The 57,671-nt window shown below is 47.7% G+C and carries 38 protein-coding genes, 1 tRNA gene and 1 riboswitch (2 of these 40 only partly in view); of the genes, 18 read left to right on the top strand and 21 right to left on the bottom strand.

Annotated elements, in window-relative coordinates; all coding sequences use genetic code 11:
* Window positions 1-40, top strand: partial view of a TULIP family P47-like protein gene (locus HHL17_RS10990; protein WP_169224763.1) — the 3' end only. It extends 1,499 nt beyond the left edge of the window; 40 of the gene's 1,539 nt are visible here — the last part of the coding sequence; its start codon lies beyond the left edge, outside the window; its stop codon occupies window positions 38-40.
* A 67-nt stretch (window positions 41-107) separates the two neighbouring features.
* Window positions 108-1,394 (top strand): TULIP family P47-like protein, encoded by a 1,287-nt coding sequence (locus HHL17_RS10995; protein WP_169224764.1) that lies wholly within the window; start codon window positions 108-110, stop codon window positions 1,392-1,394.
* A 110-nt stretch (window positions 1,395-1,504) separates the two neighbouring features.
* Here HHL17_RS10995 and HHL17_RS11000 read toward each other — a convergent pair whose 3' ends face one another.
* From HHL17_RS11000 to HHL17_RS11010, 3 genes are read right to left on the bottom strand one after another with little or no spacing between them, the layout of a single operon-like run.
* Entirely contained in the window at window positions 1,505-1,765 is a 261-nt protein-coding gene (locus HHL17_RS11000; protein ID WP_169224765.1) for a DKNYY domain-containing protein, read from the bottom strand.
* A 50-nt stretch (window positions 1,766-1,815) separates the two neighbouring features.
* Window positions 1,816-3,363 carry an FAD-dependent monooxygenase gene (locus HHL17_RS11005; RefSeq protein ID WP_169224766.1) on the bottom strand — a complete coding sequence of 516 codons (1,548 nt, stop codon included), beginning with the start codon at window positions 3,361-3,363 and terminating at the stop codon, window positions 1,816-1,818.
* 40 nt (window positions 3,364-3,403) lie between these two features.
* Entirely contained in the window at window positions 3,404-4,216 is an 813-nt protein-coding gene (locus tag HHL17_RS11010; RefSeq protein ID WP_169225957.1) for an AraC family transcriptional regulator, read from the bottom strand.
* Between the two features lie 138 nt (window positions 4,217-4,354).
* Between HHL17_RS11010 and HHL17_RS11015 the strand changes: the two genes are divergently transcribed.
* Window positions 4,355-5,158: an alpha/beta fold hydrolase gene (locus HHL17_RS11015; protein ID WP_169224767.1), complete on the top strand. Its 804-nt coding sequence runs from the start codon at window positions 4,355-4,357 to the stop codon at window positions 5,156-5,158.
* Here HHL17_RS11015 and HHL17_RS11020 read toward each other — a convergent pair.
* Entirely contained in the window at window positions 5,138-6,697 is a 1,560-nt protein-coding gene (locus HHL17_RS11020; RefSeq protein WP_169224768.1) for a S41 family peptidase, read from the bottom strand. The genes HHL17_RS11015 and HHL17_RS11020 overlap by 21 nt on opposite strands.
* A gap of 116 nt (window positions 6,698-6,813) precedes the next feature.
* Window positions 6,814-8,169: a DUF5074 domain-containing protein gene (locus tag HHL17_RS11025; RefSeq protein WP_169224769.1), complete on the bottom strand. Its 1,356-nt coding sequence runs from the start codon at window positions 8,167-8,169 to the stop codon at window positions 6,814-6,816.
* 114 nt (window positions 8,170-8,283) lie between these two features.
* A riboswitch (cobalamin riboswitch) is annotated at window positions 8,284-8,490 on the bottom strand.
* 111 nt (window positions 8,491-8,601) lie between these two features.
* On the opposite strand from HHL17_RS11025, the gene HHL17_RS11030 reads away from it, so the two are divergent.
* Window positions 8,602-9,618 (top strand): DUF7638 domain-containing protein, encoded by a 1,017-nt coding sequence (locus tag HHL17_RS11030; protein WP_169224770.1) that lies wholly within the window; start codon window positions 8,602-8,604, stop codon window positions 9,616-9,618.
* 3 nt (window positions 9,619-9,621) lie between these two features.
* Here the strand turns inward: HHL17_RS11030 and HHL17_RS11035 are convergent, their stop codons facing one another.
* From HHL17_RS11035 to HHL17_RS11045, 3 genes are all read right to left on the bottom strand, one after another.
* Complete coding sequence (locus HHL17_RS11035) at window positions 9,622-10,068, bottom strand: SRPBCC family protein (protein WP_169224771.1); 447 nt, start codon at window positions 10,066-10,068, stop codon at window positions 9,622-9,624.
* A gap of 96 nt (window positions 10,069-10,164) precedes the next feature.
* Window positions 10,165-11,091, bottom strand: a complete 927-nt coding sequence (locus tag HHL17_RS11040) for a helix-turn-helix domain-containing protein (protein ID WP_169224772.1) — start codon at window positions 11,089-11,091, stop codon at window positions 10,165-10,167.
* Window positions 11,092-11,163: 72 nt separating this feature from the next.
* Entirely contained in the window at window positions 11,164-11,523 is a 360-nt protein-coding gene (locus HHL17_RS11045; RefSeq protein WP_169224773.1) for a DoxX family protein, read from the bottom strand.
* 149 nt (window positions 11,524-11,672) lie between these two features.
* On the opposite strand from HHL17_RS11045, the gene HHL17_RS11050 reads away from it, so the two are divergent.
* Window positions 11,673-12,254, top strand: coding sequence for a hypothetical protein (locus HHL17_RS11050; protein WP_169224774.1), 582 nt, complete (start codon window positions 11,673-11,675; stop codon window positions 12,252-12,254).
* A gap of 206 nt (window positions 12,255-12,460) precedes the next feature.
* Here HHL17_RS11050 and dxs read toward each other — a convergent pair whose 3' ends face one another.
* On the bottom strand, window positions 12,461-14,380 hold the full coding sequence (dxs, locus tag HHL17_RS11055) for a 1-deoxy-D-xylulose-5-phosphate synthase (RefSeq protein WP_169224775.1): 1,920 nt from the start codon (window positions 14,378-14,380) through the stop codon (window positions 12,461-12,463).
* Window positions 14,381-14,459: 79 nt separating this feature from the next.
* On the opposite strand from dxs, the gene HHL17_RS11060 reads away from it, so the two are divergent.
* The 7 genes from HHL17_RS11060 (at window position 14,460) to HHL17_RS11090 (ending at window position 40,481) form a co-directional block, all read left to right on the top strand.
* Window positions 14,460-15,866 carry an aminotransferase-like domain-containing protein gene (locus tag HHL17_RS11060; RefSeq protein ID WP_169224776.1) on the top strand — a complete coding sequence of 469 codons (1,407 nt, stop codon included), beginning with the start codon at window positions 14,460-14,462 and terminating at the stop codon, window positions 15,864-15,866.
* Window positions 15,867-16,001: 135 nt separating this feature from the next.
* Entirely contained in the window at window positions 16,002-17,654 is a 1,653-nt protein-coding gene (locus tag HHL17_RS11065; protein WP_169224777.1) for a Hint domain-containing protein, read from the top strand.
* A gap of 12 nt (window positions 17,655-17,666) precedes the next feature.
* Window positions 17,667-21,242 carry a hypothetical protein gene (locus HHL17_RS11070; protein ID WP_169224778.1) on the top strand — a complete coding sequence of 1,192 codons (3,576 nt, stop codon included), beginning with the start codon at window positions 17,667-17,669 and terminating at the stop codon, window positions 21,240-21,242.
* Entirely contained in the window at window positions 21,239-24,862 is a 3,624-nt protein-coding gene (locus tag HHL17_RS11075; RefSeq protein ID WP_169224779.1) for a hemagglutinin protein, read from the top strand. The genes HHL17_RS11070 and HHL17_RS11075 overlap by 4 nt, the downstream gene beginning before the upstream one ends.
* An 18-nt stretch (window positions 24,863-24,880) precedes the next feature.
* A complete protein-coding gene (locus HHL17_RS11080; RefSeq protein WP_169224780.1) occupies window positions 24,881-26,389 on the top strand; it encodes a ComEC/Rec2 family competence protein in 1,509 nt (502 codons plus the stop codon).
* Between the two features lie 14 nt (window positions 26,390-26,403).
* Window positions 26,404-38,322 carry a hypothetical protein gene (locus HHL17_RS11085; protein WP_169224781.1) on the top strand — a complete coding sequence of 3,973 codons (11,919 nt, stop codon included), beginning with the start codon at window positions 26,404-26,406 and terminating at the stop codon, window positions 38,320-38,322.
* Window positions 38,323-38,360: 38 nt separating this feature from the next.
* Window positions 38,361-40,481 carry a DUF748 domain-containing protein gene (locus HHL17_RS11090; protein WP_169224782.1) on the top strand — a complete coding sequence of 707 codons (2,121 nt, stop codon included), beginning with the start codon at window positions 38,361-38,363 and terminating at the stop codon, window positions 40,479-40,481.
* Window positions 40,482-40,539: 58 nt separating this feature from the next.
* Here the strand turns inward: HHL17_RS11090 and HHL17_RS11095 are convergent, their stop codons facing one another.
* The 3 genes from HHL17_RS11095 to HHL17_RS11105 all read right to left on the bottom strand — a co-directional run bounded on the left by HHL17_RS11095 (window position 40,540) and on the right by HHL17_RS11105 (window position 43,722).
* A complete protein-coding gene (locus HHL17_RS11095; RefSeq protein WP_169224783.1) occupies window positions 40,540-41,853 on the bottom strand; it encodes a hypothetical protein in 1,314 nt (437 codons plus the stop codon).
* A gap of 79 nt (window positions 41,854-41,932) precedes the next feature.
* Complete coding sequence (locus HHL17_RS11100) at window positions 41,933-42,652, bottom strand: LytR/AlgR family response regulator transcription factor (protein WP_169224784.1); 720 nt, start codon at window positions 42,650-42,652, stop codon at window positions 41,933-41,935.
* 14 nt (window positions 42,653-42,666) lie between these two features.
* Window positions 42,667-43,722, bottom strand: a complete 1,056-nt coding sequence (locus tag HHL17_RS11105; protein ID WP_169224785.1) for a sensor histidine kinase — start codon at window positions 43,720-43,722, stop codon at window positions 42,667-42,669.
* A gap of 291 nt (window positions 43,723-44,013) precedes the next feature.
* On the opposite strand from HHL17_RS11105, the gene HHL17_RS11110 reads away from it, so the two are divergent.
* A complete protein-coding gene (locus HHL17_RS11110) occupies window positions 44,014-44,934 on the top strand; it encodes a hypothetical protein (RefSeq protein WP_169224786.1) in 921 nt (306 codons plus the stop codon).
* Window positions 44,935-45,017: 83 nt separating this feature from the next.
* Here the strand turns inward: HHL17_RS11110 and HHL17_RS11115 are convergent, their stop codons facing one another.
* Window positions 45,018-45,503: a nuclear transport factor 2 family protein gene (locus tag HHL17_RS11115; protein WP_240975123.1), complete on the bottom strand. Its 486-nt coding sequence runs from the start codon at window positions 45,501-45,503 to the stop codon at window positions 45,018-45,020.
* Between the two features lie 65 nt (window positions 45,504-45,568).
* Here HHL17_RS11115 and HHL17_RS11120 point away from each other — a divergent pair, with 65 nt between their 5' ends.
* From HHL17_RS11120 to HHL17_RS11135, 4 genes are all read left to right on the top strand, one after another.
* Window positions 45,569-45,997, top strand: a complete 429-nt coding sequence (locus HHL17_RS11120; RefSeq protein ID WP_169224787.1) for a nuclear transport factor 2 family protein — start codon at window positions 45,569-45,571, stop codon at window positions 45,995-45,997.
* A gap of 870 nt (window positions 45,998-46,867) precedes the next feature.
* Entirely contained in the window at window positions 46,868-47,677 is an 810-nt protein-coding gene (locus HHL17_RS11125; RefSeq protein WP_169224788.1) for a hypothetical protein, read from the top strand.
* A 378-nt stretch (window positions 47,678-48,055) separates the two neighbouring features.
* On the top strand, window positions 48,056-48,244 hold the full coding sequence (locus tag HHL17_RS11130; protein ID WP_169224789.1) for a hypothetical protein: 189 nt from the start codon (window positions 48,056-48,058) through the stop codon (window positions 48,242-48,244).
* Between the two features lie 45 nt (window positions 48,245-48,289).
* Window positions 48,290-48,709, top strand: coding sequence for a hypothetical protein (locus HHL17_RS11135; RefSeq protein WP_169224790.1), 420 nt, complete (start codon window positions 48,290-48,292; stop codon window positions 48,707-48,709).
* A 58-nt stretch (window positions 48,710-48,767) separates the two neighbouring features.
* Here the strand turns inward: HHL17_RS11135 and HHL17_RS11140 are convergent, their stop codons facing one another.
* The 6 genes from HHL17_RS11140 to HHL17_RS11165 form a co-directional block, all read right to left on the bottom strand.
* Entirely contained in the window at window positions 48,768-49,424 is a 657-nt protein-coding gene (locus HHL17_RS11140) for a hypothetical protein (protein ID WP_169224791.1), read from the bottom strand.
* A gap of 7 nt (window positions 49,425-49,431) precedes the next feature.
* Window positions 49,432-50,781 carry an ATP-binding protein gene (locus tag HHL17_RS11145; RefSeq protein WP_169224792.1) on the bottom strand — a complete coding sequence of 450 codons (1,350 nt, stop codon included), beginning with the start codon at window positions 50,779-50,781 and terminating at the stop codon, window positions 49,432-49,434.
* Between the two features lie 144 nt (window positions 50,782-50,925).
* Window positions 50,926-50,998, bottom strand: a tRNA-Lys gene (locus HHL17_RS11150).
* Between the two features lie 59 nt (window positions 50,999-51,057).
* Entirely contained in the window at window positions 51,058-51,792 is a 735-nt protein-coding gene (locus tag HHL17_RS11155; RefSeq protein ID WP_169224793.1) for an MBL fold metallo-hydrolase, read from the bottom strand.
* Between the two features lie 94 nt (window positions 51,793-51,886).
* Window positions 51,887-52,852 (bottom strand): type I pantothenate kinase, encoded by a 966-nt coding sequence (gene coaA / locus HHL17_RS11160; RefSeq protein WP_169224794.1) that lies wholly within the window; start codon window positions 52,850-52,852, stop codon window positions 51,887-51,889.
* Between the two features lie 7 nt (window positions 52,853-52,859).
* On the bottom strand, window positions 52,860-54,215 hold the full coding sequence (locus HHL17_RS11165; RefSeq protein WP_169224795.1) for an NAD-dependent succinate-semialdehyde dehydrogenase: 1,356 nt from the start codon (window positions 54,213-54,215) through the stop codon (window positions 52,860-52,862).
* Window positions 54,216-54,338: 123 nt separating this feature from the next.
* Between HHL17_RS11165 and HHL17_RS11170 the strand changes: the two genes are divergently transcribed.
* Window positions 54,339-55,505: an MFS transporter gene (locus HHL17_RS11170; protein ID WP_169224796.1), complete on the top strand. Its 1,167-nt coding sequence runs from the start codon at window positions 54,339-54,341 to the stop codon at window positions 55,503-55,505.
* Window positions 55,506-55,771: 266 nt separating this feature from the next.
* Here HHL17_RS11170 and pyk read toward each other — a convergent pair whose 3' ends face one another.
* The gene (gene pyk / locus HHL17_RS11175) at window positions 55,772-57,259 is read right to left on the bottom strand and encodes a pyruvate kinase (protein WP_169224797.1); all 1,488 of its coding nucleotides are present in this window, start codon (window positions 57,257-57,259) and stop codon (window positions 55,772-55,774) included.
* 12 nt (window positions 57,260-57,271) lie between these two features.
* On the bottom strand, window positions 57,272-57,671 hold the final stretch of the coding sequence (gene pfkA / locus HHL17_RS11180) for a 6-phosphofructokinase (RefSeq protein ID WP_169224798.1). The gene runs 581 nt beyond the window's last position; 400 of the gene's 981 nt are visible here — the last part of the coding sequence; the start codon falls outside the window, past its right edge; it ends in the stop codon at window positions 57,272-57,274.

The following is a 57,671-nucleotide window of genomic DNA, read 5'->3' on the forward strand; positions in this document are numbered from 1 at the left end:
GAACGGTTCATTGCAGATCGGTGGCAAACTTGACCGTTAACCCCTTTTATCTCACCCGGGCAACCATCGGTTGCCCGGGTACGCCTTCACTCCCAAAAACTCACACCATGAACACTTTCGGCTGGGATACTGTATATGTGGTAACGGCAGATAAAATCAACGCATCCCTTCTTACTAATAAAGATAAACTGGTACTGCAATTCGATACCAGCAACAACAAAGAATTGCCGGTTGACGCTACCGGAAGCTTTTCCCGCTGGGAGATCGTGGAAGGCGGCTCCGGCGCTATCCTCTACATGAAACTCGGCATTGGTAACGGCAAAGTAGTGTTTACCAATACCGGACAGGAATACGACCTTGCCGGCATGGCGCTGGTGGTGGCTGTTCAGCTGACGATGTTACCAGGAAAAACACTGACACCGTCACAGGAACTGAAATTTGATATCAGGTCTGTAGGCGAGCCGGGAGACCCTCCGAAACCGGGCAATATCACCCCTGTCGCCTTACATGATCTGGATGGTAAACTGGACCCGGCGCAACGTGCCCTGCTGATGGTGGCCCTGGCAACAGTCGTCATGCAAAATGCCAGTCAGATTACGTATGTTTTTGCTACGGTCAACCTGGTGCCGCCCGGTTCCAACAATTGGCTTACGCCCGTAAGATCAGGCTACGCCTATATGAGCAGGGCCAATGCTCCCGGCGCCCTGGCCATCCTTAGCGTCACTACCGACCGCAACATCGCGGGCCTTCCCCTGCAGGTAGATGGTCAGCTGCTGGCTCCCGGCTACGATGCATCGTTCGGTATTTCAAGAGAACTTTTTCTAAGAAATGTGATGATGCCCGCATTGCCCGCTGTATTCGGTAATGGCGCTACGCCGGCTTATTTCGTGTACAACAACGCAGGAGGATGCGCCCAGAACACACAGACGATCGCGATGAACGGCGTGAAATCGGGCGCCATCTGGTATTACCCGGTATTGTCCTCTTTTAAGCTCACCACCACCGGCGATGGCCTCGCCAGTCAATACGAAGGCAGTTGCGACCTGAAAGCGGGTATGAGCATGCGTTTCTGGATTGATCCGAAAAACAGGGCCATTTACAACAATACCAGCAAAATACTGGACTTCCTGCCCGATCCGAATCCTTCTTACAGAAAGGAAGTGCATATCCCCTGGTACTGGTGGTTCCTCGGACTGATTCCCAGGGCCATTATTGAACTGATTGTTCAGGCTATTGGCAGCAGCATCGCCAAGTCCCTGACTGCTGACGCCGGGAAATATCTGACCCTCACGAGGAAGCCGCCTACATCAGTACAGTGGACCGGGACAGAGCGGCTGGATGTTCAGACGGCATCTTTGAACATGGGTTTTTATATGCAGGGTAATCTGCTATAGGCGTAAACGTTACAATGCCTTATCTTTTTATAGGAATTCATTCCAGCATTTAAAGAGGCTTGTGAAAATGATGAGATGATACACGATTTGTTTTCACGGGCGGAACCGGATTAAGCCTGCTCCATCCACTCCTTAAATTCGGCTTCTGAAATCACACTCCCAAAGTGATAAAAAGAATGTTTGTCCTTTGCAAGTGTCACCTGGTTATTGATTACTTCAAATGTTTCGTAGTCGGCATTTTCGAGAAGGCCATCCTGTGCATAGATGTTTTTTGCATCCCGCCCATAGTTGAAGTTTAACGCCTGAAATGTTGCAGGGGCGGCTTTTTTAGCTTCTTTTTTTGATGATAAACTGGCGGGTTGGGTCCACATGATCAGGTTAATTAGGAGCTTTCCCGCCAAGTTAAGAAAGAATATACATATTAACGTTTGATGACAACGTCGCCCATAAACCAACGGTCGGCCACCTTTTGCAGTTCGCTGTAATCAGGGGTGTTGTCAGCGGCCCAGGCGATCATTCCATCAGGGCGTATGAGTGCTGCGATGAGGCCTAACCGGTCTTTTACATTGCCGGAAACGTACCTGATTTGCTCCCCATATTCGTTTGCCAGCGCTTTCAGTGACGCGTTCTCATCAAAATCAAGCAGTACGCCCTGACCGTGGTGCATGAAGTCACCCATTCTTACACCGTCTTCAAACTCAAAGTCCGGAACGCTGTAGCCTGTCAGCCGGTGGTGGCCATCGAGCTGATAATGGGTGTGGATGCCCCATACCCGTTCGGCGATATAGGTAGCGCCGTCATGTGTGTCTATCAGGTCACGGACAATTGTTTGCAGTGCGCGGGCATTCGGGTCCGGTTTCATGATGACTACCTGCGCGCGTGACCAGTCCAGTACCTGTGCGCCAAGCGGGTGCCGTTCCGTGTAGTAGCTGTCCAGCAAGCCTTCCGGCGCCCTCTGATGGATGGTGGCGGCGAGCTTCCAGCCCAGGTTCATGGCATCGCCCAGTCCGAGGTTAAGCCCCTGGCCGCCCAGTGGTGAATGAATGTGTGCGGCATCACCTGCTAACAGTACCCGTCCGTGGCGATAGGCAGTGGCTTGTCTCGCCCGGTCAGTCCATGTGGTAGCGATATGCAGCGCATTGATGGTAACGTCGGTGTCGGAGATGCGGCGTAGTACCTCCTGCACATGTTCGGCCGTGACAGGCTTTTCCGAACGGTGAAAGGCGCCGCCATCAAAGTCCTGTATGATCACATAACCGGGCTGGGATTGCAGGTACATGCCTGTTGGCGTTATATTCCGGCCAGGTTTAAGTTTCTCCGGATCGGCGATATCAACTAACGTGGAGTAGCCGGTAAATTCCGGTTCGGTACCGGCGAATTCGAAATCGCCGCCTTTGCGGACGATGCTGCGGGCGCCATCGCAGCCTACCAGCCATTTAGCTTTGAAAGACTGGCCGCCGGAAAGAACAGTTACCTCGTCAGCGGTTTGATGGAAGCCTGTAATGGCTTGTCCACGTATGATAGTTACGCTGAGGGCTTCGGCACGGCGGACCAGCACTGTTTCCAGCTCCTCCATTTCGGTTAACAGATGTTTGGCAGGTGAACCTGGCAGGCGGTACGGCCACTGTGAGGCGTCGATATTGTAGTCATAAAACGGAATACCGGCGAAGTGTCCTGCCTGCCGGCGGGCCTGTGGCGCTTTATTTTGATAGCTGTGCGGGTTTTGGAACCGTTTGTGTATTTCCAGTTCATGGAGCAGCCCGCGACGGTAAAGTGCTTCAATAGTCGGAGTATTGAGTCCTCGCATCCCGAAAGGAAGTTGTTTCAGTGGAGAATATGGATTATCGGTCTTTTCCAGTATAAGGACAGAACAGTTGGCCAGCGCCAGTTCACAGGCAAGGAACAGGCCTACAGGCCCTGCGCCGGAAATAATCACATCGTGAAGAAATTGATCTTGTGTTGCTTTCATATAGCATGATTGAGACACAAAATTCCTGAATGTGTTTGGGTCAGGCTTGTACAAACGCGACAAAATCGCTGTTTGCTTGTTTTCCTCTTTTTGCTTTCCGTGCGAATGCAGCCGGCGTGACGCCGCTGTAGCGCTTGAATTCCCTGCTCAGGTGGGATTGGTCCGTATAACCCAGCTCAACGGACAGGCCCGCCAGGTTGGTATCGGGATAATGTATTAAATGGTTGCGTACCTGCTCAAAGCGCATCAGGCCCGACACGTCTTTGACCGTATGGCCGGATGATAGTTTGAACTTCCTCTCCAGCGTGCGTACCGTTGCGTGGGCTGCCGCCGCAACCTGGCTTACCGGCATGGTCCCTTTGGCTGCGGTTAGGGCGGCCCCCGCTTTGGACAGGGTATTGTCAACCGCCGTCTGTGACCGTATATTCAGAAAGTATGTTTTTACATGGTCCAGGGCTTCCGCTATCTTACCGGCACGGATACACTTATTTAAAGTAGGTTGCAGCCGGGAGATCGGGTGCTCAAACAGGCGCACGCCATCCTTACCTGGTGGTAGTCCGAGTAAATCGAATACCGTCCAGGGGAAACACCTGATACCAATAACCTCAAAACGGTTTTTTGTAGTAACGATAACAGGCTGATTGAGCAGGCCCATGATAAATGGTGATGGTAACGACTGGGAAACTCCATTGCAGGTAATACTACAGTTTCCGAAATGAAAAATAATTTCGGCGGAACCATCCGGTAATACCTCAAAACTCGATTGTTGTTCTCCGAAATCCCTTCGGTTGTACCAGAAGCATTTTATGGCGTCCCGTAGTGCTTCCGGCGGGTCAAATTCCTGATGCAGCATACTGAAAGGTAGCACATTTGAGGGGATTGGCACGCTTTCTTCGGGAGCGTCCGGCTTTATCCATTTTTCTGTCTATTTTGCAAAAGATCATACTATCCAACTAAGTTTATAGCCTTATAACCGGAAAAAAAATAAGTGATGACCAATTGGAAAACTGCCGTCTGCGAAGCGAACAATATTCAGATACACTACACAAGGACCGGGGGAGGTAAACCACCGGTGATACTGCTGCATGGACTAATGACCAACGGCTTATGCTGGACAGGTTTGGCCCGTACACTGGCACATGACTATGACGTCATTATGCCTGATGCCAGAGGGCATGGTCAGTCAAGCGTTCCTGACTATGGATACCGGTACGAAGATCTTGCCAATGATGTTGCCGGTTTGATAGATGCTTTAAGGCTGCCTGCTCCGGTGCTTATCGGACATTCGATGGGTGGGATGACAGCAGCCGTGGTGGCCAGCCGTAAACCTGATCTGCTCCGTGGTGTGGTCCTGGCCGACCCTACATTTCTGAGCCCACAGGTGCAGCGCGAAGTGCGGGATAGTAATGTGGCGGATCAACATCGTCAGGTGCTTAATTTGTCGTTGGATGAATTAATAGCGGAAGCCCGGACCAGACATCCTCACCGGTCGCCGGAAACATGGGAACTATTTGCCCGGGCACGGCTTCAAACCAGTATGGCGGCATTTGATGTGCTTACGCCACCCAATCCTGATTACAGTCAGTTAGTGAGTAAGATCGATATTCCTGCTCTCCTTGTATTGGGCGACAGAGGTGTGGTTTCAATGGCTGTTGCGGAGACGTTGCAACGTCTTAATCCCCGGTTGCAGGTGGCGCAAATACCGGAAGCTGGTCACAGTCTGCATATGGACCAGCCGGAGCGTTTTGCGGCTACGGTCAAAACATTCCTGTCGTCAATGGATGCTTTTACCTGACAGTAAGGCACTATTGTCAATCATGTTAATGGCGGCTTTCAGATCGGGGTCGTTATGCGTAACAATATCTGCCGGCGTAAAATGCACTGTTTTATCCGGTAGTATGCCACGTCCTTTCACCGGGTGTTTTAGCACAGACACCAATCTCAATAATGGAAAATCGACTTGTATCCCGGTATGGGGCAGTGTCAGGTGTTGAGTGGTGCCGCCGCTGCAGCCCTCTGATCCGCCGCCGGTCTCCCGGCCGATGAATATCGCCTTGCGGCAGTGTTGTTTAATCGCCGCCGCAGTATGAGCCCCGGATGAGAACGTGGCGCCATCTATCAGTACAAACAAGTTGCCTGTATAGTGATCAGCTGATGCCAGTTTTGTGTTGCCCATTAAATCGCCAAATACCGGTTGGAATGCAACCTGGTAGTGCCCATCTGTTTTAATGTTCCTTGGTTTAAAGCTCTGGGAGAAACTACCGGATATCTCATGATCGAAATAGCGTTCAAATGGGGTCTTCGTGGGGTCGGGCACCCTCGACCATACATCTCCCACCATTTGAAAAGGCGCATCTGCGAGATAGGTCACTAATTTAGCGGCTATTCTTATATCACCTCCTGTATTGTGCCTCAAATCAATAATCAGGTTCCTGATGCCTTTCTCATGTATTTCCCGGAAAGCCTTCTGATAGATGGCCGTGTCCTCATATTGATAGGTATGTACTTCAAAACAGGCCACAGAAGCATTGGGTAGATAGCGTAGTGGCAGATATCCGGTTTTCCTGGAAACCACCCATGTATCATAATTATCAATTTCTTTCATCTGCTCCGCCAGCGGCATTTTGGAGGAAACCGTGTCAACAGTCACCGATTTTTCACTGCCATCTTTCGTACGAATACGGATATTATAGGGAGGCTTCCATCGGTAGTACTTATTACAGGCATCTTCAAACCCGTCGTATTCGCTTAAAAACAATTCCTTGAAAGTATGATTGTTGCCATCCATGGCATATAAATCACCGCCGTGTTGGATGATGGCTGCCACAGGGATATTATTCACCGATAACAATTCGTCGCCGGTGCTGAGCGCTTTTGCCTGGTGGTAGGTGACCCAGGCTTTGTTGTCCTGCACTAAAACTTTGAATGGTAAACGGAATGTTTTATCACCAGTGTATGGTTTATAGCCGGCGGAGTGTTTGACCTGGGTATGTCCGCATTTTAAAGCGCTTACCAAAGGGGAGATAGCGGTCATAAACTCGTCCTCAGACATGGGCTGCTGGAGGGTGCCGGCAATGCGGTGATATAAATTGGCCATGCTGTCATCCGGTGTATACAGACCGTAAGCCGGATGAATATCCTTGAAAGCAGTAAATAAAATGGACAGGTCTTCTTTCATGTTGGTTTCGGACAACAGCTGGAGGCTGGTATCGCCGCCCGGAGTTTTGTCAGTTGACTGTTTGTTCCCGGGTTGATTGTTGCAGCCTGCCAATACAACCAATAACAGGGCAATAAAAAGAAATGCCTGTAACGGTACTTTCGTTGTCGTTTTCATAACCATCGGGTATCCTATGTTCAGGGTAATAGGATACCCTATAAAGATATCAGTATTTGTTTAATAAAAAGAGGTTGTCTTAGGGCTAAGACAACCTCTTTTATCAGTAGGTGTATTTAGTTATAGGATTCGGTAAAGAAGATACCAGCGGGGAAATTCGTATAGTTTTTATAGTTAGCGCTTACAACAGCTTTATTGTTAAAATTAAAAGTGCTGATATTATTAATCAGGTAATCCCTGCCATAGGCTTTGATGGTATTCAGGTAAACCTCACCTGTAACAGGATGTACGGCGATATTGTTATACACAATGTTGGCGTTTTCAACGACTGTTTTGGCGTCCACCATAAATTCTGTAGAACCCATGCTGAAAACGTGGCGGTATATTTTGGTACCGGCGCCACTAAAATAGAGGGTGTCACCTTTGGCTGTGATACCGGGCGTAGCTCCAAAACCAGCGCTCACACTACCGGTGATGATGTCGTTGGATTTTATTAAGGAATAATCCCTGTAGTTGATTTTGGAAATTTTAGAAGGTGCTCCCGTTGTAGATACCCAGATATTGCCGTCATTGGCTTTTACCACGCCACTAACAGAAGCTTTCATGTCCAAAGCATAGGTGAGCGTATCTTTATTGGGTTCCACCACAAATACTTTAGAACCGGCGGCAGCAAATATTTTGTTGTTGGAAACAGCCATGGTCAGCTTGGCAGCGGACCTGGAGCCTTTAATAAAGGTAAGGGTTTTGGTGGTGGGGTTAAATCTGTATAGACCATTGTTATCACGGATGATCACATTTTCTTCGTTTAATACAGCTACGTGAGTAGGCCAGCTAAGCGTTGCCAGTTCATCGTTGTAAGCAGCTTCTTTTTTAAGCGTTTCGGCATTGGCTACTATCAGCAGGCCGTCATTGTTAAAAGACGCGCCCACCGCGTTCTTTTTGCCGTTTTGGGAGATGATGTATATTTTGTTTTGGTTAATGTACAGGTCCTGCGCCACATTGCCGAGCTGTGTACCATTGGCTTTAAAATAAGCGCTGTCAGTAACTACGCCTTTAGGACTGATGAATGTCAGCGATCCGTTCTCCGTTGTCATGTTGCCTTCATTTAATACGAATGTGCCGTATTTGTATTTCCCATATACGGCAACACTTGCCTGGGACGAAGCCTTTTGGTTATTGGTGGAGGCGGTGACAGCGATGGTGTGTTCACCCAAATCAGTTGAAACAAATTTAAAGATGGAGTCGGTGGTGGTGGTGCCCTTGCCGTTTACAGTCCAGGTGAAAGTGCTGCCCTGTGGCGCCTTTGCTTTAAAAATCAGGGTGTCTTCCTGTGCTACGCCGTTTTGGGAAAGTACATTTATTATTTCTACTCCGGCAGTTCCAACCGGCATTGGCTCAGTGGAGTCTTTTTTGGAACAGGATACCAATGCAACGGCGACGAACGCCCCAAATGCGAAAACGCTTTTTTTCATAAATTTCTAATACTAATTGACTAGCTTGATAGCCTACCAGATGACATACGAAAACAATAAGACGCCGAAATAATTTCAGTGCAAGTTGTATTCAAAGCCCTATCCTCGAAGCTTTAAAAATTATCCGCAATGGCAGGTCTCCTGGCTTGTTCTCACTTCAGACGGCCTTCCCATTTTTATTCACTAAAAACAGTGGCAAGTAGATGTCTGAGTGTTGATACAGAACTTACAGTAGCGGGTCTGCTCAGGATTTGCACCTGATTCCCTATTAATTTTAACATCGTGAAACGTATGTTAAAAACCAATCGCGGCGCGAAAGTACAATAAATTATTGAAAAAGAGATGAATATAACGGAAAGGGCTGTTTGAATAGGAGCGTAAAAAATAATACTTTAGCCAAATGAACGCTGGCTTTAAAAAATAAAAAGAACGATGATTAACCCGACCACAAGAGTATATAGAAAACAACTGATCGAAGGCTTTTCAATTCCTGCTATTATCCACAATGGCAGTTATTTCTTTGTTGATATTGATGTTTATGCAGATGGCAGAGTAGAATGCTGGCATTTTGAAGACATCGAACACTTTAAGAAAGATGTCAGGAGAGGCTGGGTAGTATCAGGGATTCCGGATAACAATGAAATTTCAATCCACGGTCTGGGGAGCTGGACAATCATCAACGGTTCCTGGTTGTTTGACAAGGAAAGTTTTATTGATTATGTTTTGAAGCTGATAAAAGAACTAAATCCGGCATTGGAAAACATCTATCAATACAGCCAGAAAACCGTTAACGGCATTAAAATAGGGGAGAGCGGAAATGGATCAGTTTACAAAGAACACAAAAGAACACCCAATGATCTGTTTCCGGAGAAAATAACCGGTGAGAGCGTAAACCTGTTTTACAAGGTTAATAATGAATACTATCTGACGAAAGTGCTTGTTTTCCCAGACCTTACTATTAGCCTGTCTCGTTTGGAAAAAACGGTAGACATCAACCTCGAAGAATTTGAGGAGTTGATCAATAAAGAAATAATCGTTTCGGAAATCCCAGCTGGTTCCATCGTGAATATATATGGCCTTGGAAGTTTTACTGTTCAGGAGGCGCAATATACCACGGACATAAAAGAGAAATTACTTGAAGTCAGAGATCTTATTAAGGAATTAAAAGGAGAGCCCTCAGCTATTGATGTTTGCAGAGAGGCGTATCAACGCTACATTGATCATCCAACACTCAACAATAAAGAGCAGCTGAAAATTAGTTATGAGGCGGTGCCCGACCACCAGAAAATGTATGTCGGAGACATGGATACCAAAGACACAGCCGTAAGAATGATCATCTATGGTGAACAGGAAATTGAGAACTGGTCCCACTACCGGGTAGCAAAAGCTATGGGAGAAAAATTACCCACTATACAGGTGCCTACACCCAAAGAGGAGAGCGATGAATAAGCGTTAGTTCCAGTTGTCGATTTTGACATCGATAGGAGAAGGGTTGCCTTTTCCCGTTTCTATCAGCGACTTCAGGCTCATCAGGAATATAGCCCATTTGGTGCTGCAATGATGCATGAATTCTACAGGCTCCTTCCAGTTCAAATGCTTAAATAGCAGGATGATATAATCGCCATCCTCTTTCAGTTCAAAATTGATGGTGGTGCCTATCCATTCTTCAGGGCCATCTATTACTTCCCATTCTACCTGAGTGGGTGTATTGAGTTTTTTGACTTTGATATCGAATCCTCCTTTGTCGAACCGGAATTCGATGATATTGCCAACCTGGTCACCTTCCCCCTTCGTGTCGGTGGTCCACCAGCCTGCAAGGCCATCTCTTGTAGTGAGTGCGTGGTAAACGTCATCGATAGCGGTAGTTTTGATTCCTACCCGGTGTAAGATATTTGCCATAGGAAAATGTTTGTTCAAAAGTACTTTTTTATACAGACTTCCATGGGGGCAAAATGGACAATATCAGCCGGTGATCCGGACAAATGACCACAGTTGTTAATTGCTGTTAAACGAGGACCGGAACTCCAATGGAGACAGGTTGGTTTTGTTTTTGAAGAACTTGGTAAATGATTGTGGATGTTCAAAACCTAATACATACGCAATTTCACTCACGGATAAACTGGCAGTAGATAATTTTTCCTTTGCCTTTTCTATGAGTTTGTTGTGAATGAACTGTTGCGTGTTTAGGCCCGTCAGTATCCTGAGTAACCGGCTTAAATAGTTGGATGAAACATGCAGCTCGTTGGCAACAAACTGAACCGTAGGTAGCCCTTTTGAAAGTAAGTCATCGTTGTTGAAATAGTCATTCAATAGTTTTTCCAAACGGGTGAGGATTTTATGATGCGTGATTTTCCGGGTAATAAACTGCCTTTCATAGAATCGTTCTGAGTAATTAAGTAATGTTTCGATATGTGAAACAAGGATGGTTTGACTGAATTTGTCAATGGAAGAGTGGTATTCCTGCCGGATATGCTCAATAATTCCATTAATTGTTGTCTCCTCTTTTTCTGAAAGAAACAGCGCCTCATTAACCGAATAGTCAAAAAAGCCGTATTGCTTCATGTTTTTAGCGAGCGATGTACCCCATAGCAGATCGGGATGAACGAGCAACATCCAGCCCGACTTTTTTACCGGGCTGGAAGCTGTTGCTTCAACCCTGAAAACCTGGTTCGGAGAAATGAAAAACATAATACCCTCATCAAAATCGTATTGCTGTTGTCCGTATTTTAGTTGGATATTCACACCCCGTTTAATGGAAATGTGGTAAAAATCAAGCACCCAGTTTACTTCACCGATGTCGGGAGTATATTTAACATCACTATAGTCCACAACGCTGATAAGCGGATGCCCGGGAGCGGGCAGTCCTCTCAATCGGTGAAACTCAGTGATTGTTTTTACTCTTCTTATCTGTTTCTGGTCCATATTGTATCACGGTTGGATGAGTAAATTTCAACATTTTGCTGCAAATGCTTATGACTAATTTCCGGATGACCATCAGGACCGGTAATACGCCACCAGCAGAGAAAGAACAAAAGCGAGTATAATTAACGGGAGCATTTTATAGGTCTTGTTTTTGATGTGAACAAAAAACGCCCCAAGCATTACCAGGCTGAAGCAAACGGCGGTCACATAGGTAAGCGGCATACAAAAATTGAAAGCCTGAGGCACGATAATGCCAATCGCTCCAAGAAACTCCAGGAAACCAAGGATGATAATCGGGGCCGGATTTCCGCCAAATGGAAGCGCCTTGTTGTTTAATATATTTTCTACCGGGGTTGATAATTTCTTGTAGGAGCCAAACCCAAACCAAATCGCTAATAAGACCTGGAAAATCCAAAGTGTAACGTTATTCATGTTGCTGCTTTTTTGATGATACGAAGTTGCGTAACAACGAAAAAACAGGGTTAGCCAGATCGGGCTTTGTTTTAGCCAAAATTGATCAATTCTTCACTATCTTTATCCGTAAATAAAGACATACGCTCATTTTAACAGAAACCGAACCAATGCAGCTATTTAACGGACGTTTGTATCCTGAGGAAATCATACCATATCTCGAGCAATTCGATAAGGAGAATTATGTAAATGAACTGAAACGCGTGATAGATAACGGATTTCAGAAGATGAGTGTACATGATTCGGTTGAGTTGTATACATGCTGTATTGCCACAAATATTTATGATTTGGAAACTACTGTTTCTTTCGATGTTGTTGATACCAGTGAAAAATATAGAAGGGATTTGTTGCAGGCCCTGGAAAAACGTTATCGTTTAAAATCAGAACAAGGTAAATTAACCAAAAGAGACCGGGTGCCGGACATCAACAATATACCACGTAATTATGATGAACCTGATAAATATGCCTTTCCCAAGATAGCCGTTGAAAAAAACACTTCCATTCCTAAGAACTTTGAATTCTATACCCAAAGAAAATGCTGGTATGAAATTTTCCCGCTTCAAAAAGAGGTGCTGCAATATGCCGTTGGGCAGTTGTCTGATTTATTGAATTTGCATCCTCGTTTTGAAATGTTTTTTATTGGAATGGAGTCGAAGGAAGGGTTTATTTACAGGAGTAATGTGAGTGAATAGTGGTAGGGGAAAGAATTTCCGATGCCTCTAGTAAGTAATTTTATGAAAGTAGTAAAATATATCGTTTTGTTTTTGATTGCTGTGATGTTTTGGGGTTTCCATAACTCTAAAGAGGCACGGTTAAGAAGGCAGGTCGATACTTACAATAAAAGAGTAAGTGAATATTTTGAAAAAGATAGTCTGAATCCTAAACTTGAAAAGAAGGATCAATGATGAGAAAGAAACACATTATTTACCGATAGGGTTTTTATTCCCACCACCTGCCTCACCACGCGAATAATCCCTTTTTTATCATACCCATATAATTCATGCAGTTGCTGCTGTGTGCCCTGTGTGGCAAACGTGTCCGGCAATCCCAATCGCTTTAAAGTGACGTGGTAACCGTGTTCCACCATAAATTCCAACACCGCACTCCCTACACCTCCCCGGATACAACCATCTTCGACGGTGATCACGCTGGAGAACTGGCTGAATACTTCATGTAGCAATGCCTCGTCCAGTGGTTTAAAGAACCGAAGGTCATAGTGGGCTACATGCAATTGATCGCTTTCCAGCTCATCGCACGCTTCTTTGACGTATTGCCCCACAGGGCCAAGGGAAAGAATAGCGATATCTTTACCCGGCCTGATCTTTCTTCCCTTTCCTATGGCCAGTTTTCGGAAGCCGGAAGGCCCATGCATAGATGCAACAGCTCCTTTAGGGTAACGGATCGCAAATGGCCCGTTGCCTTCGCTGGCCTGTGCCGTAAAGAGAAGGTTCCTGAAATCTTCCGCGTCCATCGGAGAAGCGCCAACGATATTAGGCACACATCTCAGGAAGGAGATGTCAAATGCGCCGTGATGGGTAGGTCCATCCTGGCCTACCACACCTGCCCTGTCAATACAGAATACGACGTCAAGCTTCTGCAACGCCACATCGTGGATGACCTGGTCATAGGCACGTTGTAAAAAGGTGGAGTAGATGGTACAGAATGGTATCATGCCATCCGCCGCGAGGCCGGCAGAAAAAGTGACCGCATGTTGTTCGGTGATGCCTACGTCGAAGACACGTTCAGGCATCTGCTTTTTCATATTGGTAAGTGCACTTCCTGATAACATGGCCGGGGTTATTGCCATGATTTTGGGGTTGCTGTTGGCCAGCTCCATTAAGGTGTCACCGAATACTTTCTGAAAGGTGACAGATGTTTCTGCATCCAGCGTGTCACCGGTAGACCTGTCGAACTTTTTAGGCGCATGCCATTTGGCCTGATCGGTCATGGCGGGTGCAAAACCTTTTCCTTTGGTGGTGACACAATGCAATAACTTGGGGCCGGGTATATGCTTCAGCTTTTCGAATATATGGATCAGTTTCTTCAGATCATGCCCGTCGACGGGGCCAAAGTACCGGATGTTCAGTGCTTCGAAAAGATTGCTGTAGCGTAAGAGTCCTCCTTTTATGGCTTTCTGGAGTTTCCGGACCACCTCTACGGGCCAGTTGTCTGGCTGACCGGGATGTGTTAATAACTTCCTGATATGCGACTTTAACGCATTATAATGTTTGCCGCTCGTTAGCGCTGTAAGATAATGTTGCAAGGCGCCGGTATTGGCGTCAATCGACATATTATTGTCGTTCAGTATCACCAGCATGTTGGGCTGTTCGTAACCGGCATTGTTCAGTGCTTCAAAGGCCATGCCTGCCGTCATGGCCCCATCGCCGATCACCGCGATGTGCTGACGGGTATGGTCGCCCCGGTATTTGGCGGTGCAGGCCATGCCCAGTATGGCCGAAATGGAAGTGGAAGAGTGGCCGGTCCCGAAGGCGTCGTATACGCTCTCGTCCCTGCTGGGAAAGCCGCTGATCCCATCCAGTAGCCTGTTGGAATGAAAGCGGCTTTTTCTACCTGTCAACAGTTTATGAGGATACGCCTGGTGTCCAACATCCCAGACCAGTTTGTCTTCCGGTGTATTAAATACATAGTGCAATGCAACTGTCAGCTCTACAACACCGAGACTGGAACTGAAATGACCGCCATTCGTGGCAACATGATCGATTAAAAAAGACCTTAGTTCCCCGCAAAGGTCCTGGAGGGACGTGACAGGCAGGTTTCGCAGATCATCAGGGGTATCAATATTGTTATTTCCGGGCATTCGATGTTCTTTCCGGCAAATTTAAATCGCTTAAATTTACAGTACAGGTACAGAATATGTATAAATTACCAGTACAGATATGAAGGTGTATAAATTCGAAGCGTTTACCAATGCCATCGAAAAAAACATACGGGAAGGTATTTTCAAGCCCGGACATAAATTGCCGTCTGTCCGCGACCTGAAGGCGCAATATCAAACTAGCATCAGCACGATACAACAAGGATATGAATACCTGGTCGCCAGTGGGTTGGTGGAGAGCGTGCCTAAATCGGGTTACTTCGTCAGTAACAGGCCGGATTTATCGAATCAGCAGGTGAAGGCCAAACACCGGCCGGTAGCCCGGGATGCTATTTTTAAACGTCATCTTGGCCTTACCACTTCGTTGAAGGAAGGTCGCCATGTCTCAGAATTCAACGTAGCAGCTCCCGGCGATCTGTTGATACCGCAAAAATTACTGCTCCGTACCATGCAGCAGGTGATCAGGGAGCAGGGGGCCGGTTTGCTACGCTATTATCCTTCAAATGGATCGGTGGAATTAAAGGAGAACATCGTAAAAAAAGCAGCTGTTCATCAAACCAGCATAAATCCCGATGAACTGTTGATCACAGATGGCGCATTACAGGCACTATACATTGCTTTATCCGCTGTCTGTAATGCGGGCGATGTGATTGCTGTTGAAAGCCCTTGTGTGTTTTCCGTGCTGGAAGTGATCAGGGTACTACAGCTGAAAGTGATCGAAATTCCGGTTGACCCATACGCCGGATTTGATGTTGACTTTTTGAAAAAAGCCTGTCGCACCAATGTTATTAAAGCGGTGGTTGTAACGCCCAATTTCCACAATCCTACCGGGATATTAATGACCGATGAACAAAAGCTGGCATTGCTGTCTGTTGCACATCAATACAATGTTGCGTTGATCGAGAATGATGTTTATGGAGACCTGAACTTCCATGGCCAGCGGCCTTCTATGATAAAAAGATTTGATGACAGCGGGCTGGTGTTATCTTATGCGTCCTATGCCAAAACATTGGCGCCGGGAATACGGGTCGGCTGGCTGGCAGCGGGGAAATTTATGCAACGGGCGGAACAGATCAGGTTTGCATTGGGCAGTACCGTTTCGCCTTTGTACCAGGAAACGGTCAACCGTTTGTTGACCAGCAACAGTTACGACCGGCATGTCCGCTCATTCAGGATGCAGCTGGCGAAGAATGCGCACCTGGCCATTCATTTGTTGTCCGCTCATTTTCCGGAGAAGACTTCCATCCTTAGCCCTTCGGGTGGATACAACATCTGGGTGAAGATGCCGGATGAGACAGATATGGACCACTTCTATGACCAATGTGGAAAAATCGGGGTAAGGTTTACGCCAGGCTATACCTTCTCTTTCTCTGGCGCTTTTGATAAGTATTTCAGGCTGGTCTTTGCGGACAAATTTTCACCCAAAAGGATGGAAGCTCTTCAGTTGGCGGGACAACAAGCGCTGTGACCCCTTAGTTTAAAACCTAAGCACGCCTAACCTTTCTTAATTGCACAGAATCAAAAACTATTAGCATTGCGAATCAAAAATAATATCTTAACTTAACCACTCATTACCCCCGAAAACCATTAAACCCCCTTTAATATGAGCCCTCAACCAGACCTGGCGGTACAGAGTGCCAATGCATTACTGTCATTCCACCAATCATTGCCTAAAGGCAAAACCACGCCACTAAATCTTTCCAACGCAGACCAACAAAAACATGCAGAAGTGATGCTACAGGCAGCCGGCCGGTTCAGTGAAGCTTATCCGCACCTGTATAAAGCGCTGTATAGCGGTAGTAACCACAGTCCTGAAGGCCTGGATGTTGTTCACCTGGTGGATTCCGGAATAACGGCAGCAGGAAAGGCAACAGCATCGGTAATGGCATGCTCCGGCGGCAGCAATATGATAAGTGGAGGCCACCTGGTGATATTCGATGGTGATAGCGGCGAACTGCTGGCGCAGGGAGAGAACACTTCTGTAAGAAGCGGTATCGTAGTGTGCTCTACCCGTTCAGCCACGGCGTTGCCTGGGGGAAAGAAACTTTCTGTGCTGTATCTCGGTCACACGACCAGCGATGATGGTTCCATCAGATTCTTCAGCTATGCGAATACTGTTAGCGTGGGTAACGGCATCGCCGTAAATGTAACCAACCCCGTCATCAAAAATTCAAAAGACGGCCTCATTCACATCGGCGTGGGCAGAACAGGCGGCTATCCCACCAGCGATTATATTTATACCGAGCCGCAGAACCTTAACAATCCCTGGGTCATTGCGCCGTTTACCGGTACCGTGCCGCTTAGTGGCGCCATAGATATACAACACCTCACCGTTGCAGACCTTACTACAAATATTGTTATTCAAAAAACCGGCGGCGCTACCTTAACATTAAACCGCGCCACCCAGTTCACACCAGACTCAAGGTTTGTAGGTGCCTTCTTTGTGGGGACTTCACCCAATATTTTACAGTTTAACTTCCCATATGATGGCCTGAGCCATACCAACACAAAATCCATCGTCTACGATTCCACTTCTTTCGGCAGTGAAGTTGTAAGCTATTTTTACTTTGCTTTTAATGGTATCCCGCTACAGGGTGGCGCTATCGCACCACCATTTTATGTGTGCAGCATCAACTTTCCTGACGAGCCTTCGCTCAATTGTACCAAGATCCCGAACCTCTATTACTGGTGGCATTGCCTCGCCAAAGGCACATTGGTAACACTGGAAGACGGATCTCAGAAAGCCATCGAAGAAATAACACAGGACTACCGGGTGAAAACAGCCAACGGCCAAAGCTTTGGCGTATATGCCACCGTAAAAGGCACCCACACCTCCGATGGTACGCCTGGCGAAGATGGCATCTACAAGGTGACAACAGCCAACGGAAAAAGTTTTGTAGCCACTGGTAATCACATGGTATTTACCGCTACAAACAAATGCAGCAGCGTGCATGACCTGGTAGCAGGCGATAGCATACTCACGGAAGATGGCGCATCAACGGTAAAAAGTAAGGATGCCATAGTATATGATGACACGTTCTACGCGCTGGCATTGGGCCATCCGGATGAACAAGATGCTGACAACTTCCCCCAAAACATGGCAGGCTATTATGCCGGAGGCGTATTACATGCCGATCAGAACGCCATGCGTATTCAAACAGCTGCCAGGTACAAAGACCTCGACTATATGCTGCCCCGCATTAACCAGGAGCTTCACCAGGATTATACATCTGCATTGAACGATATGCGCTCTTAATATTTATTCCGCATGGCTACAAGTGTTATTAAAAACCTTTATTATGCCAGCCCCTATTCGCAATTGCCACCAGGTGTTGGCACGGCAGGCATCACGCTGCAAACAGATCCCAGTCAATCGCCTACACCGCCGACTGTCCCCAACCCGGTACTGGTGATAAGGTTACGTATGGCGGCAAACCCGCAGGAGATAATCGCTGTATCGCCTACCTCCGGCCCGGGAACAAATGTAAAGATAGCCTTTGTGCAGCCTAAATTCCCGCTGTCCGCCACGGATTCGTATATGCTGGATGTGATATGGGTAAGAAATGGCACGCCGCAACAAAGCATAGACTGGGATGCCGCCATTACTTCAGCGCCCATCACAGCGGCCGAAGTATCCATATTAAGCGCCAGCTTCGATGGATCTAATGTAACGGCGGTGCTGGGATATGGCCCAAGCGGGATGGGCGTAGGCGCACAGGTGAATGTATACTCCCTTGCGTTCGGTACGTATGTGAACGTAGGCAGCATGCAAACACAGGGCAATACCGTTACGGTGCCGGTCAACAGCACGGGCTTTCCTGCTGTATTTTTCCTGAGCGCACAGGCTGCCATTCCCTCCACCAATACCGGCGGCGCCGGATCTTTTTCAGGCCCCTTCAGTCTTGGCCCCGCTACTCCCATCACTGCCGCATGTGGCATACCACAAGCTGCCAAAACCATCAGCGCTGCTGCGTATAATGGTAAAACATTGACGCTTTCATGGGCGCTCGACACGGTAGAAGGTTGTGTGGATCCTGACTCCAGCCGTATACAGGTGCTGGCTAACGGGAAAGTCATTGCCAACTATACCGGCGGCCCATTGTCGGCCATCATTCCATTGGAGGCCTATGGGCAAAGCGGAATAACTATTACAGTCAGCACTGTCTCCAATAACATCGGCAGCAAGCCGGTGTCGTTCAACCTTGTTACCACTTCGCCGGTGATAACGAACGTGGTGGCTAACAAATCGTCAGGGAAAGTAACTGCCAGTGTCACCATTCCGGCAGGATTGGCGGTACAGGGTTATTTAATGGACGGCGAAAACGTGCTGGCAGGACCGGTTACAGCCGCCGGCAATGTGCTGACCTTCGACTACACTACTGCTAAATATAATGTGGAAGGCATGGTTGGCTTGAGCGTGGTGGGCAACACCGCTTCTGCCGACGGAATCATCACCGGTCCGCGAAGCAAGCCGGCAGTGTTGCTGGCGACAACACCTTCATTGAAGGCGGCGAACATCTACACCGATCCCGCCAGCACCACAAAGTGGCGTATCGATCTTACGTGGGACCGGCTGCCGGATGCAGCGGAAAATGTAGCTGCTTACACCATCAATCTTTTGCAGGACAATGTTTCGGTTGCCACACAAAAGCTCAACGCCACTTCCGCCACCCTCTCTGTTGACAAAACAGCCATCGATACCAGCAAAACACAAACCATTCAATTGTCTGCTACTGGTGCTACCGGCGGCGCTTCACCCACACAAACACTTTATGCGGTGTTTGCTGCGCCCACGCTGGCATCACTCACCACTACGCAGAACCAGGTGGCCGCCACCTGGAATGCACCGCAAATTCCGGCTGGCAATACGATGCCGGTAGGGTATCGCCTGACAGTGATTGCTGGCGGGACCGTTATTGGCCGTGGCAGTGAAACAACAGCCAGAAGCTCGGCGATGGCACTTTCAGACATCGCTGTTCCTGATACAGGAAGCATTAGTGTCATGGTAGGCATAGCATTGGGGCCTGTGGTGTTACAACCGGATACAAGCATGGCCAGCGGCACAAGTGCCACGCCTATTTTAAAAGCACCGGCAATAAAACAGGTAAGTGCTGATCCTCTCACCAATATATCTACACTGAACTGGGCTGCTGTTGATACCGCCACTACCTACACCGTAATTTTTACAGACGGCACCTCACATAAAGACATTGGCACTACTTCCTATCCATTGCCACAGGCGCTTGTCACCGGTGCGCAAATGGGTTATACGGTACAGGCAAATGGTGCAGCAAACGGTGTTGTGCTTACCGGGCCTCCGTCGGGACTGACATACATACCTACCAGCGTGGCCGATATATCATGGGTAAGGTATAATGGAAGCAACGTGAGTATGGAGTGGGCTGCTGTACCAGACGCTTTGAGCTACAAGGTTTTTGTGTATGATGAGTTGAACAAGAACGTTTACACCGGTACCGTGAGCCAGACCTCCGCTTCCTTTACCATTACACCCGAACCCAACAGGGTGTATACCGCTTATGTACAACCGGTGACAATAGATGGTACCGCGCTGAGAGGAGCGAGGGGTGCATTGTTCAGTACCGGCATATACGTGAGCCAGCAGCCATCGGCTACGGCTTATCCTTATGCGTACATTGCGCAGGCTGTGAATGCGCTGGGGTCTGCTACCGCCAATCCGCCGGCACAGGTAATTACCCTGTATCTGCCTGAACTGGGCAGCACTGCCGGCGCACTGGGTAATGTAGCTATCGAATCAGGTCCGTTTAAGATTGAACCTTCAGGAGTCCCCTCGCTGCCATACAAGCTAACGATAGCGGGAAGTGCTGCTGTATGGACATTTAATACAGTTGCCATAAGGGCACAGCTGCAACAGGCTTATGTTACTTTTCTGAAAGATGTAGAGAAACCTCCGGTAGGCGGTGTTCCTGGCGCCACCGGTTACGGTATTGCCCTGGTACAATCGGCTATTGCCTGTGCAATGCCACAGACATTTGCGGAGCAATTGTATTACAACTTCGGTTTTTCAACTACTACCAATGCCGGGGCAGGTTATATCGATCTGCGGCCGGGAATGATATTGAGAGTAACGGCAAGTGATTACGTCAATATTCCGGGCAGCGTACCGACATGGATCAATGGGTACGGTCCCGGCGCCCCGCTGGATTTTGAGATTGGCAGCTACAATGCAGGCGGCAACTGGCGCACCGGCTTTGATGCGTTCCTCAGTACGCTTTCTTCGTTGGGCGCGCTCAATGTGAGCATTCCGGCGTTGAGCACCGGTTATACACAGGCCGGACTTGCAGGCGCGGTTGATCTCTACTATTCACAATTCATTCAGCCATTCTACCGGCTGTATTTTCCATCTGCCATCAACCCGGCCTGGGGACAAGGAACGAATTCCACCCAGTCCAACTTTACACTGGTGGCCGCAGGGAAATACGCCGACCTGCAGAATACAAACGTCAACCCTTCCACCACGCCTACCGCTTATTTCCGCGGCAGGACAATAGTGCAGGTCATGATAAAAGTGATGGTGAACGGGGTGGAACGGCTTGTGCCGGCAGGCGCTACACTGAGTAACCTGCTGGAGCAGTTGAACATGCTGCCGGCGGCCACCTCGGGACTGTTTAATAACCTTCGTGTATACAGGTCCGTTACAGCAGCCATGACTGATCCTACCGGTTCGGCCTCATCGGGCCCACTGCTGGAATTACGTGTTGACTGGAATGGACTTTCAACGTATGCCATGGGTAATGGGCTGAATGCAATGTCAGTACCGTTACTGCCCGGCGACCAGGTATTCACTGATAAAACCGGTTCATGAGCGCTCCCGTATTTAACCAGGTAGGCTCATTATTGTTATATGAGCTATCTACATTGCCTATAGGCAATGCACCGGATTATTGGGCCGGCTATTTTGCCACCACATCCAGTAATCTTGGTGCAAACGCCAGCACCACCGCGGTGTGGCAGGATGTGAGCGGCGGGTTCTATTTATTCCTTGATAAAAAGCCCGCTGATTTTGCATTGTTTGTACAGGAACTGGAGCAGTTGCGCCCCAGCCTGGGGCCTCCCAATGTAGTGCGCTTTGTATGGATCATGAATGCAGACAAACCCTATTTAAGGTGGCAAACCACTTCGGGCCTTGCTGAACCAGCAGGCAGTGCACCCGATATAACGTGGACGCTTACACGTACTGTATCATTCCTGTTTGGCGCCTACCAGTTGACCATTGCAGGTTTGAACGCGTTAACATATATCGCCGATGCCAATGGCGGCGGCATACAATTCACCACAGGTGGCAGTCTCGACGGGCCGGAAGGCGGTTATGCATTCGGATCGGCTACTATGAGCTTCACCGGGCCGGCACTGGGTGCATTTAATAGCGAAATGAATATCCCGCGCCCATCCAATCCTGATTTTGCCGGCGTGTGGAGCGCGTTAAACATTGGGCTGTTGTATGGAGCAGCACCGACAGAAGAAACAGATCTCCCTGATAGTGACTATACACAAATGGTGTTCATGCCTGTATTCAACAGGCAAAAAGACACGTTGAACCTGGGACTGCTGTTTGACCCGCTTTATCTGCAGGAGCCAAGCCGCACGGCGTTAAGCCTGTTCCCGCCAGGCGGCAACGCCTCACTTATACTCGATAGTTATCTGCGCACCACACGGGGTTACACCATTCAGTTAACACCGTTGGCCGGCAGCGGGGCCATACCGGATGCACGGTTTGTAATAGGAGCATGCCCGGTGCAAACCGAATCCCCCGATGCAGGATTGCGGTACCACTTCAGTCCTGATGGCGCATTCCAGGTAACGGTAAAACCACCGGAGAATGCGTCCGCCTCCAATACCAATACGGTTGTTACAGACCAATTGCTGCTGGGCCTCTCCGGGCTGGAGTATGCCAACCTGGGCAATAGCAACTACATGATAGCGTTCGAAGGCGGCAAGCCTGCCTACATTCCGCCGCCCGGAAAGAATAAAAACGTGGCGCCCAATGTAGCTGAGGCACTGACAGATGCGGCCACCACATCGCACTTAACGGTGCTGGCCGTGAACAACCAGGGAACCAGGCCGGTGTATTTTGCGCAGCCGCAACAGGCGCCTGTGTTCTCCAACCGGGAGCAGCGTGCAGACAATGTGCTTGATTACAATCCCATACCTGCGTACACACTCTATTATAATGCAGGACAGCGGCCGCCGGTATTTCCTTCCGGTGTTTATGCCGGACTTGCCGGTACAGATGTGTTAGTGGCATCCGGAATGGAAAATGCCAGTCTTGCCCCTTACCGGAGCTACTGCCTCGGGAAAGATTATGGTACTCCGCCCAACAACGAGATGCCTTCACGCCGTATTCGCGCTGTCAACGATCCACTGGGTGTTACACCACAGGGAATGGTGGCGGAGTTGACACCAGACTATAACGACTACGACGGACTGATACTCGGCAATATGCCTGGCACGGAATATCCCAGGGTAGACCTGAGCGCGGTGCAAGGGAAGTTCAAGCAGGTGCTGCAAAGTAACCAGTTGTTTTTCGTGGCGGCTAATGTAGATGAGCTGATGATGGGCACTTCGGTACGTTACATGTTAACAGATGGAGAAAAGCCATACCTGCTGGCAATGGGTGTTCCGCAAAACATCATCGATGCAGTATACCAAACTTTGGTGGGTAAAACACAACCCTTTGAAACAGAAAAAGATTTTGTGGCATGTATTGGCACTGCGGCCACCGTACAATATCTCCCTGACTTTTTAAAGATAGCAGGCATCCTGAAAGTAGAAATGGATGGATGGGTATTCCAGCTCTCGCCAAGGTCATGGCGTACCGATGCTGCCAGTCCTACCATTATGATCGGTAAGTTCTGCAACCGCACGCTGCTGGACCTCGCCAATGACACCAGCAGCTGGCTCTGGCCGGAAGTGGCGGTGCGTAAGGACAGTACGCTGGCTGCCACGCAGGCCGTGCTGGTGAACATGTTCAAAGCCGCCGCTGAACCCGATGCCTCCGACGCGCTGAAACTATTTTATAACACGGTGGTAAATGATCCGAACTGGAACGGCTTCCTGTTCCTGAATGCGCCGACAGATATTGCTGAAATGCCGGATGAACTGAAGTTTCTTACGGCAGGCATAGACCTCAAACAATTTTATGCACATCATATCGGTTTTTCACAAACACCTTTCAGTGTGGAGAATGGTATGCCTAAACTGGAACAAACCGCGGCGTTTGGGTTGATCAACTATAACGATCCTGTTGACCTGTATTCCGATGAAACCATTCCATTCGGTTTCAAAACCATGATCCTGCTGGTGCGTTTTGCCAACGCGGCACTGGCTGATTTTTCCGCTCAGGTGGAACTGATGCTGAACCAAATGCTGGGCACACCGCTCAGCAAACAAATAGCCGCACGAGGCAATAACCTTATCATTGACGGCTCTTACCAGCGGGTGGGTGGCGCGCCCAGCTATTCATTTGCATTGACAGGCGAGAATGTTTTTCTGTCAAGTGGTGGCTCGGCACTTACTTCCATTGAAGTGCTGTCTGTGCAACTGGTGAATGGCGGTAACAAGGCCAATCCTACGGAAGTGCTCACCACTTTCATTCTTTCAGGCAACCTGAAGTTTGTGCTGATTGAAGGATTTGATCTTTTCTCCTTTGGTCCCGGGGAAGATACCAATGCGAATTACTATCTGCGTTATAGCGGACTAAGCATAGATATGCAGTTCTTAATGACTGCGCCTGGAGACCAGACATTTACGGTCCGCGAGGCTAATACAGCTTTTGATATGACGGCCAGCCTAGCCAGGCCATCTTCTTTGATCAATAATTTTCCACTGACCGTTAGTGCATTGATAGCGAGTCCGGATTTGTCGGAAGAAGGGGATCCGCCCAGTGGACAAACCCCGGAAGACATGGGTTATACGTCTGTTTCAGCGCCCATCGATCAAACACCGATGAAGCCTTCGTGGTATGGTCTTGTGTTTACGCTGGACCTGGGAACATTCGGGGCATTGACCGGCAGTGTGAGCTTCAAAATATCCATCCTGGCCGCCTGGTCGTTGGGTGGGGGAGCGGACGGGATAGCGGTTTATATGGGATTGAAGCTTCCCGGTATTAATGCTATTGCAGGTAGTTTTCCCGTGCAGGGTGTTTTGAAGATCGGTTTCAGGAATTTTCAGTTTGAAACGTATCAGACCAAGGATAATAAGCTGGGATACTTGTTGCGCCTGCGCAATTTCTCGGTGTCTGTATTGTTATGGAGTTTCCCGCCGGGAAACAATAACATCATATTGTTCGGCCAGCCGGGGAACCCTAAAGGATCATTGGGCTGGTACGCGGCGTATGACAGTGGCACCAATAAAAAACCAAACGCTATTACCGATCCGGTGCAGCGCCGCCTTGAAACCGGCAGACGCACACCGCCAGTGGCATAACCTCAAAATCAGTAAAATATGGCAACAGGATTTATAGTACTGACAGTCGTGGACGTTGGCCAGGGCCAGTGTACCTTCCTGGAAGTGTATGATGACAGTTCGAAAGCCAAATTGATCCACACCGTTATGATGGATTGCGGGAGTGACAAAAAAAGCGACGACACGCCTACCAACCTGCAATACATTGCTACCAGGGTGGCGTCGATGGCCAAACCTGCATTTGATTGTATTATTTTTTCGCACAGCGATAAAGATCATATCAGCCTGACCCAGGATGTACTGGATTTGATCCCGTCCTCAAAGAAACCTGTTGTCAAAAAGGTGGTCTATGGCGGCGATTATGACCAATATGAAAAATCCTATGTCAATATCCTCGATGATCTTCAGACAAACGGGTATTGCACGAAAAAGGATATTTTTAGCCCGGGCAGCTATAAAACCAATTATGCCAAAAAGACCGGCAAATTTATAGGTTCGCCGCTGTGGGAGAGCAGTGATAAAGCTGTTAAAATATATGCTGTTGTCGCTAATGTATTGTCGAACGATCCGGATTGGGATTCAAATGATGAAGATTTGTGGGGGTCAAAAGCTGAGGAAAAAAACCGAGTGTCCATCATTTGTGGATTATATTATGCCGGCGTGTCGTATGTTATTTGTGGTGATGCTACCAGTGTGACTATGGCGGTAACCAATCAACTTTTTAAAGGGACAACAGTCTTTAATAAGAACGAAATGACCACGCTGCCACACCATGGCAGCAGGGCAACAGCCTATGGCGTGCCCCGGACTAAAGATCCCAGCGCTGCAGCGGTGAAAGTGGTGGATACATTTGCTAAACTTCTCAAATCAAGGATACTTACTGCCAGCGCTTTTGAAAAGCACAGGCACCCATCTATGATGTTGATGAGTGCATTCCTGCCTACCCTGAAGGAGCCGTTCCTTCGGGACGCGAGGCTGAAACAAAAAAATACCCACCGGCTGAATGCATACGTGGATATAGATATCGAGATAAAGAACAATACCCCTCCCCCAACAAAGAAGAAAAAAACAGGTAAGACAACCGGAGATTTCCTATACCGTGATTCGGTGTGGTCTTTTGATTCTACCACCTGTACCTTTACCACCAGGTATACTAATCCGTTTCTGGTCTATTCCTATAACCTGGGTAATGACAAATGCGAAGAGTCGGATGGCGTTCACACCAATAAAACCACCAAAGTTGCGGAAGTAATTAATCCGCACGCCTGCTGGCAATGGGATGGACTCTCGGATGGCGAGTGTCTTGTAGGGGGATATGCCGATCTTAGCCTGCCGCTTACAATATTTACAAGCGGCCCTGTGGGTTTGGCCATTCAACCCGGCGGCCCGCTGGAAAGAAGGGCTGTATGGGAATTTGATAAAGATGGAAATGAAATTGCCGGAAAAGAAAGCAAACCATCACCAGTGACGGTCAGAACAAAAAACAACCCCGCCCGGCGGCCGGCCACGTCCCCTCTGCAATTTCAACGCCTGCAACAATTCTATTAAACCCCGGTTGAACCATGAGCGCTACCAGTGTATATAAGGCCCTAAATGCTGCTATCAGCAATAATTCCATTGACCTGTGGACAACAGCCAATAATTCCACCGATCTCTCGGGACTGGTGCCTGTCATGGGTTTGTTTGGCATCAAGTCTAGCTATATTCTTACCAATGTAGAGCTCATCATGTTGCCCAGTGGTACCAGCGTGCAGTTAACCGGCAGTGGTTCCTTTACCGGCAGCACTGCTTACCCTGTTATTGCTACCATGCGATACGTACAGGAAGGAAATGTCTTTTCACTGGCACTCGCAGTAAAGACTGATTGGGTGTTTTCAAATTTCTTCTCGCCACTGCCACCAACTAAAATGCAGGTACCAGCCATTGTGGAAGGCGTTACCTGGTACGATTCGATACTGACAGATATGAAGGTGGGCTCGGCGGAGTTCTCAGGCGCCAGCGGCGCCACTTCCCTGTCACTTACGGGCTTCCTGTTACTGCCCGATGAAAATCAGCCTGATAAAAAATATTTGTTGGACAAAACGCCCATGATAGGGCCGTGGCCACTTCGGATATCCGGCACCGTTACTATGCCTGATGCTAACCGTACTTACCCGCTGATGGACATCAACGCCACCGGCAGCGCCACCGTGATAGATGCTGCCAGTGAACCGGGCGTACAGGGACCTCAACCCATAGCGCTCATCAACCCCGGTCTTAATTTCGTCATAGCCTCGCTCACGCCGCCACAACCTGGTATAACTGCCTTCTCGACGGTATATCTGTATGGAGATTTTGCCATCGGTAAAATACAGGGGCGCATCCAAACGATTATCCTTTCTACCAACGATGTATGGAACTTCGTTGTACTGTTTAAAAAAGAAACCGCCTCACTGGTGCAGGGACTGGCAGAGCTGGTCGGTATTTTCGGTGTTGACCTGCCCATCCCGATGAACTTCCCCGTGCTGAGTGATTTCTATATAGCGGAAGTGGATATGGACCTGCTGAACAGCGGCACTGACCAGTTCCCGGTATTTTCGCTGAACGCATTCGGCATGACTATACGGTCAGACAAGACCTGGGACCCGCCTGTGCCATTTGTGACTATCAGTAAGGTCGGGACCCATTGGGTGTGGACCTGGTCAGAAGTGCTGAACGATAGCGGCGATTATGTAAAAGAGCATGTGGTTACCGGCAGCGTGTTCGGTACCATGAACTTTGGATCAAAAGGTTCCACGGTAATAGTAATTCCGCCGTCTCCCTACGATCCCAACAGCCGTAAAGAATTGGTGGTGCTGGATGATCAAACAGTGTCGTTCGACCTTAACATGTCGCTGCCGAATTTGATCATTAACGGCACGCTGGCAAAAGACAGCTACATTCCCATCGGCAGTGCATTTGCTTATTTCTTTGGCAGCTCCGGCCCATCTACCGGCCTGCAAAAGATGAATGTGACCAAGCTGAAATTTTCAGCAGACCCGCTGGGCCAGAATTATTTCGCTACCGCAGGCATCTTCTTCGGCGATCCCGCACATCCTGATGCGGTACAAGGTTGGGAGATCAATCTTTTTATCGCCACGATACTGGTGGAGGGTATGGAATTTGACATCGCGTTGAACAACGGAAAAATATCGGGTAGCTTGAGCGGGGTATTTTATCTGAAGCAAGGATCACCAGATAATTACAATCTGCCGCGCTTCCTTATTTCAGCGGAATACCCTGTACAAGACCCGGAAACACCACAGGGATGGACGCTCAGTGGCAAATTGTATGAAGGCACTTACATCGACCTGGTAGACCTGGTACAGCGGTTTATTTACGGCGAAGGACATACGAAACCTGACTGGATACCCGATCTCCTGGTCGACCGGCTGTATGCTACGTTTGTGACCGGCTCTAAAAAAGACGGTGTTCAGGTAGTGAAACCTTCTTATACGTTCGGCGCCACTATTTCCGCCCGCTGGGAACCCACCATTTTCGATACTCAGCTGAAAATAAATGCTTCCGCCAGTATTGATATGCAGAAGCCTGCTACCTCGGACAAAGCTACGGGCAAGATCAGCGGCATGTTCAGCGTAAACAAGATCAGGCTCACCGCAGCCCTCACCTTTGGCGTACCGGAAGCCACTTATCTTTTTAAAGTAGAATTCGATAATATATGGTTGCAGGCCACCACTTCCTGGCGCGGTGAACAAAATAACCGCCATCAGGTAGTGTCATTGCAGCTCGGCGGCGTAACGCTCGGCGATATCCTGGAATACCTCGTCAATCTCGCTGCGCCTACTCTCGGCTTCAAGCTGGATTCCCCATGGGACGTGCTGAAACAAATAGACCTCTCCCGCTTCGTGCTGACCATTGACCCTAAAGAAAACATTGTTGAATTTGTATTCAATGCGAAAGTTGACCTGGTCATAGCACAGCTGGACTCCATAGGCGTACGCTACAGCAGGCAAAGCGGCCAGGGAAAAGTCGACATGATTTTGACCGGCAGCTTCATGGGCCAGCGTTATACAGATGATAAACCGTTGAGCTGGGATGTGGTGAATGATCCCCCGCCTTCAGTTCCGGGACAGGGTCAGAGCCTGATAGACCTGCGTTATCTGGGCCTGGGACAACGTGTTACTTTCATGGGGGATACACCCAATACAGTTGCGGAGAGCATCGCCAAGCTGAGAAAAGACATGACACCGCCGCCAAGTGAAGGCAGTCCTATGCCCGATACTATGGAATACTCAGCGGAAAGCCAATGGCTCATTGGTCTCGACGTGACGCTGATGAACACTGTAGACCTGGGATTTATTTTCAACGATCCCAAACTGTACGGTCTCTCCATTGCGCTGGGCGGAGAACGTGCAGGAGCACTGGCCGGGCTGAAGTTTGAAATACTCTATAAAAAAATTACGGATGAAATAGGGATGTTCCGCATAGAATTCCAGGTGCCTGATATGTTCCGCACTATTCAACTGGGAGTAGTGACCATTACACTTGGAATTGTAGTAATAGAGATTTATACCAATGGCAATTTTAAAATAGACCTTGGTTTCCCTTACAACCGGAACTTTGCCCGTTCTTTCAGCCTGCAGGCCTATATTTTCATTGGCCGGGGCGGTTTTTATTTCGGGCTGCTTAACGGTGACACCTCTACGCAGGTGCCGCGTATTTCAAATGGCACCTTTTCACCGGTGATAGAACTTGGCATCGGCATAGCAGCAGGCGTAGGCCGTGAAATACGGGCTGGCATACTCTCCGGAGGAGCGTATGTAGAACTACAGGTGATATTCCAGGGAGTGCTGGCCTGGTTCAACCCCAGCAGCAACGGTTCCGCTTCCGTGACGTATTTCAAATGCCAGGGCGTAGCTGCCTTGTACGGCAAGATATATGGCTCCGTGGATTTTGCCGTGGTGAAGGTCTCCGTGACACTGGAAGCTTATGCACAGATCAGCATTATTTACGAGAGCTGCCAGCCTATGCTTATTACGCTGACAGCGGCCGTAAGCGCAAAGGCATCCATAAAAATATTGTTCATCAGAATTCATTTCTCTTTCAGTGTAAAGCTGGAAATACAATTTGTAATAGGTTCCGCACAGCCAACACCGTGGATACTCAGCAATAATAACGGCAGCTCAAAGTCCCTGCTGGCATCACAAGGGCATGTGCCGGTGGCATACCGCTCGAAGCAAAATTTCTATTTAAGAAACAACAAGTACCGCCGATTGAAAGCGATGCGTGTTACGCATGATGTAGCAGTGAAACGTATGCGGGCATTGGGTGTCGTCGTGGGAGATGTCGATAGTGGTTATGTGCTGAACTGGAAGCCTGGTGATAAAGTGTTTGGAGATTCCCCGCGCAAAGCACACCTGACACTGCTGCCGGCATTTACCGTGGCCGACGTGCCGGTGAACTGGAATGATACTATTCCTGATAATACCAATCCTAATTACAGAAGCGCCTTTGTATTGTTTGCCGATACAGGCATGTCGCCCACCGCAACGGACGCCGCGACATGTGCTATACGCAGCTCTGCCCACAGCGGCATGACTGCCAATGATAATGACACCAGCCTCCTGGCAGCGGATATTTTAACACAGGGACTGCTGTTATACACGATCAACGCTTTGCCACGTGATGCCGGAGAAGGCAATAACATTACAGCAGGACAAATACAATTATTGCTGGAGCAGCTGGACATGCCCGATACTATGACGAGCGGGCTTTCCATTACAGACCTGGCCACCTTCTTCAGCACCAATATCAATTTATGGATCAGTGGTGATACCGATCCCCGTCCCGATGAGAAATCGGCGATGGTATTACCCATGCCCCCATTCCTGAGCTGGACCTCACCGCAAGGAGGTAATATCGATTTTAATACAAAAAATAAAATCGGCCCATGGTATGAATGGGAGATTTCAAAACTGCTGGGTGCATACTTCCCGGTAGGCGATGAAACCGGCGGCAGGCCTTCAGAAGACAATCCTGCTAAATACGAATCATTCACCAGCTTCATGTTCCGTGATTTCTGCCTGATGGTGATACAGAACGGTGTGCAGGAAATGCAGAAACATCTTGATAACACCACTGTTACCGTACAGGATATACAGGGTGTTGTGCAAAACCTGGAACAGGTAGCAGCTTCCTTGCCCACGGCAACCGTTGTATATATCATCTGCTCCGGAGATACCGTTGAAAGCGTTGCCGAACACCTCGGCGCTACGCCGGAAGAGCTGCTGTTCCTGAATGCTACGCTGCCTGCAATACTGAGAGACAGCGATGTGGGCACCAGCATCAATGTTATACTGGGCGTAGCGCCTGAAATACTGGGGCTGGACAATGCAGACAAACCTTTCAGCATTAATCAATGTGTGTTGGGCACATTGGTGCACCAGGCCGCCACGGATGAAACGTTAAACAGTATCGCCACGCTGTTCCAGGTATCATCCGTTGCCGACATGCTCGGTTACCATGATCCGGCATTCCCTGGTCTTTCATCAGGTAACAATATACTGAAGGCCGGTGCTAAATTTGACCTGCCGCAACGCACATTTGAGAACGCGCCTGCTGATTTCGTGCAACTACGCACGGCAGGAGCTTTCTTTGTACGCTATATCGACCTTACGATATTAATAGACACGCCGCTGCCTGAAATGGCTAACTGGTACGCCCAGGTCATCGCGGAACTAAACAAGCCATTGCTGGATACATTGTTCCCCAGTCAGCCTGTTCCGGCCACGGTGGAATTGCCGCCGGGCCATTCTTTGTCAGTGCCCAACGCCTACCACATTGCTTACAAAGATGCAGGTAACACCAACAGCTATACGACGATAGCTGGTGACACCCTGGAACGCATCGGGTTTGCATTGGCGTTCCAGCAGGACTTCAGTACCACAACGCCGCCCGGTGTGCCGCAATGGCCTGCCTTCAGGGCAGCGGTAACAGCTGCCGGCGCGCAAAGCTGGAACATTCCGGCGCAGCAGGGAGTGATAGTAGAGGCTGGGTCCACCATCGAATCACTTACCCGGCAATTGATCATAGATGCAAGCTGGACCAACACCAACCCGTTGTCTCCTGCTACCGGCATATGGACCTACAACTGGACAAACGTGGCCATTTGGATCGGGCCGGCCAATATACTGGCGCTGGTGGCTTCCATTACAGTGCCCAATGCGAAAACCGCCGTATTTGATCAGGGTACGTTGAACTTTACTGTGCTGAGTAATACCTATGGTTTGCCCGTGACAGATGCGGCTACAAGGCTCAAAAAAGTGCCTGGCTTGTTTGCCAAAGACACCATATTGCTGGTAAAACACCTGCCCGCACAGGACATCGATGTACTGATTAATGCAATACTGACAGGTGATAGCTTTGCCAGCATCGTCAACCAATCATCACGCATGCTCATGTCGGGCCTGCGGCTGCCGGGCCTCAAAGAAGACCAGGGCCATGTAGTGGCGGACCCCGCTACACCATTGCCTTTGTACGATCTTACCGGTCAGCAGTTCAGCGTTGCGGTCAACAAGGACCAGCCTGCGGACACCGCACTTTCCCTGATACTTTCTTCAGAACAATCCTGGATTGAACTGTTCAGTTCCATCACTGTACAAGCAGGGCAGACATTGGCGCAGTTGGAGCAAACTTATCCCAACCTGCTTACGTACAATCCCGGCCTGAATGAAAATACTTTCAAAGTCGGGATGGTGTTGCTTACGGCAACCACCACCACACTTAATTACAGCTATACCAATCAGAATATACTGGATGCATCGCCGGCAACGGGACTATCTGTCGTGGCGGTGCCACCCACGCTTACGGCGCCTTCAGCCATGCAGATAAAAGGAACGGTGCCACGTACATATGGATTGGAACATCGTATAGAGTTGCAGTCACCGGTAACGTTGCCCATTCCGCAGGTACAGGGCCAGCCAAATGTGACTGGTAATCCGGGCCTGTGGATGCTTCCGCCAGATCTGATTGACAAAGCGCTGGCCCGCGTGGCCACACAATATGAAATACTGGCCACCCAACAAGGTTCGCCTGCGGGGAATGAGGCCATCCAACTTGATAACAGTACATTTGGCGCTATCATTCCGTTCAAGATGAAGCGGCTGGATGATGAGTCAACCCAATTCAGTTTAATTGGTGTTGATACTGATAAAAGAGATGAGCTGCTGCTGCTCAGCAGCTGGTTACAGTCGCAGGCTCCGGGCGACAAAACGGTTGCGTACCTGTTGCTGTCTCCCGCCCCGGATGCTACCAACACGGCCGGTTTAACGGTGCTGGCCAATGACCCGGCCAAAGCATTCCTGGTAAAAACAAATTTATCCACCATCTCTATGCCGCCTTCGCTGCTGATGGACGCGCCGGAAGGCCCTGTGCCTGACCCGGGATACTTTGCGTCCATGTCGTCACTGGCTAACTTCCTCGTGTTATTGTGGGAAGGAAGCGTGGTAGGGGGAACAGGTTACTATTTCAGTCCCGGTGTGAAGCTGCCTGGCAGTGCTTTTGACCAGCAGGGAAATATCGTGCTGCAGTTACTGGTCATTGCAGGCACACAACAGGCGGTAGCTCCTAATGGCCGCAGCCTGCTGCCATTCAACAACTGTGCCTTGATAGGTCCGGGAGCAGACAGCGCACAATTGTCTATTTACATCGAAAGCAATGGAAGCACCGATCCATCAGAGACCGTTACGCAGGCACTGGTGCCGCCGGGCAATGTGGGCTTTGAATTCCTTACAAAAAATCCCGATACGCTTACACTGGACGATAAAGAGAAACTGCTGAAGACCATGTACAGCCTGATGGCATTCAGTGTGGCATCACAAGCGGGTTCGCCGTTTGAGGCGCAGCCGTCAGGCATGCCCGTCGTACCTGATCCTTCAGACGGTGTGCAGTCAGCACCCTGGCAAAAAGCACGCGCATACCGAAAGGCCAAAGCAGCAGGTATATTGCAGGATGAACCGGAAAAACCATACTGGCAATACTCACAGGTGATGCCGGTATCAAGGTTTATAAAACCCGGTACCCAGCTGGCGGCTCCTGAAGTGAATGGTCTGCCACCATCAAAGGATGATCCTTACCAGGGATTCGGTACAGAGGCAACCCTGCCCACCGCCAATTTTGTGTTTGGCTTTGGTGATGTGTTAGGCAACAGGACCGGCGCTAATGGCACCGGACAGGGCACAACGCCTATCAAGGTAGGGTATACGGATAATATGGTCGGCGTTGGTGACTGGCCGTCAACGGCAAGATATTTTACCGTACAAAAGGTAAACAGCAATGCACAACTCACCGCAGTGGTGGCTCCCAGGCCTTCCGAATTGATGCCGTCACCATCCCAAAGCGGGGACGTGAACAAGGACCAGATTACGCAACAGCAACAGAAATACGGCCAGTCTTATTATCAACTGATACAGCCGGGTATGAATGCATGGCTGGTGTCCTCACTCAATTTTATTGCTGATCCTGACTACGGTAACAAAGGGGTACAGATAGATATTAACCCGCTGTGGAGGTTCGCTGCCGGATCATACGCGGTAACATACAGTCTGGGTATGTTGTCATCTGCAAAACCTGTAGGTTGCGCTACACCGGGCGACATCATTACAAAATACGGGGTGCGTTACGCGGAGCTGGCAATGGCCAATGCAGATACTTTGGTGGATGAACTGTTTGGCAGCACCTTACCGGTTGTACCGGCATATTATCCATTTGTAGAGCATTTATCTATTACCGACATGGCAGCACTGCCGCCCAAGGGCTGGCCTGCTCCTGCTCCGGCTGCGCTGCTGACTAATAACGATACACAGCTGCTGAAGATAGGCGCCGTGCTCACTATTCCTGCTAAAACAATCAGTACGGGCGCATCCTATCCTACACACAGTATGCAAACACTGGCTACTGACAATTACACCAGGGTGAGCGATCTGTCCACCGTGAACAGTGGACAGCCCATTTTGCAGGAAGGATTTGAATTTGCGGTAGAGGTAGACGATGATACAGAAGTAGTGGTGACAGTGGATGTGGTCAACAACAGCTTCAATAAAGTAATAGCCCTGTTTGCTAATGCAGGGGTCAATATTACGGTAGAGGCGCTGGCCGATCAGTACAAGGACATCGAGGGCGTATTGGCGAAGGACAAGTCGCTCACCGTACCAACCTACGTGGCCCAAAAAGAAAATACACTAAGCGAAAACAACAGCGGTGTAAGTGTGACAGATCTTGTTTCCAACAATCTTACCACTAAAGACCTGTTTGATCCGGGAGCCTTGATTTATTTTGGGAACTTTACCAATATTACAGCCAGCGATACAGCCGACACGCTGAGACAGTTTGCAGAACGGTATGCATGCCCGATGGAGTTGTTGCTGAAGGCCAATCCCGGATTTGCGTTGCCGGTTTCCAGCAAGTTTGTTGTTCCGGGCACACTGTCCTGGCCCGCTGATACCACCTTGCTCCGTGTTCCTTATACTGTTGCTGCTGCTGATACATTGAATGACATCGCAGCACGATTCAACTTCAATACTGCCCTTGGCGCCGCAGACCAACAGCTTGCTACGCTGAATGTGAATACGCCGGGAACGCTGATGCCGAACATCGATCTCGTGATACCGGTAAGCGGAACAAACTACACCGTTAATACAGGCACTGATCCATCATTTGCCTCCGTATTGAAATCACTGCAACAGCAGGTTTCGTCCGCCACGCTGGCTGATATGGTGAACGCCATTGGTGGAGAATCGAACAAACTGAATCCTGGTGGATTGTTCGTGTGTCCGCCGGCGTTATTGGCGCAAACAACTGCTCCGCAATCAATACAGCATGTATACAATGTGAGCGCCGCCGCGTTTGCATTGGCCAATACCGCAGTTCAAAACCTGATTGCCTCCAATGTGGAATTGAAGGCTACAGACCCGGAAGGCAAGATCGTTAGCATCAATACTGCCGATAATGATACGTTCAACAGCCTGATTACCCGCTTTGCGGAAGCGAAAGTATTATTAAGCGCCGATGAAATTGTGAATGCCAATCCCACTGCCATGTTGTTTAAACAGCATGCAGTGGCATTCCTGCCGCCGGCACAGGTGAACTTCCCGGTAAACATCGGGGAGGGAGGGCCATATGCCGTGCCTGTTGGTCCACTGCAGGTTGCTGTCCGCCTGTTGCGTCCCGCTTCTCTCATTTACCCGGGTTTTGAAACGCCGCATGGAATAGGGCCCGTTGAAATGGCGGAATCTGATTTCCCGGCGCCGGTAAACAGCAAGGATGCCAAAGGCAGCCTCACTTATAATCAGTTCATAGACGATATGATCAAAGCGTTGCCCAAGCTGCGGTTAGGCACCGGCCAGATAACCGGCGTGGTGCAGGACTTGTGGCAGGTGGAATTTGATGATAACGGTATTAAAAGTGTTGCGCTCAAAGGTGCTACCACTGTTAATGGTCAAAAACAACCGCGGTTCTTTGCACTGATGCCGTTGTACAGTAACCTCGTTACCCGTCCGGTACTGGTGGCGCCACTGAATACCAACGGAACACTCGGCACACCGCAGAACATATCGTACCAAAGCATCGATGTGGAACTGTGGGCACGCAGGTTCCTCGAAGACATGGACCGCTTCCTGTCAGGCCCTTATGCCATGGCTGTGTACAACAATGCCGCTATCCGGGACCAACTGAAAACGGTCATGAACGCCAAGGCTACGATGATACCCAGGATAGCGGCAGGACTGAATACTGTGCTGGACGTCACTGATCCCGGCAAACAACCGGCACTCATCAGCGCTGTAGATGCTATGACACAAATGCTGGGCATCAGCCTGGCCAATACTTACGAAGCATCTGTACTGGTGCAGTACGACTCCGCCGTGGATTCAGCATGGCAAAAGAGCTTGGGCCTTAAACCGGCCAACCTGTATGGGCAGGCAGATATTAAGACCGCCGGTGGCGGATCGGTCCCGGGCCTCACTATCATGGCGGCGAAAACAGATCTCTCCAAGGCTGCTTCTTATGTGAACTTCCTGCTGCTGCTGGACAACCCGGCATTCCATAAAGATGTTTCCGGCTCGTTTGTGTACAACCTATCGAATCTTGAGTTCAATATCAATAGCAATAACGTACCGCAAAACTACAATGCATCAGACTGGCTCACATTTACGCCATTGCTGACCAGCGCCACGAAGCCCGCGGCCTTGCAGGACACCGATCCCGGAAATGTAGACGTGCCCATTCCGTTGAGAAACTTCCCTGAGCTGCCCAAAATAGTAGTGCAGCAGGTGGTACAAAGTTATCCCGATGGGACGCAGGACGCCAGTAAGCTGGGTTTGTGGAACTATGAATTTGTATACACGCACCAGCATGCGGAGCAGGATTATGTGATGATAAAAGCAGAATTTAACCTGAGCCCTGGCGATCAGCTGAACGCGTTGACTACACAACCGAGAGACCTGTTTACAGAGCTTGCGCAGTATATGAATGTGGCTGATCAACTGTGGGGGCTGCTGCAGGCATTGACTGATAAAGAGAGCACACAAGACCCTGCCAGTGTTGCCAACGCAGTAGGCACATTTGCCACGCTGGCAGCTAATGTGGCGGAGTATTGGTCTACACGGTTGAAATCTTCAGACTTCTATACTCATCCGCAGGATTTGATGGTATCCCAGGCCAGCTATTCATTTAATGCAAGGGTAGCGTACCGTGCAAATAATGACCTGAACGAGCTAACACTGACCAGGCTGGATGCAACGCCAGGCCCCAACAATACCTGGCCCGAAGTGCATGTGCAGATACCCACTACCGGTTTATTCATCAAGCTGGAGATGCAAGCCCCGCAACAGAATGCTGTGGCGTACCTGGTGCCCGCGGAAATCGCTATTCCACCCGTGGCCTGGCCGGTATTTAAAATTGTATGGCCTGATCTGAATCTGGCGGCAGTGCAGAACGCACGTACACAAATGAACGTACAGCGGAACCAGAACCTGCTGGACAACGTACCTACTAACCAGGCTTTCATTTTCACGACAGATACCATTATTGCCCCCAGTGTCATTACACCGCTGAATAATTTCAGCAAGCGTGTTAATATCAACTCATTGGGCAATACTCTTACTGATGCATTGAATGCATGTTTTGCTGCCTTGTTTGGAAGCGGTATGTCGGGGCAAAAAGTAACTTTTGAGCTACGGTATGGTTTTGAACTGGTGCCGCCTTCCGGTGAAGCGGATGAAGGACTGGTGACGTACCTGCCGATTGGATTGTACCCTAATCAGACATTATCAGCAAATACGGCGGCTGCTTTGAACACGGTGGTACAAACATGGAAGGGCATTAATAACCCGGTAGAAAAAGGAGGGGAGTGGGTGTTCTCCATGAAGCTGTATTCGCAGGTCAGCAGCAGTGCGTATTCATTGATGAATATTGAACATTTGGTGTATAAGATACAGGCAAATTGAGCCGTATTCAGCTAAGAAACAATACGTAATTTTGGCTGATGCAAAGATTGTTTAAAATGCCCCGAAAGTGGTTGATGCTCATATACGGTGGCGTCGGAATACTCTTTGTACTCGTTGTTGCGAACCTCATTTTTAATCGTATCATTCAGCATAACGTTAGTGAAAAACTACGGCATCTTTCTCCTGAGCTGAAAGTTAGTTTTTCATCTGTCAAAAGTAATCTGTTCACTTCGTCACTTGCATTGAATAGTCTTACCATAGATTACATACCAGATAGTAATGAACTTGGGCATCAACACGTTCTTCGTTTCTCAAAAGTTGAACTGAGTGGGGTTAATTTTCTGATGATGCTGTTTCGCCGGACACTTTCTGTCAATAATTTAAAACTCAGTAATGGAAAATTGAATCTGGACCAGTTCTTAATGAATAAAACAGATACTGCACGGAAATCGCTGTTCGCTAATATGCCTTTCAATAGTATATCAGTCAGGCATTTTGAACTGACCAATATCCGGGTGTGGGAACATACAGTTCACGCCAATAAGCTGTTGCTAAGAGGGGATATCGGTGTGGATGAAATAAGTATCAATGATGTAAAGAAAGCATTCACTACAGAAAATTTTCATTTCGGGGCCATCAAAAGCAGCTTATCCGAAATTAATTATGCGATACCGAATGCCTTTCATACGGTGATGATAAAGCGGATAACGGTAGACAGTCCCCGGGGAATAGCGCAGATAGATGCTATAAAGCTGATACCGCAATACAACAAATCTGAATTTTTCAGAAGGACAGATAATCAGCCCTTATATGTAGCGGCAAATATTACAGATGTCACTATTCTCGGATTGGATATCCGGCAATTGTTTGAAAAAAAACTGGTGGCCGAAAAAATAATTTTTAACCATCCGGATTTTGATATCTATAGTGAAGAGATCGGGTCAAAAAAAGCACTGTCGCGATCATTTCTTTTTATTGACCTGAAAAAAGATATTTCATCTATACAAACAGATTTGTTCAGGATAAATCACGCTAACATCACCTATCAGGGAACAACAGGGGATGAATTGAAACTACATGGAGATATAGAGTTGGGTAAACTGAAAGCCCGGATGACAGATAGTCTTTTCAATAATAGTGAAACTCATTTCAAAACGCTTACCTGTGCCTTGACTGATATTCAATCCGTTAATTCCGGTACTTATCAGAATATTCAAATAAAGAAGTTGGATGTTGATCAGAAAGGGATGCTGCAGGCTGCTTCCGTGAAGATTGGCCCGCAATACGACAAGTTTGAGGTAGGACGAAAAGTGGGCCACCAGGTAGATGTTGTTGACGCTGTCATCTCTGGGATAACAATAACCAAACTGGATATTATCAGGTGCCTTCAACAGAAGGTAATAGCTGAACAAATATGGATAAAAGAAAGCAATATCTGTATTTTCAGAGACAGGAGGTTACCTCGTGTGTTACAATATAAACCATTACCGGTTTCATTTCTGAAGAGCATTCCGATTCATTTCCGGGTACACCATCTCAAGATGTCGGCGTCGACCTTGTTGTATGAGGAGTTTCCTAAAGACGGGTTACAAACGGGAAAACTGAAGGTAGAGAAATTTCAGCTTTCCTTGTCTCCGCTTATCAGCCACCCTAATCCATCCGATCCTGATCATATGGACTTGCATGTGGAAGGGGCTATAATGGGCTCAGGCGTCATCAGGACATCTGTTTATTTGCCGTTTAAACCTGATAAAGATTATTATATCAGTGGAGCGATTGACAACCTGGATCTTACCAGCTTAAATTCATCAGCAGAAAACCTGGGTAATTTTCATATTGAATCGGGCCTGCTTAATAATTTATCATTTCAATTCAGCCTGAATGATGAAAAGGCCACCGGAAAGGTGGTTGGAGAATATCACAACCTGGTTTTGGACAAATTAAAAGGGCAATCCAAAAAGATAGCAAAGTTTCCATCTTTTATGCTGAAACATGTGATCATTCCTAAGAATAAGGATAAATCGCTGCCTGTGGACCGCCGCACGGGTGTGATCGATTATAGGTTTGACCATACCCGTTCTGTTTCCTTCTATTTGTTGAAATCATTGTTGTCCGGTATAGAAGCGAGTTTTACATTTGGATTTTTACTCCCGAAGTAGTGTGTTTTCAGATCAGAGGCCCTGATCGGAGCCTCTGATCTGGATCATCGTCTGTATCTTATCTTTTTAACCTTTCTATTTCTTTACCTTGTTCCATCAGCAATTGTTGCTGGGCAGTTACTTTATTATTGAGTTCGATCAGGTGCAAAGTGAGTTCCTCTATTTTCTGTAGCAGCTTGGCCTGGGTTTCACCGACATCAACGCCATTTGCTTTTACCTGTTCTTCTGATGGGATATCGGGTAAACGTTTGTTTTTCTTGATGAATGCCTCCGTTTCTGTTAAAGATGGCAGACGGTATCCATCTTGAAATACGAAGTCAGCCCATCCGGATTGGGTTACTTTGACTCTTGTTGCGGTAATCATTCCATTCACCGCCAGTTTGGACTGGGGGTTTTGAGTACCGATGCCTACGTTCCCATTCTGCGTAAGGCGGATTTCTGCTGTATTGGGAGTGGCTCCTGCTACCTTAAGAGATGTATAGTCGCCAACTGTTACATTATATCCATAAGACATCAGGATGTCATTCGGCAGCGTGCCTGTGAGTGCGCGGAAAATACCGCTTGAGGATTTAACATCTCCGTTCACCTCTAATTTGGCTTGAGGGTTTTGAGAACCGATGCCTACATTGCCGCTCTGCATAAGGCGGATTTCTGCATTATTGGGAGCAGCTCCAGCTACCTTAAGGGAAGTATAGTCACCAACTGTCAGATTATATCCATATGACATCAGGGTGTCATTTGGCAGCGTGCCCGTGAGCGCGCGGAAAATTCCGGTTGAAGATTTAATATCTCCACGCACCTCTAATTTGGCTTGAGGGTTTTGAGTACCGATGCCTACATTGCCGCTCTGCATAAGGCGGATTTCTGCACTATTGGGAGCAGCTCCTGCTACCTTAAGAGAAGTATAGTCGCCAACTGTCAGATTATATCCATAAGACATCAGGGTGTCATTTGGCAGCGTACCCGTGAGCGCGCGGAAAATTCCGGTTGAAGATTTAATATCTCCACGTACCTCTAATTTGGCTTGAGGGGTAGTGGTACCGATGCCTATATTTCCGCCTTGTTTAACATACATTAAGGATGTGTTAAGGCCTGAGTTGTAAAACTCCCATCCTCCATTGGCATCCACAGAAGAGCAATCAAAGCGCAAAGTTCTGTAGGAGGCGTTAAGTGGTCTTATAAAATGGCTCTTTACCGTATATCCTGTTGACGCGTCAACACCTATGTTTAGGCCTTGATCATTACTGATGCCTATGCTCTTGGTGGTGGTACTTCCCTGTTCTGTGACGAGTTGTAGGTTCGGCGTTTGAGCGTCAGCATAGATATAGGACAATAGCAGGCTACAAAGGATAAATGGATGTTTTCTGTTCATAGATATCAATTTTTGGCAAGATAGAAAAGAAACCATGATATCCCTATACGTTTTATCCACGTTGATAAGTTGTAACGGCCTATTTGCTCAGTAACCGTTTGTTCACCACCTGCATCAGTAATTCGCGCTGGCTGCGGCTTACGGGAAGGGTATGTCCGCCTGCCTGTACCATATTGCTGTCGAGTTTACTTATTTGATGAAGGTTGACAATATAGGATTTATGTATTCTCAGGAAGCTATCTGCCGGTAGTTGTTGTTCTACATTTTTAAACGTCAGGTAGGCGATGATTTTAGTATGGATAGTTTGGATGAGTACATAGTTCTGCATGCTTTCCACGAAAAGGATGTCAGACAGCATCACTTTTTCGTATACCTGTTTGTGTTTTACAAAGATGTAGTCCTTCACAGGGGGATTGAGGGTGGAGGCAGGCTGTTGGCGCATGGAAAAATAATCCTTTGCTTTCAGTACCGATTGGGTAAAACGTTGCAGGGAAAGTGGTTTCAGCAGATAGTCGAGTACATTGAGGCGGAAGCCTTCCAGTGCGTAGTCCGGGTAGGCGGTCACCAGGATCGTCATCGGCGGGGTAGACAGTGTTTCCAGCAGATGCAGCCCGCTCACTTTGGGCATATTAATATCGAGGAACATCAGGTCTATGGGCGTTGTCTCCAGCGTTTCCCGCGCTGATGCAACATTATTGGCGGTGGCAACCAGTGACAGGAAGTCAAATGTTTTGATATATTTTTTTAATCCTTCCCGGGCGAGTGCTTCGTCGTCAACGATGATACATTTGATTTCCATACGGCAGTTTATTATCAGAGAACATTGATTTTTATTTCCAGGTAAACAACAAACTGGTCTGTTGTTTCTTTTATTGTCAGGATGTGCTGGTCCGGATAGAGGAGGGCCAGTCTTTTTTGTACGTTGGCCAGTCCTATTCCTTTGTGGGGCGAGGTTCCTTCAGGTCCGGAGGGGCTTTGTTCTTTACTGTTTTTAACGATAAAAAAGAGGGTATTCTCTTCCACTAAAAGATCTATACGGATAAAGTTAGGTTGATCGGTAAACTGGGACACATGTTTGAAGGCATTTTCTACAAAGGGTGTAAGGATCAGCGGAGAGATGTAACACAGTGGTAGATGTGGTTCCCAGTTGCAGGTTACTTTCAGTTCATTACAGCGTCGCTTATTTTCCACATTAACATAATTCTGCAGGTAGAAGATCTCCTGTTGTAATGGTATGGCTGGTTTGGAGGCATCATAGAGCTGATACCGCAAGATATCGGAGAATTCCAGTACCATGTCTGCCGCCTGCTTGGCATCTCTTTCTATCAGTACATGAATACTGTTCATCATATTGAACATAAAATGTGGATTCAGCTGGTCACGCAGCAGTGTCAGTTCTGCTTCCAGGTGGGTGGTGCGGAGCTGTTCGTGATCAATCAGGGTTTTAGCATATTCCTGGTAAAAGCGGATACCACAGATCGTTCCGCTGGTGAAAAGCATCCCGATAAAGAGGCCGGGAAACATGGTCTGTAAGCCACACGTCTGCGGGGCTGCCATTACTTTTCTGACACTGTTGCATAACGTTGGTAAACTTAAATACACCGTGATCAAACTGGTCAGGAGACAGATGATCACTGCCAGCAATGCGAACAGAAGCATCTTCCGGTGCTTTATAAAGAAGGGGAGCAGCCAGTAGCAGAGTAAAAAAGTAATGAACGTACCGGGGACTGACTCCATCAGCCCCAACTGAAGTGCCTCCCGGTCGGGAAGCCCCTGCATACGGACTTGTAGGTAGGTGAGTCCCATGTCCATTGCCCAGATAATGAGGATGACAGGCCAGGTTTTTATCAGGAAGAATGGCTTAGGCATCTGTCTGTTTTAGTGCAAAAAAATAAAAAAAAACCAAATTAGATGCGATTCTGAGAATACTTAACGCGCTTTTATCGCAGATCATATAGCATTTATGCACTTTAATCAGCAATTCCGGTAGGGTGGTCAAAATTCATATAGCCGGGTAGGTATTCTCTCTTTCTTTGCATGTGTAAACCGGAAACCAGTAGCAGAGAAGGAAGAACAGCGCTTCCTGTTTTGTACTGTGCATTGGCGCCTTTGCCCTATTAATAAACCATTTGTCTAAGTAAAAACCTAAACTGCAATTTTATGAAACATCGCAAAATGGAGCGAGGAATTAATCAGCCCAGACTATTTACGGCCCTGTTGACGGTCGCGCTGCTGGCAGGAGCTGCCTGCAATAAGGTCCCCTTGCCTGAATCCGGCAGCGGCACCGGCACGGGTGGAAAAAATCCTCCTACCACACCCGCTCCGGCTCCAGGTCTGCTGACCCGTATCAATATTGGCGGCAGCAACGGACTCATTCAGCTGATCAGCTACAACCAGCAACTGCAACCTGTTGTGATTATCCAGTATGCCGGTAATCTGTTAACAGAAAAAGATTCTATTGTTTACGACGCCAACGGTAAACTGCAAAAAGTGTTGAATTATTCTCCTGACTTCCTGTCTGCCGGAAAATTTAGTTTGTCCGGTAATACCAAATTTGAATGGGACGCTAAAGGAAATATCTCAAGGAAAACAAGCTACGAGCAGGAAACAGGAAAGGTGGAAGAAGACGAACAATACACCTATGATGATAGCGGTAAGCTGGCTACTGTCACCTCGGTGACAAGTGGCGTTGCCAATCTGAAGTTTGTTACTGCGTATTCCTATGAGCAGAAAAACATCAATAAGGAAACGGTAACTGACGGAGCAAAGGTGATTTCTCAATTGTTGGTGGCCGGTTTCGATAAGCACCCCACTTATATCACCCATCCGCTGCTGCGCTATTTGTTGGAGGGCGCCGGACATGAAGCGTTCAGCGATCAAAACCCACTGGAAACAAGAAAAATCCAGTATGTTACCCTGAGCGGCAAACAGGATTCCATTGTAACAGTTCAGAAGAATACTTATGAATATAACAATGCCAGCCGTCCGGTAAAGGTGAATTTCACCAGCACTATTTACAATATCGGTAATCAGCAGCCCACCACCAGTAAAGGTAATATTGGTTACGAATACAGTAAGTAGGCTATCAAGTTATCTAGTGGACAAGGGCATCCGGCTGGTCCGGATGCTCTTGCTTTTTCGGAAAGCGGTGTGTTCCCGGGGGATCATGACCCGGTCTCTATGACAAAAGCCTTAAGCGCTGCCATTTTACCGTCACGAAACTGCCAGACGTCACAGTAGGTGTAATTGACCTCTACTCCGTTTTCGTTTTTCATACTGATTTTGCCGAGTGCTGTCACAAACTCGCCTTCGGCAATTATGTTTTCGACCATGAACTTTGGCGGCTCGACATAGGTTGTTGCCATATACTGTCGAACGGCTTCCTTCCCCTGTAGTATCCTGTCGCCTACAAATGTCCATGTCACATCGTCAGTGCAGAAAAATAGAAAACCCTCATTGTCCCCTTCCGCGACAGCCGCGTTTGCCTTTTCCAGTATTGTTTTATTGTGCTGATTCATGTGGTATGCTGTTTTGATGATGGATGAGGCATCAAAAGGCGCTCCACAAATAAAGGGATTGAGTAGCTTATGCCATTCTATAATGCCGTTAGCGGTTGCCTTCCCGGCAATATCATTTTTGTGTGATTTCATGGAAGTGCATATACAGGGAGACACTATTTGTCAGATCTTTATTTTTTTGAAAAACAGCATTGTCCATGAGCCAACAACACCCTAATCTGGAAATTATCGGTAAATTTTTTGAAGCCTATAGCAAGTTTGACGCTGAAGCGATGAAAGAAGTCGTGGCAGAAGACGTTAAATGGACGATCCCCGGGCATCATCCCATGAGTGGTACTAAAGTAGGTATCACAGAAGTCCTGGCCTACTTCTCAAAGCTAAGCGAATCAGGATTCAAGGCGGATCCTATTGTATTGGGCGTAAATGACGACTACGTAATTGATTGCCACCGCGGCTGGAGCAACCGGGAAGACGGCAACAATGTAGATATGTTATGGTGCCTGCTGTGGAAAATTAAAGATGGAAAAATTGTGGAGGTGGTAAATTTCGCGGCAGATCAGCATGAAGCAGACCGCTTCTTTTACAAGGCATACCAGCTGAAACCTATTCAGGAAAGAATGGCCTGAGTCAACCTTTCTGGGATAAAACAGGAAAGCCGCTTAAATCACAGGATTTAAGCGGCTTTAATTTTCCGGGTTATTTGTATCAGATAAAACCTGGGTCTATTGCAAGGAATAGTTTGTTCATACGTCAAGTCGGGGCCACATACAGGCTGTACAGGTATGCAATCGCATCTTTTTGTATTTCTCGCACTGTAAGTTTGTCGGAAAAATGTAGTCATTGTCGATCCGGTAATCCTTGTCTCTTCCCATTTGCTCTATATGCGGATTCACAAGATTGGGCCATGGATAGTAATTTAAAGGAAATAAAAAAATGATACAACAGAAATAATAGCATCCATTACTACCAAACTTATGTTGTGAGCATTCTATCAGCCGTATACACCGTTTCAAATCGAAATGCCAACGCTTGTATTAATAAATGGAATCCCCTGCAAAGTCATTGCAGTGGCTGAATTAAAGGATTTAAAAAATTATTTATTCATTCAAAAAAGTTATCTTCATAAAGGATATTAGTTCATTAACCATCAAGCTCATTTTAGCCGTAAGGATAACCCAACCCTATTGATCGGATTTATTATTAATGATTTTTAACGTTAAAAGCAAATCTCGTTTCACATGTAACCCAACTATTCCGCTATCCTGTCAGTCGTTAACCATCAGCCATCTGCAAGAATTTTACAGGCACGAGAGGCTTATACAAGCTATCACTACCAATTTAAAATTTTCATTAATCATGAAAATTACCGTAAGTATTTTCTCTTATGACCCTGTTATTAATAATGTGCTGTAGAAACAATACAGGACGACAATGGGTACTGAGATACACTCAAAATTTGTATCATTATAATTAAACCCAATTAAACCCAAATCAAAATGAAAAGATTACTCTTTGCCTGCGCACTGGCGCTGGCCGCGCTATCCTCATGCCAGAAGAAAGCTGCAGAACAGGACATGGCTTCCAAAATTGTTTCTGCTTCGCAACAACGTGTTGCTGCTGCTATAGATGATGCTGCCAATCCTGCCAATCCCTATGACAAGATCGGTTACATCCACAACCAAAGCCTGCTCGCAACAAAGGATGTATCATGGAACAGCAAGGATCAAACCTTTCCGCGTTTGTACGTTGCCTATGTAAACTTTGCGAATAGGAACTATCCTGGTACTGTTATTCCTGATCAGCAGAGTGCCAACATTGCTTCGGATGAACTGAAAGCAGATGCTGCAAATAATTTGATCAAGACGATTGCACAAGCAAAGTTGTCCGTTGAAGGAAAAGCTTACATGACGAAGCTGGTGGCTACTGTTAACCAGCATGACACTACCGATACCTGGGATACTTACAAACAGCGTATTGTAATCTTTGAGAAAGATGTGTTGTCAGATCCTCGTCTGCCAAAGGCGGATGCACAGTATGTCCTGGAAGCGGCATCTGTAGGCCGGTACTCCGTATTGTTCTGGACCAATCAATATTATGATGGCAATCCAGCTGGCAGCAACCCTAACGAAGCTCGCTTCATGGTCGCCGTGAACAACCCCGCAGCAAGAAGCTTTTGGGGCTGGTTAAAGGACAACTGGAAACCACTCGTGAGAGTAGCACTTGCTGATCTCGGTGGTGCTGCAGGTGGCTGGATCGGTGCAGGCATAGCTAGTGGCGGATCTGCACTGGGACAAACATGGAACTAAGGTCGCATACGGTCATCTGTTCAGGTAGGGGGCGGGCTAAAAAATATATTTTTCCCGCAAAGTAAAAAAGCCCCCGCAGTTAAGATCGTTTTGCTCAATGGTGTCAGATACCGTCGCAAAGTATGATTCTTGTTGCTTCTTTCGTTTTTTATTGGGTCATAAGAATCCTCAAAATAGCGTAACGTATTTCAGCAACAGCAAAACCTGCATACAGGTTTTGCTGTTTTTTTATATCAGATCAGGGTTTCCTGCCAACGCCAACCGGAAAAAAGGATTTAAAAAGACTGGAAATATGCCGCGACTTTCGACAAAAACCTAAGTTAAATAGCCAGGCAACTAATTTTTTTTGAAAAAATTGGTGTTACAGATATTTTAGAGATGGACGCAGAAAAATTGAGTAATTTAGAAATAATTCAAGATGGAAAGGAACACGCAAGCATTAAACCAACTGATGATTATCTGAAACGAAATAATATGAGTATGGGAGAAGCTTTAGATGATTGGAATGCGAAAGGAGATTCGCATCCCCTTAGTGTAGCACTTTCCAAAGTTGCAAATTATAAATAAAATCTAATGAATTTAAAATCATTCATAAATAATGAAATTTTACGAATGGAAAACTATCTCAATACTTGTTTACTTAAAACAAGTATTGAATCATTAGTAAAGAAAGAGGTAATTTATGGAAGGAAAAACAATTTCATACTTCATTCGCTTGAAGGAGGTAAAAAAGAAGTATTTACGTTTTCTATATCATATACATTCAAAGAGGACATAGAGGAGGAGAATGGACAGAGACCTAATGATATAACTTTAAGCATCATATTACAAATTAACGATAATAAGAATTGTAAAATTAATCAGGAAATTAGTTTTGGAACCGGGTTGGATGATATTGAGTTCGAAGTAATAGATATAGATAATATAGCCAATGCAAACTTTGAACAAAGGTTTAATTTTGATGAACTTAGGGGAATTTTTGAAGTAAGTATTGTGAATTTTAATAAATTATTGGATGGTAACGTAAAATAATATTATTTCATAAGCGATAGAGCAACCTTCGATTTGTATAAACATATGAGCAATCACTTTATAGCCTATCTGCGACCAAATCAAAAGCTGTGAAGAACTGGTAAAGGCGATTTTGTACTTGTGTTCTTGATTGTACCTGATATTCTACATCAAAAAACAATGGCTCAAGATAGTATTTACGGATATCAATAATAGGTTGAAAGTTGATACCGAGACAGGAAATATCTTTTCTGACCTGCTCCTGCACAGGGAATTCGAGCAGTCTGTTAGGGACAAATACATGGTGTGTGCGTTCATATTCCAGGTAAACCCGCGGGTCGTAATGCGGCATATCCGGTTTAAGCAATCCTGTTGGGATATTCGTCCTTTTTAACTTTACATTGATGTCGGAATCAATAACAAAGAAGTTATCCCAGCTCCATCCGTATTGTTCTTTTAAAGTAGCATCATAGTGGTCCAGCTGGCCTGAAAACGGAAATTTAGGGAACACGCCGTTAGCCCAATTCCCCGGACTAAACCTTGCCGGTTCCTGCAATAACCGCTCAGAATAGGCGCAGAGCCCTGCCTGTACCCATATCAGATTTGCTACGATATCATAATAGTATTTTCCTTTGGAGGAATTGTAGATAGTATGTTTTTCATTTTTTGCATTCAGGGTATCCAGCCATTTTTTATATTTTGTGGCCAGCATCAAACTTTTATCAATCTTTTGCATGTATTGATTATTCAGTTTTCCATGCCAGCTTTTGTGCCAGCACCTTATAACGTGTAACTATTTCTTTTGCTTTTGGTGTTTTTAACCGTCCTTTTTCTTTTAATGTATCGATCTGGTTTTTTAACATTGTTAACTCAACAATAGCCTCTGTACGCATATCTGTACTGGTATCGTCTAAATCGAATATCTTTTTGAGGATAAGGTCGTAGTCGAGATAACGAGGGTCCACAAAATAATTATCAACATGATTCTCTCCTTCATAATACAGATCACGATAGATATTCCAGTTCTTATCAAATTTCAATTCCACTATTTCCCAGGGTTCAAATGATGATGCGATGATAGGGGAATGTGTAGAGAAGAAAAACTGGCTGTCTGTTGTGAGGCTTAGATAATAATCAATAATTGTTCTTTGGAGATCGGGATATAATGATCTTTCCGGCTCATCATATAGTATCTGGCATTTATTGGGTTGTAATAAATACAATGGCAGGGCGGAGAGCATCACCTGTTTGGTACCTGTGCTCAGTAAACCGTTTGGAACTTCATTACCAGCAAAATCTTCTATCTTCAGAAATCCTATATCATCTTTTCCCTGAAAGTCCAGTTTCGTTTTAACGCGCAGGCCAAAGTTCTTTAAAAGGGGGTCTAGGCATTTATCTGCAATGTCCTGTACCGGACTTGGTGTTTCATTACGCCACTTTTCCAGTTTCTTAACAGCTTTTTGAATCGCTTTGATATCTGTAGCCTTTTCTGCAATATGAGAAATCTCCTGCCTGATTTTTATCTCTTCTTCCTGGTATTTCTGGATTTTGTTTAATATAATTGTCCATGTATTTACGGCAGAATAAGATGAGAAATCGATATTAAATAGGTCTTGTAAGTCTAACAAGTCATCATGTTCTACCTCCAGTTTGTAGTCCAAATCCGCGGGAAAGTATATGGTGGCTGGTTTTATTACATCGGTATATGATATCCATTTTGATACCGCATTCTCAAATTCAACCTCAGTACCATTTTGGTAAATGGTATTCCAGTAGTAAGAGGTCTTTTTCTTCCCTTGGTCTGACTCATCCTCAAATCCAATTCGTTTGGAAGCAATAAAATCCTCAAATTCAAAACCGAGAGTGACTTGTTCAATTTGGGCCATTGATCCAATCTCGTTGTATGAATGACTTCTGTGGGAAATGACAGATATCAACTTCAACAAGGTTGTCTTCCCGGTTCCGCTTTGCCCTATGATGCAAACCTTATCTAAAGCCTTTCCTGCCTTCGGATGTCCTGCAGGGTAAGTAAGGTCTAGATGCAAATCTTTAAAATGATGCAGATCAGGAATTGTAATGCTTCTTACTTTCATTACATTGGATTTAGTCGGGAATACAAAATAAGATTACGTAAGATAAATTTCTTTAGCTATTTGTGGTCAAACAATATAACAATTTTTGCCCAGCTTTAAATAAAGAAGGCCTGCACTCTCGCGCAGGCCTTTCTCGAATTTCTGTGATCCCGCTGGGACTCGAACCCAGGGCCCATACATTAAAAGTGTATTGCTCTACCAACTGAGCTACGGAATCATCATTCGGTTGAATGGAGCGCGAAGGTATATATTTATTCCATACTTCCAAAAAAAAATTTACGGAATAATCAATCTGTCTCCGAAATCGTTGCCAATAGCGGATTTCAGCATTTCTTTTGTCAGGTAACAATGATTGATGGATTCCATATGCACGGCTGTTACACGTGTGTGTGCGGGATGTTGCAATACCTGCAATACATCTTCGGCTGTCATGGTGATGGGATCACCGGTGATAAACTGTGCGGCGCCGGCATTGACGATAGTGTCTGTGGGTTGGTATTGGTCCAGCGCGGCTTTCACTTCATCGCACCAGATGGTGTCGCCGGCAATATAGAGGCGGTCTGCACCTTCTTCGAGTACAAAACCTGATACGGGTGCCATCAGTTTACCTATTTCACCGGTACCATGCTGTCCACCGGTGCGGGATATACGAATTCCTTCCCAGGTGGTGCTGGTGTGAATAGGTATCAGCTGCGTGAAACCTTGTGCGGTGAGTTTTTCCACATCTTCCGGTTGACAGAACAGGGGCAGGTGTTTGGGCACCAGCTGTTGCGCGGCCACGTCCCAGTGGTCCCGGTGAAGATGTGTTACGATCACGGCGTCGATTGTTTCCAGCAGCGTTGTCAGCTCCGTATCGCTGATGGGCAGGTCTACGAGCGGATTACGGCGTGTGTTGGCGGCGTTGGGAACGGTATCAAGAGCGTCTTTGTGGCTCAGCATAGGGTCTACCAGTATTTTGTGGGTGCCCCATTCCAGGATAACGGTAGCGTGACGAAGAAAATGTATTTGCATAACATGTAAGATGAGAAAACAAATATACCGCAAAAAAATAGTCCGTGCCTGCTAAGCACGGACTGGTTGTCATATAACGCTAACGAATAAACGCTTAGGTCTTCCGCAGTTTAACGGACTGCACAAAATGATGATGCCCTTTTTCCAGTATCAGGCTGGCGCGGTAGCGGGTAGGGGCGATATTTTGTTCCAGGTTGGGTTTGTTGATATCTTCCCATATCTGGGTGGCCAGTTCCACGGTGGCGGCATCCGACAGGTGCGCGTAACGGTGGAAGAAAGATTCCGGGTTCTGGAAGGCGGTGGCCCGCAAAGACTCGAAGCGGGAGATGTACCACTTACGGATGTCTTTTTCTGCGGCATCAACATAAATAGAAAAATCGAAGAAATCAGACACGAAAATAGCCGGGTCTTTATCTTTCTGTTGCTGCCGTGGCCTTACCTGCAGCACATTCACGCCTTCTACGATCACGATATCGGGCTGCTCTATCCATTGCAGCTGACCAGGCAGCACATCGTATTCCAGGTGGGAGTAGAGCGGCGCGGCCACTCTTTCTTTTCCTGATTTCACATCTGCCAGGAAATGAATCAGCCTTTTGATATCATAACTTTCAGGGAAGCCTTTACGGTTCATGATGTTATTGGCATCCAGTGTTTTGTTGGGATACAGGAACCCGTCGGTGGTGACAAGGTCTACACGCGGATGATCGGGCCAGGCCTGCAACAGCCGTTGTAATACGCGGGCGGTGGTGCTTTTGCCTACGGCCACGCTACCGGCTATGCCAATGATATAAGGCACTTTCATCGTCTGGCTGCCGAGAAAGCTGGTGGTGGCTTTATGCAGCGCCTGTGACGATTTTACGTACAAATTAAGCAGATGGGCCAGAGGCAGGTATATCTGGGCGATCTCGTCCTGCGTAAGCGGTTCATTCATGCCGTGCAGCTGTTCCAGATCATAGTAGTCCTGCAATTGCAGCAGCGCATCGCCGCTCGTTTCTGCCCATTCCTCACGGGAGAAAGTGATATAGGGAGTATAACGTTCTCGTTTAAGGGATGTGGTCATTTTACAGTTATTCTTGTATATAAACAGTCTTGATATTCAAAAATTCGTGTGTGCCTTCCAGTGACAGCTCCCTGCCGTAGCCGGATTGTTTAACACCGCCAAAAGGCAGCCGGGCATCAGACCGCACCATGGCGTTGATAAAAACGTTGCCGCTTTCTATCCGGGTGGCCAGACGGGCGGCTTTGTCCAGGTCACTGGTCCAGAGCGCGGAACCGAGGCCGAAATCAGTCGCGTTGGCCAGCGCAATGGCTTCGTCTTCGTTGGCAGCTTCAATAATCACGGCTACCGGTCCGAATGTCTCTTCCCGGAAAGCGGTCATGTCACTGGTGACGCCGGTCAACAGCGTCGGGGCAAAGTTACATCCTTCATAGGTGCCGCCCAACTCCAGTTTGGCGCCCTGGCGGATGGTGTCCTGCAGTTGTTTGGCCAGTTCTTCGGCGAGGTCCGGCCGGGCCATAGGCCCCATATTGGTACTGTCGAGCGTAGGATCGCCCTGTTGCAGGTTCTCCAGCAAGTGGCGCACCGCTTCGGTAAACGCCGGCACGATCTCTTTTTCCACGATCCAGCGTTTGGCGGCAATGCAGGACTGCCCTGCGTTCTGCATACGTCCCTGTACGGCCGTCCTGGCGGCGGCTTCCAGATCGGCATCTTTTAACACAATGAACGGATCACTGCCGCCCAGTTCCAGCACCGTTTTCTTCAGGTATTTGCCTGCCAGGGCGGCCACACTTTTACCGGCAGGCGTGCTGCCGGTAAGGGTTACGCCCTGTACCCGCGGATCGGCCACAATCGGTTCCAGGTCTTTGGAGGAGACGAGCAGCGACTGGAACGTGCCTTCGGGAAATCCTGATTCCATAAAGACCTTCTCAATGGCCAGCGCGCAGCCACTCACGTTGCTGGCATGTTTCAGCAGACCTGTATTACCGGCTAATACATTGGGAATAGCAAAACGGAAAACCTGCCAGTAGGGGAAGTTCCACGGCATGATCGCCAGGATGATGCCTTTGGGCTCATAACTCACGTAACTTTTATAGGCTTCCGACTCGATAGGCCGTGGCTGTAATATTGCTGTAATGTTTTCGGCGAAGTATACCGCGGTGGCGGCACATTTTAGCACTTCTGCCCTGGCTTCCTTCAGGGTTTTGCCCATCTCCTGTGTGATCAGGGCGGCATGTGCTTCTACGTTAGCTTTTAAGGAACCGGCAACCTGCATCATCCATTTCCGGCGCTGCTCCAGGGGTACCTGTAACAACGTGCGGTAGGCCTTTTCTCCTGTCTGTAGTTTCTGTTCAATTTCCGCCTGGGTATGCGGCGTGTATTCGGCAATGGTCTTCTGTGTAAACGGATTGATACTTGTAAACATAGCTGTAACCTTTGTGCCCGTAAGCAGTGAAATAATCACAAATTTAGCCATTTCATATTAAACGCTCTTTCCGGCAGGGATGAACGGAGAACTGTATCTTTGCATCTCCAAAAGACAGGTTATATGGCATTAAGTAGATGGAATATCATGATCATGGCCCTGTGCACGGGGCTTATCGTAGCTAATATTTATTATAGTCAGCCGCTGCTCGTATTGATGAGCCAGGAATTCGGCGTATCGGAAAGCAATGCGGGACAGGTGACTTTTTTTACACAGGTAGGGTATGCGCTGGGCCTCCTCTTCTGTGTTCCATTGGGTGACAAGCTGGAGCGTAAGGGGCAGATCATCGCCATGACTACAACAGCTGTAGCAGCCCTCACGGCAGCAGGCTTCTCCCAAAACATCCTGATGTTGAAAATCACCGGACTGCTGATTGGCTTCACTTCTGTGGTACCTCAACTGATACTGCCGCTGGCGGCGCATCTGACGGATCCGGCCAACAGGGGCAAGGTGATCGGCGCCATTATGAGCGGACTGCTGGTGGGTATATTGTTGTCCCGTACCCTGAGTGGGGTCGTAGGGCACCATTGGGGCTGGCGTGCCATGTTCTTCATCGCTGCCGGTATCAGCGCATTGCTGGTGGTGATTATGATCTTTACGTTTCCCCAAAGCAGGCCACAGTTCACCGGTAGTTATGGTGACCTGATGAAGTCCCTGCTGACGCTGGCCAAAGAACAACCGATGCTGCGCGAAGCCTCTGCTATCAATGCCTGCTGCTTTGCGATGTTCGGCATGTTCTGGACCACCGTCGTGTTTCTGTTGTCAGAAAAACCGTTCCTGTACACCAGCGAACAAATCGGCCTGATGGGACTGGCGGCGGCTGCGGGCGCACTGGGCGCTCCGTTGATCGGACGCATCGCGGATAAAAAGAATCCGCGTATAGCCATTGGGTATGGTATCATCTTCCTGTTGGCAGGTTATGCGATGTTTTATGTCTTCCAGGCAAACATCATTGGAATCATCATTGGTATCATCGCAATAGATCTCGGTTTGCAGGGTATCCACGTCTCTAACCAGACACGCATATACGCACTGCTGCCGGAAGCGCGTAACCGGTTGAATACGGTGTTTATGACCACCAGTTTTATCGGTACGTCCATTGGTTCTGGGCTGGGATTATGGGTTTGGTCGGTAGGTAAATGGAATGGAGTGTGTATCGCAGGAACCCTGCTGATACTCACCGCGCTGGTGATCTACCTGGCTACCTACAAAAAGCCTTCCCAGGGCTAAAGCCCTGGGCTACGTTCTGAAAATCAAGGTTACGGTTCCTTATATCACATACAAAAGCTATACTCCGGTCATCAAGGCTACAGCTTCCTTATATCGCACACAAAAAATATATTCCAATCATCAAGGTTAAACTAAAGACAGAACCTGAACAACATCGTAGCCCAGGGCTTTAGCCCTGGGTTTTCTGGGTTTTTATATCAAAAAAGAAAGGCTGACCATTGCGGTCAGCCTTTCTTTTATATTGATGTCAGACTTATTGCTGAAAACTATTCCACACGGGTGATTTTGAGCATGTTGGTCGGCAGGTGCAGTTTTACTGGCGTGCTACCGGTGTTTACAGCTACATCGCCCACTTTGATAAATCCTCTTTCTTTCAGGATGTTGATCTGATCGAATACGATATCATCGAGGCTTTCTTCTTCTTCATAGTAGAAGGCGCGTACACCCCAGCTGAGGCTCAGTTGGTTCACCAGTGTTCTTTCTTTGGTGAATACATACAACGGAGAGCGGGGACGGTAGCTGCTCAGCATAAAGCCGGTATAACCGCTCTGGGTCATGCCGATGAGGGCATCTGCGTCCAGGTCTTCCGCGATTTTACAAGCGTTGTAGCAGAGGGCGTCGCTGAGGAAGGTAGGAGAGTGGCGGTGAGGGATCAGGTTACGGTTGTAGATGATCGCTTCTTTTTCCACTTCCATGATGATTTTGTGCATGGTCTGGATCACCAGTTCCGGGAATTGTCCGGTAGCGGTTTCACCACTGAGCATCACGGCGTCGGAGCCTTCCAGCACGGCGTTGGCCACGTCGGTGATTTCGGAACGGTTCGGACGGGTGCGGTCTATCATGCTTTCCATCATCTGTGTAGCCACGATAACGGGCTTCGCACGGTGGATACATTTACGGATAATATCTTTCTGGATCATCGGGATCTGCTCTACCGGCAGTTCCACGCCGAGGTCACCACGGGCGATCATTACGCCATCACTTTCCCAGATGATTTCTTTCAGGTTTTGGATCGCCTCCGGTTTTTCGATCTTGGAGATGATCTTGATTTTGGAGTTCCTTGCTTCCAGGCGCTTACGCAGATCGGTCAGGTCTTTTACGCTGCGTACAAAAGACAGGGCCACCCAGTCCAGTTCCTGGTCTATAATGAACTCGAGGTCCACCACATCCTTTTCAGTCAGGGCAGGCAGCGATACTTTGGTGTCTGGCAGGTTAAAACCTTTTTTGGAAGACAGTACGCCGGGTAAGCTTACTTCCGCTTTGATTTCACCGGTAGGCAGCAATTCTTTTACTACTGTTTCGATTTTGCCATCGTCCAGCAGGATTTTCTGGCCAATGCGAAGATCTTTGTACAGGTCAGGGTAGGAAACGTAAATTTTTTCCATGTTGCCCACCACTTTTTCGTTGACAAAGGTGAGGATATCACCTTTTTTCAACGGCAGGGCGTTATTTTCAATTTCACCAACGCGGAGTTTTGGTCCCTGGAGGTCTCCGAGCATGGCTACGTTGTAAGGTTCGGTTTTGTTGATCTGGCGGATATATTCGATGATCCGCAGTTTATCTTCATGCGAGCCGTGTGAGAAGTTGAGGCGGAACACGTTCACGCCCGCTTTCACCAACGCCAGCAGTTGTTCATAGGTATCACAGGCCGGACCAACAGTTGCCACTATTTTCGTTTTGCGGGAAGAGTGTGCTCTACCGGCAGCGTTGTCCATCTGCTTGTGATAGTATTTCGAAAGATCCTTTGTACTCATAAGTCTTATTTTTTAACTCGCAAGAATTTTAACAATCTTAAACCATTCGGGGTCAATTTCCTGTTTGGCTTTAACGGCTTTGTCCAGGGGGGTGTAATGGATCTTGTCGTTTACGATCCCGATCATGACATTGTGAATGCCTTCGAGGAGGGCGTCTACAGCGGCATAGCCCATACGGCTTGCCAGGATACGGTCTGTACAGGAGGGAGAACCACCCCTTTGGATATGTCCGAGGATACATACTCTGGTATCCAGCTGCGGACAACTTTCTTTAATGCGGCGTGCTACTTCATTGGCGCCTCCGGTTTCGTCACCTTCAGCCACCACGATCAGATTAACCAGTTTTTTGCGGCGTTCGTTGGCCTGCAATTCTTCAATAATGTCGTTTAATTCGGTTTTGCGTTCCGGCACC

This window comes from Chitinophaga fulva (genome assembly GCF_012927205.1).
Taxonomy (GTDB): Bacteria; Bacteroidota; Bacteroidia; order Chitinophagales; family Chitinophagaceae; genus Chitinophaga; species Chitinophaga fulva.

Coding starts and splice junctions, on each gene's coding strand:
- HHL17_RS11155 (WP_169224793.1), bottom strand. CDS start 51,792: ATGCAAATACATTTTCTTCGTCACGCTACCGTTATCCTGGAATGGGGC.
- HHL17_RS11075 (WP_169224779.1), top strand. CDS start 21,239: ATGAGCGCTCCCGTATTTAACCAGGTAGGCTCATTATTGTTATATGAG.
- HHL17_RS11140 (WP_169224791.1), bottom strand. CDS start 49,424: ATGCAAAAGATTGATAAAAGTTTGATGCTGGCCACAAAATATAAAAAA.
- HHL17_RS11060 (WP_169224776.1), top strand. CDS start 14,460: ATGAAGGTGTATAAATTCGAAGCGTTTACCAATGCCATCGAAAAAAAC.
- HHL17_RS11035 (WP_169224771.1), bottom strand. CDS start 10,068: ATGGCAAATATCTTACACCGGGTAGGAATCAAAACTACCGCTATCGAT.
- HHL17_RS11000 (WP_169224765.1), bottom strand. CDS start 1,765: ATGTGGACCCAACCCGCCAGTTTATCATCAAAAAAAGAAGCTAAAAAA.
- HHL17_RS11015 (WP_169224767.1), top strand. CDS start 4,355: ATGACCAATTGGAAAACTGCCGTCTGCGAAGCGAACAATATTCAGATA.
- HHL17_RS11005 (WP_169224766.1), bottom strand. CDS start 3,363: ATGAAAGCAACACAAGATCAATTTCTTCACGATGTGATTATTTCCGGC.
- HHL17_RS10995 (WP_169224764.1), top strand. CDS start 108: ATGAACACTTTCGGCTGGGATACTGTATATGTGGTAACGGCAGATAAA.
- HHL17_RS11030 (WP_169224770.1), top strand. CDS start 8,602: ATGATTAACCCGACCACAAGAGTATATAGAAAACAACTGATCGAAGGC.
- HHL17_RS11135 (WP_169224790.1), top strand. CDS start 48,290: ATGGAAAACTATCTCAATACTTGTTTACTTAAAACAAGTATTGAATCA.
- pyk (WP_169224797.1), bottom strand. CDS start 57,259: ATGAGTACAAAGGATCTTTCGAAATACTATCACAAGCAGATGGACAAC.
- HHL17_RS11165 (WP_169224795.1), bottom strand. CDS start 54,215: ATGTTTACAAGTATCAATCCGTTTACACAGAAGACCATTGCCGAATAC.
- HHL17_RS11070 (WP_169224778.1), top strand. CDS start 17,667: ATGGCTACAAGTGTTATTAAAAACCTTTATTATGCCAGCCCCTATTCG.
- HHL17_RS11145 (WP_169224792.1), bottom strand. CDS start 50,781: ATGAAAGTAAGAAGCATTACAATTCCTGATCTGCATCATTTTAAAGAT.
- HHL17_RS11065 (WP_169224777.1), top strand. CDS start 16,002: ATGAGCCCTCAACCAGACCTGGCGGTACAGAGTGCCAATGCATTACTG.
- HHL17_RS11115 (WP_240975123.1), bottom strand. CDS start 45,503: ATGAAATCACACAAAAATGATATTGCCGGGAAGGCAACCGCTAACGGC.
- HHL17_RS11100 (WP_169224784.1), bottom strand. CDS start 42,652: ATGGAAATCAAATGTATCATCGTTGACGACGAAGCACTCGCCCGGGAA.
- HHL17_RS11040 (WP_169224772.1), bottom strand. CDS start 11,091: ATGGACCAGAAACAGATAAGAAGAGTAAAAACAATCACTGAGTTTCAC.
- HHL17_RS11080 (WP_169224780.1), top strand. CDS start 24,881: ATGGCAACAGGATTTATAGTACTGACAGTCGTGGACGTTGGCCAGGGC.
- HHL17_RS11050 (WP_169224774.1), top strand. CDS start 11,673: ATGCAGCTATTTAACGGACGTTTGTATCCTGAGGAAATCATACCATAT.
- HHL17_RS11025 (WP_169224769.1), bottom strand. CDS start 8,169: ATGAAAAAAAGCGTTTTCGCATTTGGGGCGTTCGTCGCCGTTGCATTG.
- dxs (WP_169224775.1), bottom strand. CDS start 14,380: ATGCCCGGAAATAACAATATTGATACCCCTGATGATCTGCGAAACCTG.
- HHL17_RS11125 (WP_169224788.1), top strand. CDS start 46,868: ATGAAAAGATTACTCTTTGCCTGCGCACTGGCGCTGGCCGCGCTATCC.
- HHL17_RS11170 (WP_169224796.1), top strand. CDS start 54,339: ATGGCATTAAGTAGATGGAATATCATGATCATGGCCCTGTGCACGGGG.
- HHL17_RS11010 (WP_169225957.1), bottom strand. CDS start 4,216: ATGCTGCATCAGGAATTTGACCCGCCGGAAGCACTACGGGACGCCATA.
- HHL17_RS11090 (WP_169224782.1), top strand. CDS start 38,361: ATGCAAAGATTGTTTAAAATGCCCCGAAAGTGGTTGATGCTCATATAC.
- HHL17_RS11120 (WP_169224787.1), top strand. CDS start 45,569: ATGAGCCAACAACACCCTAATCTGGAAATTATCGGTAAATTTTTTGAA.
- HHL17_RS11085 (WP_169224781.1), top strand. CDS start 26,404: ATGAGCGCTACCAGTGTATATAAGGCCCTAAATGCTGCTATCAGCAAT.
- HHL17_RS11130 (WP_169224789.1), top strand. CDS start 48,056: ATGGACGCAGAAAAATTGAGTAATTTAGAAATAATTCAAGATGGAAAG.
- HHL17_RS11095 (WP_169224783.1), bottom strand. CDS start 41,853: ATGAACAGAAAACATCCATTTATCCTTTGTAGCCTGCTATTGTCCTAT.
- coaA (WP_169224794.1), bottom strand. CDS start 52,852: ATGACCACATCCCTTAAACGAGAACGTTATACTCCCTATATCACTTTC.
- HHL17_RS11105 (WP_169224785.1), bottom strand. CDS start 43,722: ATGCCTAAGCCATTCTTCCTGATAAAAACCTGGCCTGTCATCCTCATT.
- HHL17_RS11045 (WP_169224773.1), bottom strand. CDS start 11,523: ATGAATAACGTTACACTTTGGATTTTCCAGGTCTTATTAGCGATTTGG.
- HHL17_RS11110 (WP_169224786.1), top strand. CDS start 44,014: ATGAAACATCGCAAAATGGAGCGAGGAATTAATCAGCCCAGACTATTT.
- HHL17_RS11020 (WP_169224768.1), bottom strand. CDS start 6,697: ATGAAAACGACAACGAAAGTACCGTTACAGGCATTTCTTTTTATTGCC.